We start from the raw sequence: 57,671 nt of genomic DNA, 5'->3' as shown, positions 1-57,671 counted from the left end.
AGGCACATAAGATAAGGAGAGATGAATCATGTCACAAATACAGCTTCACTCCATTGAAGAACTGGATGAGTTCGTAGCGAAAAATGGGAAAAAGCTTTTGTTTAAGCATAGCACGATTTGCCCAATCAGTACGTCCGCTTATGAAGAGTTTCAGGCGTATTTGCTGGACAATCAAGTGGAATCTGCGGTCATTCTGGTACGAGAGGATCGCCCTGTCTCCAACGCCGTAGCGGATCGTTTTTCCATCAAGCACGAATCCCCGCAAATCTTTTTGCTGGAAGACGGCGAAGTAAAATGGCACACGTCTCACTGGAAAATTACAAAGGACGCGATTGGCCAGGCGCTCAACGCATAATCATTCATAACAGGAAAAAAAGCTACTGACGATAAATAAAGTCGGACAGCTCTTGAGTAAAGCAAAAAGCCGGGACACCCGATAAGCGAGGTGAATCCGGCTTTTTGCATGGAGAAAAAGGACGCTGGATAGACTATTCCCAGAATAACTCCAACTTGTCTCCACTTTTCAATTCTGTCTGGAAGTTGGCTTGTTCGCCGTTGACGAGCATGACGAATCCGGAGATACTCTCACGGTCGGGCTTTTCCAGGGAAACATCGACAAAACGGAAGACGTCGCTAAACACAGGTGTAGACGCAGGTGAGGATTTTACCGTGATGTCGGCACCTTCGCTCACGGGATCAGAGGCATTCGCCGCTTTTCCGTCTACGGTAATCGTTACTTGTGCGACAGGCAATACGACCCGTTCACCGTTGAAGTGTACAATCATTGTCTCCTGTACCCATTCTTCCAAAGGGATGACATCTTGTATGGAAGGGGCAGGGACTTCATCCAGCCGATATACGAGGACATCACCTTGTCGGACGATATCTGTCAAAGCTGCTGGTCTTCCGTTCAGCTCGAGCACCTCCATACGGGACGGAACCGAATAATCTTGTCCATTCACAGAAAAACGCAAGCCTGATTCCGCTGACGTTTTCAGTTCTGCGAGCTCGAGTACTTCATAGACAGTACGTGGAAGGCGGATATCCACCTCGGCACGATCAGAGATCCATGTATCGAGAGTAGCAACCGCTCCGTTCACATGTACGACTGGACCGAGCGAGTAGGGACGGTCATTGCAGATCACTTCAAGCGTGTCCAGCTCATCGAATAAATCTTTGGCAAATACACGTGCATCATCGCCATTTGTACCTGCCACTACGATGATGTGGTCCCCGTCATTGATTGGCGTGTCAAGACTGACGCTCTCTTTGTTGCGCTCAATCACCGGCGCCGTCCCATGACCACCCGGAATCATTTTCATCCGTCCGTTTACGGTGACTGTCATCGCCAATCCGGGGCGACCATACAGACGGCGGATATCCAATCCAGATGCAATGAGCGCATCACCCAACGTCATTTTTCGCAAATCGAAAATGCGCACAGGAGTATCATTGACCGTAACGGTTACATAGCGCAATGGATGACGGCGCGCAGCAACAGCGATACCGACTGGCGTTACGAACTCAGGTCCACTGAGCGCAGGATTGTCTCCGACGTACTGTTTGATCGCATCGCCGCCTCTGACAGCAACACGGGCGGCAGGAATATTCAAGACCTGAGCGACTTTTCCAGTAAGCCCAGGGGTGAGGCTGCCGCCGCCGATCAGCATGACCGCTTGCGGAGCTTTTCCGTTGAGCTCCAATATTTTAAAGGCAATTTTGTCGGCGAGTTGCTGGATGTCTGCTTCAATCGCACTCGTTACCTCGGTAGCGCTTATCGTATGCTCTATGCCGAGAATGTCGGTGAAGGTGACGGACTCCTCGGTAGATAAAAGACGCTTCACTTCTTCTGCCATCGGAAAATCCATGAGAAAGGCGTTCATGAGCGCATCCGTGATTTCATCACCTGCAACAGGTACCATGCCGTAAGCGGTAATCGCCCCTTCCTCAGTCAGCGCTACGTCAGAAGTACCTGCCCCGATGTCCACCAATGCGATATTCAGTCGGCGCATGGTCACAGGAATCAGGACATTAATCGCCGCAATAGGCTCAAGTGTCAATGCCTGCATTTCCAGATCGCATCGTTTCAGAGCAGCAATCAGCGAGTCGACAACCACGCGTGGAAGGAAAGTTGCGATCACATCTGCGCTTGCGATGTCACCCCGCTGGTCAATCAGACTCCCGATCAACTCGCCATCCAGATGGTAATTGACGACGCTGTAACCGACGCAATAATAGCGGGTGACGTCTTGATCCTTTAGCTCTTGGGCTAATGCGGCTTGGGCCTCCTGTACAGCGGAAAACTCCAAAGCGACAACATCTTCACGAGAGATGAAGGCATGTCTGGCTAACGGCATGTCCACACGAACGCGGCGGGTGCGCAATGACCGACCGGCAGCAGCGACCGCTACCTGATGTAGTTTGCCATATTTTCCTTCCAGCTCTTCTTTAATTTGTTGAATCACCTTAGCTACGGCGACAATATCGTGAATTTGCCCATCGAGCATGGAGCGTTCATCATGCTCTCGAATTGCGCAGTCCAATACGCGGTACTGCTCGCCGGTCGTTTCTACGATCAGGCCGACGACGCTGCGCGTTCCAATATCTAATGAAAAAATAAGCTCAGGGGCTGTGATGTCAGACAAAAGTAGGTCACTCCTTGTAAGAGGTTGTTCAAAAAGTCTTTACAATACTTATCGGTGTATCGGAAAGGAACAATCACTTTTAGCTAGAACATATATCCAAAACTATTCGATTCAAAAGGAAAAGAATCCTGTCGAATCAAGGAATCTTCTTCGGTTTGACGAATAATTTGAAAAGATAAAAAAACAGAAAAAATTTACTTTCGCGCTTTTTGGCGCTAAACTGCTGACAAGGGTGTTTGAATCGATTATAATTACCCTAATTTATCGATAAATCCCTATATAAAAAGAGGAGAGTGGAGAGAGATGGCACACGATCAAATCGAAACCATGCGCAAGCAGATAGACGAGATCAACCTGCAAATTCTTGAATTGATCAACAAACGAGCTACCTTGGTTCAAGAGCTCGGCAAAGAAAAAGAAAAACAGGGCAGCAACCGTTTTGACCCAGAGCGTGAGCGCCAAATGCTCAATCTGCTCGTTGAAAACAATAAAGGTCCTTTCAATGACAATGCGATTCGTCATTTGTTCAAGCAAATTTTCCAAGTTTCCTTAGATCTGCAAGACGACGATAAGAAAAAAGTACTCCTCGTTAGCCGTAAGAAAAAGGCAGAGGATACTGTTATCACTGTAAAAGGCGTTGAGTTCGGAGGGAAAAATCCGATTCTTATCTCAGGTCCATGCTCCGTGGAAAGCTACGAGCAAGTAAGAGCAGTAGCAGAAAACCACGCAAAACGCGGACTGCGCACACTGCGCGGTGGTGCGTACAAGCCTCGTACTTCGCCATACGACTTCCAAGGTCTGGGTGAGGAGGGCTTGCAAATCCTCAAGCGTATCGGGGATGAATTCAACCTCGTAACGATCAGTGAAATCGTGACGCCAGCAGATCTCGAGATGGCGACGAAATACATCGATGTCATCCAAATCGGTGCTCGCAATATGCAAAACTTCGAGTTGCTGAAGGCAGCAGGTCGTGTGAACAAGCCGATCCTCTTGAAGCGTGGCCTCTCTGCTACGATTGAAGAGTTCATCTACGCGGCAGAGTACATCCTGTCCGAAGGTAACACACAAGTCATGCTGTGCGAGCGTGGAATCCGCACGTATGAAAAAGCGACACGCAATACGCTCGATATTTCTGCAGTACCACTCCTCAAGCAGGAGACGCACTTGCCAGTATTTGTAGACGTGACGCACTCTACAGGTCGTCGTGATCTGCTCTTGCCTTGCGCAAAAGCAGGCTTCGCAGTCGGTTCTGATGGAATCATGGTAGAGGTTCACCCAGATCCAGATGTGGCACTGTCTGATGCAAAGCAACAGCTGAACATTCCACAATTCAACGAGTTCGTTGATGAACTGCTTGCTTCTGGCCTGTACAAAGGTGAGATTGTGGCAGCGAAAGCATAAGAATACCTTTCGGGTACGTTTTGAGGGTCCTTCCTGCGCGCGGGGAGGACCTTTCTCATTTGACGAACCATTGGCGACCAAGTAAGCTAGAATTACGTGCTGATATTGGTGAAGGAGGATAGGCCATATGGAAGACAACCATCAATGCTGCTCGACTGATCGGTCCACCGAAAGGCCGGATAAAATCAAGTCTAATCTCATCTCCCGTCTGAATCGGGTAGAGGGACAAGTTCGCGGAATTCGTGGAATGGTAGAGAAGGATGTCTACTGCGACGACATTCTCAATCAAATTGCGGCGGTGCAATCTGCACTAAATGCGGTTGGGAAAATGCTCCTCGAAGGACATATGAAAAGCTGTGTGATGGATCGCATTCAGCAAGGCGATCATGAAGTAATTGATGAGCTTTTGAAAACGATGAACAAACTTATGAAGTAACGGGTGCGCAAGCCGTCAAAAACGATTGCAACGGCATACGGCTTGTCGTATCATAGGTGCATATATTTATGAAAACGCTTATGAAAACCAAAAAATAGGGAAATGAGGGTGCATGATGCCGGTTACTATATACGACGTAGCAAGAGAAGCGGGGGTGTCGATGGCGACAGTTTCCCGCGTAGTCAACGGGAATCCCAACGTAAAGCCTTTGACCCGAAAAAAGGTATTGGCTGCGATTGAGCGCTTGGGATATCGACCAAATGCGGTTGCTCGTGGACTCGCTAGCAAAAAAACGACAACAGTTGGTGTCATCATCCCGGATATCTCCAGTTTGTTTTTCTCCGAATTGGCGCGAGGGATTGAAGATATCGCTACCATGTACAAATACAACATCATCCTGTGTAACTCTGACCAACGGATGGAAAAGGAATTGCAGCTCATTAATACCTTGCTCGAAAAGCAGGTGGACGGGCTTCTGTTCCTGGGCGCAGAAATCAAAGAAGATCATTTGCAGGCATTAACAAGCACGTCTGTACCGACTGTACTCGCCGCGACTCGCGATGCAGACAACGTACTGCCGTCGGTTAGCATTGACCATTTCCAAGCCGCATACGATGCGACAGAAGCATTGGTTGCACGCGGGCACAAGCGCATTGCGATGATCGCGGGTCCTGCAAACGATCCATTGGCAGGGTTAATGCGCTATGAAGGCTATAAAAAGGCGTTGAAAGATGCGGGTATCGAGCTGGATGAAGAGCTGATTGCGACAGGCAACTACTTTTATGAATCTGGCTTGTCCACTACAAAAGCTTTTCTTGCCCTTAAAAATCCGCCAACGGCGATTTTCGCAGCGAATGATGAGATGGCCATTGGCGCGATCCACGCCATTCAAGATTCTGGCCTGAACGTGCCAGGTGACATCGAAGTCATTGGTCACGATAATATTCGTCTGGTTGAAATGGTACGTCCACGACTGACTTCTGTCGTACAGCCAATGTATGATATTGGTGCGGTGGCGATGCGCCTGTTGACCAAGTACATGAATAACGAGAATGTCGAAGAGCATGTCGTGCTGCTGCCGCATCGAATTGAGTATCGGGAGAGTACTAAGCCCGAGCAAGCTTGATTGCAAAGTTGACAGCAAGAGGAGGATGGGAAATGCGTTACGGAATTATCGGCGCGATGGATGAAGAAATCGCGCTTTACTTGGAAGCGATGCAAGAGACGACTACTGCGACCAAAGCAGGCATTACCTATTACACAGGTAAAATGGAAGGCAAGGATGTCGTGCTGTGCAAATCAGGTGTCGGCAAGGTGAATGCTGCCGTGACGACACAGATCCTCATCGATTCATTCCAAGTAGAACGTGTCATTTTCACAGGTGTGGCAGGAGCTGTTCACCCTGAATTAAATATTGGTGACATTGTCGTTTCGACGGATTGCATCCAACATGACATTGATGTGACACCGCTTGGCTTTGAGCCAGGACAGATACCGTTTACAGAGCAATGGACTTGGCAAGCGGATGCTGGGCTGATGCAGCAAGCGATCGATGCGGGCAAGGAACTGGAAGCGGGAGTTCAAGTAGTGAGCGGGCGTATTTTGTCCGGCGACCAGTTCGTTGCCAGTCGGGAAAAGGTGCAATGGCTGTATGAGCAATTCGCAGCACATTGTACCGAAATGGAAGGGGCATCTGTCGGACAAGTATGTGCGATGAATGGCGTGCCGTTTGTCGTTGTTCGTTCGATGTCGGATAAAGCAGACGGCTCCGCGCATGTAAACTTCGTGGAATTTACCAAGCTGGCTTCCCAGCGCTCGTATGCGATTGTCCGTAACATGCTGACAGCTTCTCAAGCATCGACAGCTGCGGGAGTGATCGTCTACTCGACGAAAAACTGTGTGGATTGCGATATGGTTAAAAATTGGCTGACAGCAAAAGATGTTTCCTTTGAAGTGCGCGATGTTATGACGAGTCGTGCCTATCAAGAGGAAGTGGAGCGCTTTGGTTTCATGGGTGTGCCTGTAACAGTCGTAGGCGATAAAGCGGTAAAAGGCTTTGCACCTTCTGAGCTGGAAGAGCTAGTGAAATAGGGTTTGGAATAGAAAAAGCGTGCTGACCAGTACCCAAAGGTACGAGGGCAGCACGCTTTTTTTACTTTTCATCCAATAGGTGCGTTCAGCATCGCACGTTCTAACGTAAGACGATTTTTTTCCGTGATCTCTGCTCGCCGTGGGATTGTTGGGAATGATTCGTCAAAAAGCCGAGGTGGCAAGGGCAAATCCGTCTCAGGTTGCCAGCGCTTGAGCCAAGCTTCGGGAAGATCACTGTCTGTCAGAGGCTGATCGCTCATCTCACTCCATACCAGCGTCCACGCCCGCGGCACCACCCGCCAAATATCGTATCCCCCGCCGCCTACAGCGATCCAACGACCGTCGCAATATTCATGAGCAAGACGGTGGGCAAGACGAGGAATGGCTTGATAAATTTTCATTGAGCAAGACAAATGGGTGAGGGGATCAAACGCATGAGCGTCACAACCATTTTGGGTCAGGATGACATCAGGCTTGAAGCCAGCTGCTAGCTTTGACACTAGCTCTTCATATACTTCCAGAAAAGAATCGTCTTCCGTGAAGGCATCGAGCGGAACGTTGACAGAATAACCGTAACCGGTTCCATCTCCACGTTCAGACAAATTCCCCGTTCCCGGGAAGAGATACTTTCCCGTTTCGTGAATGGATACAGTTAGTACAGAAGGGTCATCGTAAAACGCCCACTGTACCCCATCACCATGATGGGCATCTGTGTCGATATACAGCACACGCGCATTCCAGTTTTTTCGCAAATAAGCGATCGCGACGGAGCAATCGTTGTAGATACAAAATCCAGAGGCGCGTCCACGAAAGGCATGATGCAGTCCGCCAGCGGGATTGAAGGCGTGTTCTGCCTGTCCACTCATAACCGCGTCCACTGCGTTTAACGTACCTCCTACGATCAGTGAGGACGCTTCATGCATGTTCGAAAAACAGGGAACATCCTCTGTTCCCAAGCCATAGCTGGCTGCCTGCGGAAGCTCGTGTTCACTATGGCCCTGATCGCGAACAAATTGGATATAACGTGGGTCATGCACCAGGGCGAGCTCTTCATCTGTCGCCGGTCGGGGAGTAAGGATGTCTGAGTCTTTGAGTATTCCGTAACTGCTCATCAGATCGTGTGTGAGGAGCAGACGACGCTGGTTAAACGGATGATCATCATGAAAATAATATTGCGTGTAGTCTGGAGAGTAGATCAGACGAGCATTTCGGCTCACTGGGGTATCCCTCCTTCCGTAGGTCCGATTACGGAAAAGCCCTTTTCAAGGAGTAATTGCGTCACGATACGTGGATCAATTGTCTGTACCCGAAAAACAAGGTTCTTTTTTGCAGGCTGTTTCCCAGGAAAGACCACAACGCTCGTAACATTTACTTGTGCATCGCGAAAGACTTGACTGACTTCTGCCAGCATGCCGACGCGGTCATCTACTTCGACTTCGATATGGGAGCTAGGTTTGTTAACGCCGAAAAGTTCGATCAAGCTAGAGAAGAGATCCGATTCTGTGATCAATCCTACGAGCCGATTCCCTTCGACGATGGGTAGCGAGCCGATTTTGTGCTCATATAGTTGGAGGGCTGCGTCTTCGATGAAATCCAGTGGGTGGGCAGTGATAACTTGTTGATTCATGATATCGGCTACAGGCTTGTGCAGGACGGTGTCGTCATCGTCATGCGTCAGCAGGCGAGAGGGGAGAGCGTCTCGCAGATCACGGTCCGAGACAATGCCTACGAGTGAGTCGTTTTCAATGACAGGCAAATGCCTGACTCTGTTTGCACGGAGGAGAAGAAGCGCTTCTCCGATGGTAGTGGATGGCTGGATCGTGACAATTTTTTTTCGCATAATCTCTTCAATACGCATAAGAGTGACCTCCTGGAATCAAAAGGCATCCAAACTAGTAAAGAAAACGATTTTGAAACCGCATAGCATCAAAGGCAACGACTGTTTCTGGCGGTACACGCTTGCCGATTTTGGCCATGAGACAGTTGGCGGGATGTGAGCATATTTCCGGATCGTCTGTCGCCATCCAGCTAAGGCCTGCGCTGCCCATGACCTTTTCCATAACCTTTCTGTATTGCCATACATCGAGTCCTGTTCCTTTCAGATCCCAATGCCAGTAATACTCCGTTGTAATAATGACGTAGTCTTCCATGGCGTCGTCCATGAAGCTGACTTCCAGCAGCTTTTTGCCTACGCCACCTGCTCTCACTTTATGACTGATTTCAATCGCGCCGAGCTCCAGCAAATCGGGCAGTTGCGCTTGTGACCATCGCTCCAGTGGATCGGGGTGCAGAAAGGTAACGTAGCCGAGGACGAGGTCTCCTTCGCGTGCAATAATAATGCGTCCTTCAGGCAAATCTGCGATTTCGATGAGAGCTTCATGCTGCTGTTCAGGGATACGAAAAGCTTTCAGTCCCTCATCAAAGCGTAATGAGGCCAGATGACTTCCTGTAATCGGTCCTTCGACGAGCAGCTCCTTGTTGTTCACCATTAGGCTCAATGAATGATAGCGTTTGACGTGCTCCATCAGTTCCCCCCCTTACGATTGTAGAAAAACAGAGATGGCGTCTAACCATCTCTGTCAGTTGTTATCCCAGTTTATTCTGTGGTGTTGGCAGTTACGATGTTAGAATGTGGCGATTCTCCGTAACTGTTGACTGCGGTAATGTAATAGTTGCTGCCATTCGGTACTTCTGCTGCGTGAGTAAAGCTTGTGCTAGAGACTGTACCGAGTAGCAAATAGCCGCTTGCTGAGTCTGGGCTAAAATATACGTTGTACATCTGCTCAGACGAGCTGCTGCCTTTCCACTGTAGCTGCCAACCGTTTGGCGTATTCTTGATGGACAAGGATTTCGGAGCAGCAGGTGGTGAAGCGGAATCTGTGTTTGTATTCGTGCCTCCTGATCCATCTGGTGGGTTCGTCGCAGTTCCACCTGAATCTGTTTGACCATTCCCGTTATTGTCCGTCGGATTCGGGAGACCTGTTTCCGTACCTTGATTTGGATCAGGCAACTGCCATGTCTGTGTAGATCCGACAGAAGCGATTGCGGAAGGCTGCGATTCATTGCCAGCGATATCCACAGAAGTGACATAATAGCCTAAATCTCTATGGGTTGCAGTCGTATCGGCAAAAGTCAATTCGGATGGATCTTTCACAGTCGCTACTTTGACAAAGCTGTTCTGCACATCAGCGCGGTAGATGCGATAACCGACCAAGTCAGCTTCTTTGGCTGATTGCCAGGTAAGCGTAATTTGCTTGCCTGAGCCCGTAGCTGTTACACCGCTTGGCGAAGATGGTGTTCCACCTTGCTCTGTACGAGGGTCTTCCTTATCAGGCAGGCGTTGCTCCCAATCTGGTGGTTGGGTGGCGACCCTATTGTTTTTCGCTTGAATTTGCTCCTTAGTAGGGAGCGGATCAGGTGAGCGGTAGAAGACGCCTTCGGTAACAAAATCTTCAGGTGTTCCTTCCTTCGCCAAATACCGTTCGCCATTATACGAAATGAGTCGTGCTTTTTGGTGGGTGTCGTCCACCTTTGTTGGAACGAATTTGCTGTTGAATATATCTGTGATCAAATGGCCAGCTTCTTTTGAAAGCTCACTTGGCAAAAGGCCTGATTTCGAGTCAACAGTCGCGCTGACAATTCCAGCCGGCTTTTTAAAGGTGGAGTCAGGAGGTGAAAGGTTCGGATGCTTCGCAATGACATCCTTCATGACCTTACCCCATACGACCATCGGAACATATTTGTCCGCGTCTGGCATTGGATATGGCTCGTCAAAGCCAACCCATACCCCCATGGACAGCTCTGGCGTGTAACCGACGAAATAGAGGTCGTTGCTGTTGTTCGTTGTTCCGGTTTTACCTGCCACATCGACTTTGCGCGGCACGTATTTGCGGATGTGTGTACCTGTACCGTTATTGACAACGGAACGCATCATATCAGTGATCAAGTATGCTGTTTGCTCGCTGTACACTTGCACAGGGCTGGTTTCATGACGATAAATGACTTTTCCAGTGTTATCTTCAACTCGGTCAATCAGATAGGCATCCACGAAAGAACCGTGATTTGCGAATGTCCCATAGGCGTTTGTAATTTCCTCGACAGTTGTTCCGTAGGTAAGACCGCCAATTACGCCGGTGGCTGCATAGTTGTCAGCATCCACCAATGTTGTGATTCCCATTTTCTTCACGTATTCAAGAGCCGTTGGAATGCCAACTTTCAAATACGTCTTGATCGCCGGAATGTTCCAGGACATCCGCAGTGCTTCGCGGGCACTCATCATCCCTTGCCATTTGTTGTTCCAGTTCTTAGGTAAATGGGAACCGTTCTGGCCGTCAGCGAGTAGCACCGGAGCGTCATCGATTGGGGATGCTGGCTGGAGCAATCCCAGTTCAAAAGCAGGAGCATAAGCTGCAAGTGGCTTCATGGCCGAACCAGGCTGGCGTGGTACGGTGGCGTGGTTCGTCTGTTCCACCTTGAAGTCACGTCCCCCGATCATGCCGAGGATGGCTCCTGTTTTGTTGTGAATCAGCATTGCGCCGACTTCTTCCAGAGCATTTTCGATTTTTTCTGTTTTGCCGTTCGAGCGACGAATCGTATAGGTACGATTCTTACCGAAGTTTTTCGGATCGGCTGCAACAGCCTGCATGATGTCATATACGCTCTTGTCGATTGTGGTATGTATCTTGTACCCTTTTCGCAGTATGTCGCGACGTTTCTCTTCAACCAGCTGTCGGTATTCGTTGCGGCCGATGGTTGATTTGTCTCGACCTTTTTCCAAGAGGTCTGCATCCACAAGTTGACGTGCGGCACGATCTTCAATTTCCATCATCAAGAAAGGTACTTCTCGATAAGCTTGCTGCGTCGGTTTTGCTAGCTGTGCCTTCAAATCACTGGCGAGAGCTCCATCGTATTGGGTTTGTGTGATGTAGCCATTTTCCAGCATGCGATCCAACACCATTTTTTGGCGTTCCTTCCCGCGTTGATAGCTTTCTGCACGGAATGGAGAGTAGGCACCTGGGTTTTGAATCATGCCCGCAAGATAGGAGCCCTCAGCGAGCGCGAGCTCTTTTACATCTTTGCCAAAAATCCCTTTTGCGGCAGCCTGAACGCCGTATACGTTTGATCCGTTGGCGTTTTTCCCGAAGTAAATTTCGTTCATGTAGGCTTCCAGAATCTGATCTTTGGAAAACATGCGCTCGATCCGAATCGCGGTAAAGATTTCACGGGCCTTACGGGTGTGGCTAACTTCAGCAGAAAGGATTGTATTTTTTACAAGCTGCTGTGTAATCGTACTACCACCTGTTACGACAGGCTGGTTGGTAATTTCCTGTATCGCTCCACGCATGGTAGATTGAAGCGAAACTCCAGAGTGGTGGTAGTAGGTTTTGTCTTCAGTTGCAATGATGGCATTAATTAAATAGGGAGAAACGTCTGCTTTCTTCACCAAACGTCGATCGCCTTCTTCGGCCCGCAATTGGCCGATCAGAGAGCCGTCGCTGTAGTAGGCGAATCCAGTCAGATAGTTGGTGAAGATTTTATTCTCCAGTTCCTCCTTGCTGCGCACAGGCTCGTCCTTCACGAGTGCGGCAACATAACCTGTCACGATTCCTCCCGCGACTGCAGCTCCCATTAGCCCGAGTACGAAGACGATTTGGAAGATGATCCAAAACGTTCTACCACGGCTTCTGCGTCGCTTTTTCTTCGTCGGTTCAGAGGAAGATGTGTGGTTATTCGACATAGTCTACGACCCCCTAGCATACCACCTGATTATACCATACGAGGAACCTAGAGGATAGAAGATGCGAAGGAGATAGCAAAATGTGTCAAAAACCGTTGAAAGTTGTCGGGTGTATGAAGGCAATAAAAAAAGAGCAGGCCGACAAGCGGCACTACTCTTTTTCTTTTTATCCTCAGACGATTAACGGCTGTAGAACTCAACGATCAGAACTTCGTTGATTTCAGCTGGCATTTCTTCACGGTCTGGCAGACGAGTGAAGGTACCTTCAGCAGCAGCATCGTTGAATGTAACGTAGTTCGGCAGGAAAGTACGGCTTTCCAGAGCGTCCTTGATCAGTTGCAGACCACGGGACTTTTCACGAATGGAGATTACATCACCCGGTTGTACGCGGTAGGATGGGATGTTTACTTTTTTGCCGTTTACCAGGAAGTGACCATGGTTTACCAACTGACGAGCAGCTGGGCGAGTTGGAGCAAAGCCCATGCGGTATACCAGGTTGTCCAGACGGGATTCCAGCAATTTCATGAAGTTTTCGCCCACTACGCCAGCCATTTTGCTTGCATTGTCGAAAGTGCGGCGGAATTGTTTTTCGTTAAGGCCAAACATGTGGCGCAGTTTTTGCTTTTCTTGCAACTGGATTCCGTACTCGCTCAGTTTACGACGGTTGTTGTGACCGTGTTGACCTGGAGGGAAGTTGCGTTTGATGTCTTTTCCTGTACCATCGAGAGAGATACCCAGACGACGAGCAAGTTTGTGACGAGGTCCTGTGTAACGTGACATGTATTCATTCTCCTTTAATATGGATTCGCAGGTGTTTACTTCCGGCAGGTTAGTTCCTACTTTATCTACACGAACTTCGGACGGTAGCGTTTCCGCATCGTGCTCCTCACAGATGATCAGCCGCAGTCTGTAAGGGAGGGAACTAAGAGGGTACATCCTTCCGTTTTTACCTACAATCAATGCTACCCTGTACACATACATTCAATAATACTAGGCGCGATATAGTAAAGTCAAGGGAAAAGAAGCGCGCCATCCGCCGCAAGAAGTGGGATGGATGGCGCTTTTTGGGTTTATTTTCGCAACAAAGTAACAGGACCGTCTGGAGTATCCCGTTTTTCGAGGAAACGGGTAAAGGTAATGGCTGCATCGGCACGAGGGACGAGGCTTTGCGGCTGGAACTTCTGTTTGTCAGTCGGCACGATACCGAGTGTAGTCGCGATGATGATCGAACCGCGGTACTTCGAATTGGCAATGTCTGAGAGCTCAGATTGGAACATGCCAGGGAAGTCCGTCAGTTTTTTGTAACCGAGTGCACGAACAATCATATCCGCGAGCTCTTCACGTGTAATCGTCTCATTTGGATTCAGCTTGGAAGCATTTTTATCGAGAAGTCCGCGATCAACAGCACCTTCTACGGCTGAGAAGTAGCGCGAACCATTTGCCACATCGCTATAGGTGGCCTTGCGTTCCAGAGAGTACTGTGGATAGTGTCTGCCCTGGTTGAGACTGATCATGAGCATTTCAATCATTTCGCCACGTGTGATCGGTTTTTGCGGCATAATATTGCCGTTTTCAAGCGATAGTGCGTCATATTCATACATCAACGAGAGTTCCTTCTCTGCTGGATGACCTTTCAAATCGGCAGGAGCCGGGCGATGCAGCGCAATCGTTTTGCCAGTAGAGGTAGAGCTCCACTCGCCTGTTACAGCGTCAAGGTAGTACGGCTGCTCAAACGGCGTCATTGTTGCGCGATAGACAATCTTGGCCGTTCGCTTCGGTGTGTAGGAAGGCTGCTCTTTTGCGCGTTTGGCATCCTCAGGAGTAAGGGGGACGAGGGCGAAAACGGCCTCTGCTTTTGTCTCAGTCCACCACTTTTCACTCGCTTCGGCAGCAGGCAGATGCTTGGGAACTTGTGTCGGGTATGTTTCGTTGCCCAATTCAGCACTGTAATTCAGCAGATCGCCTGTTTCGATGTCAAACGTGAAGTGGGCAGAGCCGCTAGCTGCAGCTATTCCATTGATAAAACGCTCAAATCGGATCTGCGTCCGCTCGGAATCAACAGGTTGGTTTTGGTTTTCCTCTTCAATAGGCTCTGTCCAGTAAAGCTGGTGGGCCATGGTTGGCGCCAAATCACGAATTGTTTCCATCGCTTTTGCCTTGAATTTTTCCATGTCTGGTTTTTTAGAAGCGGTTGTTTTTTCTTTATGGCCACGGAAGTCCTTGTTCAATCGGTAGATGTCCCCGGTTACAGCATCCACGGAGACATACGCAAATCCGTCTTCGCTATTGCCCTTTTTGCCGAATTCGAGATCCCAGATGGGACGATTGCCACGGTAGTCTCTTTCATTGTAATTGGCAGAGCGAAGCTCGTAGTTGGACAAATTCAACGCTTTCGATGCCCATTGTACAGCTTCCTCTTGGGAGAGCGGTTGTCCGCTGCGGCGTGCAGGAAGGACTTTGCTGCTTACAGGCTCAGGATCTTTCGCTAGTTGATACGAGGTCAACGATTGTGTCAATGCATTGCCAGTCTCCGCATCAATGTAGAATGTGAAGGGATTCATATACCCGAGAGACGGCTTGTTATTTTGAGTTTCCATCCGCTCCCATGGCAGCAGGTAAACTGGTTTTGGATTCGCTTGTTCTTTAAACAGTTTCTCAGCTTCTTCTTCTGAGATTTTCGTATCCGTGTTCTCGAAAGTCACGTCGTTCCAAGACAGAGAATAGTTGGTCACTTTGCCGGAAGCATCTACCGTGATATCTGCGCCGTTGTCAGGAAAGAGAATGCCGTCCACGTCACGAACAAAGCGGAAATTATAGTAGACTTCCGAGTTCAGCGGAGTTTTTGGTTCTGGCATATCGCGCGTATACAGTCTTGTTTCCGCTGCTTTTCCTGCATTGTTTTTCTCGAAAAAGCGCTTCGCCTGCTCTTGCGCCTCTGTATAGGAAATTCGTTTTGCATAGGGAAGCTGGGATGCTTCCTGCTCTTGATGCGAATAGGAAGTCAGCTCGCCTGTATTGGCGTGGATACTGACGCTATAGGATAGAAGGACGTTGCCGTTTTCTGGATCTTTCTTCACCCAACTAAACGACCATTCTGGAAATGGGCGCCAGCTATCCGCTGAACGAAATGACACATTCTGCACCGTCATCCCGGCGGTAGGCACTATTTTTGTAGCGAGGGCCAAGGCAGCTTCCTTGGACAGCTTTGCTTTAGCTTGTGCCACAGTAGTCGCCATTTTATTGGTACTCACATAAGGTGATTGTGCATGCGCTTGAGCCACAGGCAGCAACAGACTGGCAGATAGAACAAAAGAGCTAGACCGAATGATCCACGGTTTCATAGGAACCCCTCCAACGATGTCATATTCTTCTTATCACCTCTGACGAGAGGAAGTGAAAGTTCGTTTCAGTTCAAATTCATGAAAAAAAGTATCCGCTATTTGCAGAAAGGAATGAAATATAGGAATTTTGTACCAAATGTTTTTTTATCAATCTAGAATTGTGAACATGCATCTTATATAATAAGAAATACTATCGAATAGAATACAGAACGGTAAGGAGATAAATTGTTTTGGAAACCATCATGTATCTCATTCGTCATGGAGAGACGGAGTGGAATCAGATTCGTCGTATACAAGGCCACAGTGACATCGCATTGAACGAGCTCGGGGTACGTCAGGCCGAGCGAGTAGCAGACAGGTTCCAAGGCGAGAAGATTCACGCTTTTTATTCGAGTGATCTCAGTCGGGCACACGATACGGCTGCCAAGATTGCTGGTAACTTCCAATCCTCTGTTTCTACGCGGACAACCTTGCGGGAGCGCTGCTATGGGGAGTGGGAGGGGCTCACCTATGAAGAAATACGTGAGCGATTTGAGAATCAGGATGAAGCCTCCTGTGGAATTGAGACATTCGAAGACATGCAGCGACGAGCTGTAGCTGCCATGACAGAAATAGCAGGGAGCCACCCAGGTGAGGCGATTGTCGTTGTCTCGCACGGCGGTCTCATTAATAGCTTCTTGCATTATGTGACGGTAGGAGAACAAGGAACGGGTATCACACGTATCGATAATACCAGTATTACGATATTTCGGTATGTAGATCGTAGGTGGGAAGTTCTATCCGTTAATGATACAGACCATTTGAAAGCTTGAGAAAATGCTGAGAGAGGGAGTTTCTCGTGTCAAGTAAAATGTTGGGGAAGTTAGAGACGGTCTTTTCCTACACGGCCCATTTTATCTTACAATCTTGGCCGGAAAAGCGCCCAGGCATCCTTTTCTTGACAGATTCCGGGGGCCGCGTAATCAACTTCATGGAAATGCAGGTTGGTCCATCTCGGAATTCTCAAGGGCTTACCCTGCAACACGATGTATCGATTGGCAAAGTCTTTGATTTTATTTTAGAGGCACTTTCCTCCAAAGAGATCGTAGTCAAAACGAGAAGTGAAACGAACAACGTGTGTGGAGCCTTTCCTTTGTGTGAAAAAGATGGAAGGGTTCGAGCTGTCATTGGCATGATAGCACCCGGAGACCATATCCATTTCGATTTGTCATCCTACATGCGCGGGCTAGAGCCGTTGATTCGCATGGGATATGATGCTTATATTCAACACGTCACAAGCCAGATTGTCATGGATTTGACGTTGCATGATACGACTAAAGAGCTGCTGCAAAGCTTGACGGGTCAGATCAGTGACATTATCCAAAAAGGCTATTGTTCGGCCGTGAAGCTCGCGGACAATGCCACATTGATTCCGCAGGAGAGCGTAACAACGCAAGCGGTCGAAGTTGGACAAACCCACATTGCCCAACTGGTTTCCAGATTCGGTACGACGCCGATCATGCCTTCCATTTTAGACGACCACAGGCTTGTCGTCGTTCCTGTCTCCTTGAACCAAACACCGCTCTACGCACTTTTTTTGCATCTGCCACCCGAAGAGTCAGATTGCGTGTACGATGAACGGGATGTTGCTTTTTTGCAGGAAGTAGGCGCGAAGGCAAGCTGTGCGCTTTGGCGTTCGATCATGTCGGACGACCTACGCCGTGAAGCGAGCAAAAAAGATTTGTTGTATCAGTTGATGTCAAAGATTCAGGCATCGATTGATGTGAATGATGTTTTGCATGAAATCGTGACGAGCATTCCCAGCCTTTATCCGTACTTGTCGGCAGAGCTTTTCCTGACGGTTGAACCCAATGCAACCACCCCGGTCAAACAGCTTTCTTTTCAAGAAGTAGAGCCGTCTACCAGTACCAAGGCCTATTTGGAAGGACGTCTCATTGCCGAAGAAGTGGGAGAAGGGGAGCAACAGGTGACGGTGATCGCAGCGCCACTCTTAGGCAAGCAGGGAATCTACGGAGTATTGCAAGTGACGTCCGATCAGCGAATCACCTTGAATCAGCATGAAAAGGATTACATCTCAATCTTGGCGGATACGGCTGGCACTGCGTTTGAAAACGCACAGCTCTATCAGCAATCGCGCAATTTGATTCGAGAATTGCGTTTGATTAATGAGATGGCGCGCCAGTTGAACAGAAGTCTTGATTTAAAGGAAATTCTCGATTTTGTTACGACGATGATGCGGGCTACCTTTGATGCAGAGTTTTGTGCTATTTTGCGAAAAACGCCAGGAGAGGATTGCTTCGATGTGCTCTCTTCCTCCATTCCAGCGTTCAATGGCATGGCTATCGATTCTACAGAAAAGCCATTTCAGCAAATCTTGCAAAACAAGCAGGCATTGCTGCTGGCACAACCAGGGGCAGGACCGCTTCCTTTTTCGCTCTTTTCGTGCTGTTCCTTCATGGGGGTACCGCTCGTTGTTGAGGGGGAGATTAGTGGAGTCCTTTTAGTCGCAGATTCCCGTTATCATTTTTTTAGTTTTGACGACTACAAACTCCTCGAAATATTTGGACAACATGCGAGCTTGGCAATGACCAACGCCGTCCTGCATAATGAAATGGAACGAATGGTCATTACGGATAATTTGACAGGTCTGTACACGAGAAGACATTTGAATGAACGAGTAAGAGGATCATTACAAAAAGACAACTATGGCTCGTTGATCTTGATCGATATTGATTATTTTAAAACCGTGAATGATACATTTGGCCATCAGGTAGGGGACGAAGTGCTGATTCAGGTCTCCAATCTGATTCGACATAGCATCCGAGACAGTGATATCGCGGCAAGATGGGGTGGAGAGGAACTCGCTGTATATTTGCCGCGTGTGGACAAAAACACCGCGCATTCCGTGGCAGAGCGCATACGGGAATGCGTCGAGCAGGAGACGTCTCCACAGGTCACGATATCGTGTGGACTAGCGAAATGGAGCAGGGAGATGGATGTAAACCTGAGTGTAGAAGCGCTGTTCCATCAAGCAGACATTGCTTTGTATGAAGCCAAAAATTCAGGTAGAAATCAAGTTGTTCTCGCCTAGAGCCAAAACAATGGCTCTTTTCTCTTTTCGGAAAAAAAGGCAAAAAACTTGAGGGGTAGATAAAAAATGACAACGAACGATGGCAAGCAAACGATCGCGACCCTAGTAGCACCTGATATTTTTTGTCTGGAAATACCTACACCTTTTGATGTGGGGGCAGTAAACGTCTACTTGTTAAAAGGGGAGCGCTTGACCTTGGTTGATGTGGGTCCATTGACCGACGATGCGTGGGCGGCCTTAACAGAAGGCTTAGAATCGATTGGGGTCAGCGTGGAAGATATCGAGCAAGTCATACTGACGCATCATCATGTGGATCATTGCGGGCAGTTAGAAAAAGTACGGGAACGATCGGGAGCGAAGACGTTTGCTCATCCGCAGGCAACACCTTATGTACAGCAGGATGAGCAGTTTATGACTTTTCATGATCAGTTTTTCGAAGAGCTGTACATCCAGAGTGGCGTACCAGAAAAAATGATGGTCATTATCTCGAAATTTCACAAGCTGATGAAGACGTTTTCTGCGCCAAGCCAGATTGATTTTCATCTGAAGCATGAGCAAAAGGTACCGTACTTGGAGGACTGGCAGGTACTGTATACCCCAGGACACAGTCAAAGCCATCTGTCGTTGTATCGGGCAAAGGATCAAGTCATGATTGGTGGAGACCATATCATCAAGCGAATATCATCCAATGCCTTCATTGAACCACCCCGGAATCGTTCGAGTACAAGACCACTGACCTTGATTCAATACCGCACAGCGTTGCAAATGTGTGCGGACATGGAGATCAAACAGGTCCTCAGTGGACACGGTCAACCGGTTTACAACCATCGAGAGCTCATACTCGCTCGACTGCAAAAGAACTGGGAGAGAACAGACACGCTCCGCAGGCTTCTTGCAGATGGAGAAAAGACAGCTTTTGAACTGAATGCTCTCTTATTTCCAGGTTTGTACCAAAAAGAATTGCCATTGACGCTATCCGAGACATTAGGGCACATAGATTTGTTGATGATTCTCCACCAGATTGAAGTGAGAGAGCAGGATCGCATCTTGTATTTCCACCTGTAAAACCTGATCGTACAAGAGAGGCTTGCAAGTAGAATAAGCCTATTCCTCCCCGGAAACGCTAAAAGGGACTATTACTCTGGGACCCCACATGAGGTTAACCCAGGGTAGCCGAGGGAGGGTAGCATCTATGCAGAAGTATTGGCCCATTTGCGTGATGGCTCTTGTGTGTACAGTTGTTGTAGGTGGCTGTAATCAAATGAGTGTGAAGCAGGATGCGAATACAACGTTTGAGCAGGTACGTGACAAGTTCGATGCGCAGAAATCGTATGCGTTCTATGGGCAAACCAAGCTGTTGACGGCGAATAGTGCCAATGCGAACATGGTTAACTTTTCGGGCAGAAAGGACGGAGAGGCTGTTTACATGAACGTGAAGCTCTCTGTCCCAGAAGAAAACAGAGTGGACAACTTATCCTTACTTAGTCATGGGAACAAGCTGTATACCAAGCATGGTCAAAACGAAAGCTGGAAACATGTCGCAGGGGATAGTCCGGCCCTGCATCAAGAAATGAACAACTGGAACCCTATGGCTTCCTTTCAGCAAATCGACAACATGAAAAGAAACGTTCGAATGCTGCCTGATGAGAATCCAAAAGACGATTTTGAGGCGTTCGGAGTTGTATTGGATTCTTCCAAACTAAAGAGTTGGCTTGTTTCCCAAATGCAAGAACAAACAAAGTCGGGAGCAAAAGTCCAATCGATAGCAGGGCGAGAGAAACCCTACATACCGAAGCTAAAGATAGCGATGTCACTCTCGGAAGGCAATTGGAGAGGGACACCTGCACAACATTCTGGACCCACGATTCAGTCCAAGAAAAAGGTGGACGTAAACGAGCTCGTGAACCAGATGGAAGTGGAGGCAGAGTATACGATTCACTACAACAAAAAAACGATGCTCCCCACGAACATGACGATGTCCATTCGATCAGCGTACGATTTGAACGATCAGCGTGTAAAAGAGCATACGCAAGTAGAAACGTATTTGCAGCAATACGGAGCAGTAGCCCCCATCACAGCTCCATAGGAAAAAAGCAAATAGGGAGTAAGAGTAATCAAGTGAGACGTTCCTCTTGCAAAACAGACAGGAGCGTCTTTTTTCTGTCAGGGAAAATTTAAAAATAGAGGTAACGTGTTTGATGCTTTTTACGTACTTCTTATGTGGAAGAAAATCTATGCGATAGCGGTTTTTTTCGATGGAATCAGCATTTCTAGAAGGAACTCTGGAAAACATTGTCGAACATACAACAAGACTATCTTTTTTCGTCGAATAATCTGTACAATGGGAAAGATGCCTGATGGATCAGACGAAAATGCGTATTTTATCCGCAGCAGCGAAGCTTTTTGATGTTCATGGCTACAAAGGGACCTCCGTAAGACAAATTGCCTCTGTTGCTCAAGTAAATTCCGCGCTGATTTCCTATCACTTTGAAGGGAAGCAAGGAGTCTTGGAGACGTTGATTGCTTCTTACTTTGAGACGTTGTTTCGCCTTTTGGAAGAACTGGAAAACGAGCAGGAAAACATCCCTGCCTATCAACGATTGGAACAAGTTGTACAGCTGTATTTGCAGTTTCAATGTGAGCATGCGCCTATCACGCGTTTGATTCATCGTGAGCTGAGCGTAGAATCCATGCTTGCACGTGAAGTGATGACGCTATATATGAGCCGCTGGAAGCACGGTCTTTCTCGTGTGATCGAGTGCGGTGTCGTCTCGGGTGAGTTTTTGCCCGTCTCTATTGATTGTACAGTGCTGGCTATGACGAGCCAGATGATATATCCATTTTTGCAACCACAAATGGTTCGCCAGGTCTATGATCTGGAACCATCTTCCGAGGAGTTCGTCCAATGGCTGCAAACCTCGATTATGTGTTATCTGCGAGGTTCTTTGCTGCCCGTTTAGGCGTGACCTCTCCCAATGAATGATTCTAGTAAGGGGATGTATGACAAGTGAAACGAAAACTATTCATGCTCTGTTTGGCAGGCATGTTGTTATATACGAATCCGGCTTATGCGACGCCGTTTCCAGATAAAAAAGAAGAAGTTATTCAGGACGCTGACAACTATTTGAAAAAAGAAGACAGGACCACCTTTGCCAATTCATTGAACGGCATACCGGGCAGCTACAAAGTCGTGGTAGTGGAAAGCACTGCACCAGAAGCTGAATCTCCGGATATCTACGCGCAAAAGCTGTTTGACAATTACAATTTAGCTGACGATGCACTCATGATCGTACTCGACATAAACACCGAACAGCTGGGGATTTATGCAGGTCCTAGCTTACAGGCAAGAGGTGCCACAATGGCATTGCTGCATGACAAGATCGCGTCTTTCTATGAACCATTCCGTACACAAAAGCAGTATTTGACCGGGATTCAGACCTTAATTGCGGAAGTAAACCAAGAGCTTAGCCGCATGGAAAGCAAGCAAGCAACAGCAAAACCGGGTGAGACCGACGCAAGTAAAGCGGGAGAGAGTGAAAGCAGTAGTGCTCTCGGAGGCATTCCATGGTGGATCTATCTGGTGGGGGCGGTATTTGCTGGCCTATCGATTGGCTTGATTTATGCGATGATCAGACGCCGTGCTATTTTTGCTCAAGTAGACGATGTAGAGGATTGGAAGGAAGAGCTCGTTGAGAAGCTCAATGTCATCGAGGTGGAAAAACCGCTTCGCCGTTCCAGCGGCATGACAGAAGTACGTTACCACCACTTGGCTGACAAAAAAGAAAATCTGTTGCGCATTCGCATCCCTGATGTGGAAATGATGATTCTCGATGCGGAAGAGGCTTGTGATCGCTTCCGTTTTACGTTGGCACTTGGCATGCTGAATGAGGCGAGAGAGGCCATTTCAAAAATTGAAGAAGAGCTGAATGAGCTAAAAACAGACACTTCCAAAGTGGCCGTTACCAAGCAAGAAAACAAGGTTGTTGTTCCAGAGATCGGAAAGCAAGTGGAGCAGATGGAACGACGCTTGTCCGATTTGCGTCTGGAATACGGATTGTCTTTCCATGAGCTGAAAGCATCGCTCGATGAAGTAGACACAATGCGAAAACTCGTGAAAACTGCGCGTGCGGCAGGGGACGACATTGCTGCGTACGAAACCACACAAAAAGCGCAGCAAGTACTGGAGCAGGTAGGACAAGCAATGGAGCTCATTCCAAAGCTTGTGCAACGTGTGAAAAAAGAAATGCCGGAAGAATTCAAGCATCTGGAAGAAGGAATTGAGCAGGCCTTTCGTGACGGCTTTGATTTAAAACAGGATTCCTTGGACAATGCCCTTTTGCAGGCGAAGCAATTGGTCATGTCCGCGAAAAGCTCTTTGGAAGAGGGCAGCCTGGAATTGGTGTTGACCCATGTCAAAGCGTTCGAAGTACTCATTGATGCAACGTATCAAGCGATAGAGGATGGCGTTCTTGCCCGTGATGAAGCAGCAGCGACGGTATATACAGAAGCGGAACCGCAAGTAGAAGTGAATCAAGGCAATGATGAAACAGAAATTGTGCAGGTAGAAAAGAGAGCAGAAGTAGAAGAGGTGGAACAGGATGATTCGCTACAGGAAGTAGCTGCGACATCCGCGCCTGTGGAGCCGGAGATTCGTATACCTGAGCCGACTCCAGCTAGCAAGATCGAGCATTCTACCAGCGAAACAGATCCTGAAAAGCCGACTCATCTCCAGCAGTCGAAAGTGGAAGAAGAGCCACCGGTGCGAGGAAAATCCTCAGAGCTGAGTGAAGCTGAACGTTCCGTTTTGTTGCAAGCAATTCCTCAGCTTTTCAATAAAAAAGCACAAAAGCCTGTGCCAGCAGTTAAAGCAGAGGAGCCTGCGTACGAAGAAGAAGAGTATGAACTGGTCATGCCAAAGAGTCAGCCTGAACAGGAAGAGCTGATTCCGGAAGAAGAAGAGCAAACGTATTTGGTCATCGAAACGGAAGACGATGCGCTGGATGAACTGGAGCGAATTTCTAACACATTAGTCCGCGTCCGTCAGCAAATCAAGCGCAGCTACTTGCCGGGGATTCCGGATCAATTGAAATACATGTTTGAAGAAGTCGTGCAAACGTTGGGCCGCGTGCAAACGATCATGGAGCAATACCGCTATGATCTGGAAGAGGTGGCTATGCTGGTTCAGGACGCAAGTGATTTGGTCGGCGAAACAGAGCGGATGGCAGAACGCATTATTACAACTTGTCAGATGGCAGAAGGTGCCATTCAGTATACGAACCGTTATCGCCGCCAAAATCGCCAGGTCAATGAATTGTTGACGAAGGCAGAGATATCATTTCGACAACTAGCTTTTGCGGAAGCCTATCAGCTTGCCGAGGAGGCCCGTCTGGTAATCGAAGGCGCACCAGCCGAAGAGGACAACCGCTGGCTTCTACGTCGTAAGAAAAAGGGATGAGTCCGATGATGATCTTTCCTCTCTTCTTACTGGCAGCTGGCATTCTCGTCATGGTACAGCCGAGGACAAAACGCTGGCAATCGCGGATGAACGCTCATTTTCAAGGAGACGAAAGGCGTATTAAGCAGCGTGCCAACACGTTTTTTCTGTTGGGCCTAGCCTTTTTTTTCGCTGGGTTTGCGTATTTGTTCCGCCTTGTCGGATAAACCAATTACGACGAATAAAGCACCTGCTATGAAAAGATGGCCTAGCCTTCTTTTGTAGCAGGTGCTTTTTGTTGGGCAAAAAAAAGAAGCATCGCTCACGCAGGCGATGCCCATCTAGGAAGATAAAGGGAGTAAGGTCTGTTAAACCAGCACATTACAACTAGGGGGGAGTAATGTGCTGATTTCTCTTTTCATGAAAAGAGAACCTGATTCATAGTTTCCCCAATCCCACTTCATCTAAACGTCATTCTCGTAAAAAAATTCAAATGCTTCCTGCGCACTATGCGTACCCGCAGAATGGCCGGACGAAAAGGCGATGGTGATGTTGTAACCACCGGTATGGGCGTGGACGTCCATAACCTCGCCAGCAAAATACAACCCATCCATGAGCTTGGACCTCATCGAGCGTGGATCGATCTCTTTTACGCTTACACCACCACCTGTAATGAACGCTTCCTCAAGAGAGAGCGTCCCCGTAATGGTGAGTGGAAAAGCTTTGATCAAGCTCGTGAACTTGCTCCACTCTTGTTTTTTCATATGGCTGTAGGTCGTTTCTTCCGAAATTCCTGCCATCGCAAGCAAGAGTGGGATAATCCGTTCGGGGAGGAAGCCTTTGATTGCATTTTTTACTGCCTTTTTTGGCTGCTCCTCTATCAACTGCCAGCTTTCCGCCATGATTTCCTCGGCTGTTCTGTCAGGCATGAGATCGATCGTCAGAGATAGAGGAACCGCACTGTATTTTCGTTGCGACACAGAGACATAGTGTCCCATGCGCAGGGAGGCGGGGCCTGATATTCCGAAATGAGTGAAGATCATATCGCCTTCTTGGGTGTTGATCTTTTTCCCATTGGGCGCATACAAGGTCATCGTGATGTCACGCAGCGATAGACCCTGAATTGATTTGTCGCGAATAAAAGAGTCATTGGCTGTAAGCGGTACTTCAGTAGGATACAGCTCTGTGATTGTGTGCCCGGCTGCTTTCGCCCATGTATAGCCATCGCCTGTAGACCCTGTCTGTGGTACAGAACAGCCTCCGACAGCAATAATCACACAAGGCGCGGTGATTTTCTCACCGGACTGGAGCATGATGCCACCGACTCTCCCTTCCGAATAGAGAACTTCTTTTACAGCGGCATTTAAATGAATGGTGGCACCTTGGCGCTTCAATAAATTAATCAATGCTTGAGCGACTGTCACTGCTTTATCTGTGACAGGAAACATACGGCCCCGATCCTCTTCTTTTAACGCGACACCCATCTCCTCAAAAAACTGGATAATCTCTCGGTTGCCGAATTGGGTGAGAGCACTGTACATGAAGCGTCCATTTCCTGGCATTTGTTTGATTAATTCATCTTGTTCCTTGGCATTGGTTACATTACAGCGTCCGCCGCCCGATATGATGAGCTTGCGTCCGAGCTTCGAGCCTTTTTCCACGAGACAAACTCTCGCTCCTTGGCCAGAAGCAGCAATTGCAGACATCAGCCCAGAGGGGCCGCCGCCTATGATGATAACGTCATAATTGTATTGTGATCGATTCATTTCATTCTCGTCCTTTGTTGTATAGGGTTGGGCAACCACCATTTTACCACAACCTGATCACCCGACGCGCAATTCTAGCTAAGATAGAGAGGACGAGGCACCTAAAATATCAGGAAATGGCTGCTTTTCTAAGGCGTAACGAACGGTGGATGGACCACGGAGGATATTCGTGACAACATATCCTTTGGCAAAATACGACGTGAACAATTCGCGCGTCATTTCTCTCCACAAGGAAGCGACGCTTATATCCGCTCGTTTTACATCTTGGAAGAAGGCAGGGACAGGGAGCAGTACTGCAGGCTCATCGCGTGACAAATCGATTTCGATAGGATGTGGAATACCATCCTTGATTTCAAAACGCAATAGGTCTGGCGCCTGTTGAAAAGAGGGAGCAGAGCTCTTTCCAGACTGACGCGATTCCACACGATTGCTTCCGATAAACCATTCCACGAGGAAACGGTCTGTCGGCAGTCCACGATTGAAGTCGTCATCGAGCTGGCCGTAGCAGTTTGGCAAATAAGTTCGAACGATACCTCCCAGCTTGGCGATGTTCAGAACACCGTTTACTGTCTCAAGCGGATCGTACGTCCATGTGATTTTGGAATAGCCCGCTGCTGCTGCTTCTTCTTTTTGCAGCCATTTCATTTGTACACCTAGCCCCTGCTTGCGATACTCTGGCAAAAAGCCGAGCATGTGCGAGCAAAGATGGGATTCTCCGTTGGTGAAGCCCGGGAAGCTGTACAAGAAGCCGATCATTTCCTCGTCATCGAATGCCCCTAAAAACAGACCACCAAACTTTTGCATGGTAAGTGTCATATGGTGGGGAATAGCAGTAGAAGGGTCCCATATTTTCCCCTCCATTGCTTCTAATTGCTCAATCTCACTGAATTCGGCCAACTTTCGCAACGTGATTGTCATCTACTTTTTCCTCCTCAAACGATTCGTGTTTTTTTCTTCATTCGGGACAAGCGCTTGCATTCCTGCTTGGGAGTAGTTGCGTCTGAATTCTCTCTCGCGGATAATAGAGAAGGATAATAGGCATGAAACTAGGGTCGAGGAGGATTTTTGGCGATGGAAAATAAATTTCAAATGGAGCTGTGGAACCGTTTGACGCAGGCACCAGGAGCGCCTGGCTTCGAAGGTCCGGTACGCGAGATTATGCGGGAATACATAAGCAGCTATACGAGTGAACTCATGTACGACAATTTGGGCAGTATTTTTGGCGTTATGCGTGGTGACGAGAACGGTCCCAAAATTATGGTAGCGGGTCACATGGACGAAGTGGGCTTCATGGTCACCCGAATTTCTGATAAGGGATTTATTTCTTTTCAGACGTTGGGAGGCTGGTGGGGGCAGGTCCTGCTCGCGCAACGTGTACAAATTATTACGGACAAGGGACCAGTCGAAGGCGTAATCAGCTCGATCCCGCCGCATGTCTTGAGCGACGATCAGCGCAATCGCCCGATGGATGTACGCAACATGTACATTGATATCGGCGTAGATTCACGTGAGGAAGCAGAACAGGTAGGAATACGGGCTGGCCAGCAAATCGTTCCGGTTTGCCCGTTGCAGGTCATGGCCAATCCACGCCGCATAATGGCTAAAGCATGGGATAATCGCTATGGTTGCAGTTTGGCAGTGGAGCTCGCAAAAGAGCTGCACGAAAAACCAGATCATCCGAATGTCGTCTACGTCGGGGCTACTGTACAGGAAGAATTGTCCGGGCAGCGCGGCGCGAAAACTGCGGCTGCGTCCATCGATCCGGATTTGTTCTTGGCTGTGGATGCGAGTCCAGCTACAGACATACCAGGTGTAAAAGACGATGGAGGCATGCTCGGCGGTGGACTTTTGATGCGCATCTACGATCCGATGTACGTCATGCCGGTAGGATTGCGTGAGCTTCTTATCTCCACGTGCGAAGAAGAGAACATTCCGTACCAGATTTATGTGGCAAAAGGCGGGACGGATGCAGGGGTCGTGCAGTACCATGGCAAGGGAGTACCGTCTGCCGTTATTGGCATTCCTTCCCGTTACATTCACAGCCATGCTTCGATCATTGATCGCGAGGATTACGAGGCAGCCAAGCGTCTCTTGTTCAGTGTCATTCGCAAGCTGGACCGTGCCACGTGGGAATCCATTTTGCCTAGATAAATGGCCTGGAGAATATCGTCGAGGAAACAGAAAGCGGAGGAGTGCTTTTGAACGCGATCAAATTGTATACACGGCGTCAGGGCGAAGCTACGTCCTTTGAATTTAATGTATTTGACAATCAATTCGCTACGGAGAATCTGGCAGTGCGCAAGGTGCTGATGGCAATGCTTGCAGCCGTTTCTAACAACTTGACCGATCTGGAAGTGGAGTACAACGATAGCATACTGGTGGAAAAGGTCGGGGCGAAGCGTGCTGGTGAACTGCTTCGCTTTCTCGGGGCAACAAAAGAGAACATGCGGGAAAATCTGAGCAATGGTGTAGTCGTCAGCCGGATCTTTCAAGTGCCTTTTACACAGGAGCACTATGAATACTTCTACAACTTGACGGACATCGCACAGCTGTCCCACTATCGCTTAAAAGAGGGCAATGAAGATCGTATCGTGTTTTATTTCACGCGCTATCTGCAACTGATTGCGCCTGATGAAAAGTCTCGCCAAGCATTTTTGGAGAGATTGGAAGGATTTTCTTTGCCGTACATGCTCGTGCCGATTGCGTAAATGAAACGAAAAAAGTCATTTTGCCCTTGCATGAAGGCGCAAAATGACTTTTTTTATTGATTGCTTGCCTGAGGGTTAGGTGGACGGACGATTTGGCCCCTCCAGTTTTTTGTCTCCATAGCCCGGTGCATCGTTTTGAACAGTTTTGGGCTGGCGATTGCGCTCATCTGGTCGATTTTGCTGTACAGAGGAATCCTTGCTTTGCTTGGTCATGTAACTACTCCTTTCCTAGAGCCATGGCTGCCAAGGCGAATTTGTTTTTTGGCGATTGCGGGAGGATACATTGTCCTCCAGTTGGATGAATAGGGAGGTGAGGGGCACTCGCCTAAGCACTTCCATTTGCTTTTCGGGTTGATACTGTGTGTGTTCCTCTGCGTTCATGTGGCACCTTCCCTTCTACGATTTTTTGAGGGCGAGTCAAGCACATTGTTTTTGTGGCGAGGAATTGCATATACGGCAAACAGACCAAGAATGGCCGCTAAAAACAGCGTAAGCACTCCATAGCCGATCCATGGATAATGGCTGCCGACTCCTCCTAGCTTTTCAACCATCGCTCCACCCAATCCCGTCCCAAGAGCCGTTCCAAGACCAGATACGAAATTGGAAAAGCCAAAGTACGCTCCCAGCCATTCTTCCTTTGCGAAATGAGTGACGAGACTGTCCAGCATCGGCATAAACAGCATCTCACCCAAAATGAAAAGAATCGCAGCCCCGCACAGTGTAAGAAAGTGGTTCGCCCATCCCATGAGCGTAAGCCCTGCACCCAACAAGATCGTTCCCATCGTTACAGACAAGTACGGATTGATGCGCTGTAGAACAAAACGTGAGATAAACCCTTGCAAGACGACGACACTGAGCGAGTTGATCGTCCAAATGAGGCCAATCATCGTAGCGGAATGCAGGACATGCTCTCCCCGCAGTGGCAGGATCATGGCGAATTGAGCGTAAAGCGCCCAGATTAAGAGCGAGATCCCGGAAAAAAGCAAAAAGCTGCGATGGGTCAAGATGTGACGATACTCCTTGATCGGCGTTTGCTTGCAATCTGTTCCCACACACCGATCATCGGGGAGGATGAAGCGAGAAAAGACAGCAAGTGCTCCGTACACAAAGGCAGCTACGAGAAACGGTTGTTTTCCACCCGCAGTCATCCACGTAATGACCAAGCCAGCGACAATGATCCCGCTATGAGCGAGTATCCCTCTCCACGAGAAGGCAGCGGTTCTTTGGCTCTCATCCACTTCATCCGCGATCATGGCTTTAATGGTAGGAGCGAGCAGGCCAAGACCTAAGCCGTTGACAGCGGAGAATAACAAGAAGAAACCATAAGAATGGCTGAAGTGATAGCCTGCCATGGCACATCCTTGAAGGAATGCCCCAAAGGCTAGGATGGAGCGTTTGCCCCAGCGATCTGACATCAAGCCGCCTGCCAAGCTTCCGATTTGGTATGTGATGCTTCCCGCTGCCAAAATGATGCCGACTTGGGAGAGAGAAAGAACCCGTACCTTTTGCAAAAAGATTGGGAAGACGGGAATGACCAGATAAGAGGCCATGTGCATGAAAAAGACGACTATCAGTAATAGCAAGTAAGGCTTGTTGCGTAACAGTGATCCAGTAGAGGCTGTCATGTTCTTCTCCTCTTTGATTCATTCCTCCCTAGTATGCTCATCCTGTTTTATGAAAAACGTCTAGCCGTTTTCACAAACAAAATATAGGCCAGCACACAAAATCGATATGAAGGCAGGCAAGCGTCCAATCCAACAAGCGTGGAACGACATATACCTATAGGGAAAGGTACCATGGGCGGTAGGGAATGGTGCGAGGAGCGCGGCAGGATGAAAGGGGGATCTGACGTGAGAGGATTTGGTTTTTTCAACGAGGAAGGTTTCGAAGTGATCATCTGGATCATCGTGATCGTTTTTCTCCTCGTTATATTTTTTGACGAAGGGATAGATTAAGATGAGCGCATATCGGCCGGTTCGTCAATTGAATGACTATTACAAATCAAACGACGGTTTCAAGAAATGGATTCGTGCCAATGAGCAATGGTTCAAGCAAAATCCAGAGGTGTTTAAGCAGATGCTGCGCAATCCGAAAATGGTCAACTTGTTCACGGATCTTATGATCATGAATTCGCCGCGCATTGAAAAGAAACTGAAGAAATGGAGAAGGAACCAACGCTGACCGATCCGGCATGCTGCCAAATAGAGCATGCCGCTTTTTTATTTGGAACGCTAACAAGTCCTGTTATAAAACCGGGATGACGAGCGTAGGGATAAGCATGTGCAGCTTGTTCGAAGAAAGGATGAAGCACAACATGGCACAAGTCATTTTGACGTTTTTCGTGGCTTATGGCATTGTGGTCGGCGGCGCTCTTTCAGGTGGGGTGGGCGCATTTCTCACAGAAAAGCCCCCGCTGTTATCCATGGCCCAATTGGCTGACCAGCTCAAAATATGGGGATTAGTTGGGGCATTGGGCGGAACCTTTGATTCGTTTTTGCAGATCGAAAAAATACTGATGGGAAATTTGACACCTGTCTTTAAGCAGCTTGTGATGATCGTCGTCGCATTCTTAGGTGCCCATATCGGAACGATTTGTGTGCATTGGCTGGTACAGGTGCGCTCATGAAGGTGACTCTTTGGAAACGTTACCTCGCACTTTTGCTCATGGGGTGCGTCTTGGGCGGAAGCGTGATTTTATTTACATACGGACGCGAAATGGAACAGATGATGCTGATCAAAAAAAGCTTGGAGCTACAAAATAAAAAACTGTACGAGGAAAATCTGGAGCTGAAGCAAAATCAGCGGGTCTATCGGAAAAAGCAAGAGACCGTCATCGAAGACGTACGCGCTTCTGTACTCACTGCGGATCAGAAGCAGCCACTCCATGCCACCATTGTGGTACAAGTAGTCGATCGCGTGGAAAAGGATCTCGCTTCGTTAAAAGGGAAGAAGGTTGAGCAGGTTGCGGAGGTCCATCAGGTCTTGCATGAAATGCTGCGACGCCGCGAATACATTTTGTCTGATCGAACGACAGTGGAGGTACGAATCAAAACGGTGGTAATCAGTAGAACGCTGCATGTGTTCGTGACAGCGGACGTTATACCTGATGATGTTTGGCAAAAGATTGCGCGAAACTTTCTATTTCTTCCGCCGTATATTTCAATATAGAATATCTGATAGCCAGATTATGTAGGTCTGGGTCGGTATAAAGGAGAGGCGAACACATGTCCATGTTCAAAAAATTGTTGGCTAGTGTAGGTATTGGCTCTGCGCAAGTAGATGCACGTCTTGAGCAGGATTCACTCATTCCCGGAGATACGGTCAGAGGTGAGGTCCATATCAAGGGAGGAGATGTGGCCCAAGAAATCGACGAGATTTACATGTATGTCGTCACACACTATGAAAGAGAAGTCAACGACACCAAGACAAAGGAAGAATGCACACTTGTAAAATATCGTCTGTCTGAGCGGGTACAATTGAAACCGAAAGAAGAAACCGTTCTGCCATTCGCTTTTCAATTACCTTACGAGACGCCATTGACGATGGGGCGCCAACCGGTTTACTTGCGGACAGGTCTCGATATTAAAAATGCGATTGACCCGGGGGATTCCGATTTCATCGAGGTTCGCCCACATCCGTTAATGTCTAAAGTGTTGGATGCGGTTCAACAGATCGGATTCCAGCTGTATAAGGTAGACTGTGAATACAATCGCCACCTAGGTCGCAAACATCCGTTTGTACAGGAATTTGAATTCCGTCCGACAGGGCCTTACCGCAGCCAATTGGAGGAACTCGAAGTAGTCTTCTATCTTCGCGATGGCGAATTGGAAGTTTTATTGGAACTGGATAAACGTGCGCGAGGCTTTATGGGATCTTTTGAAGAAGCGTTTAATCTCGATGAACGCTATATTCGTTTCCGTTTAACGAATGCGGATGTGAACAAGCATACGCATGTCATTGCAGAAGCGATTGAAGCACTCATTAAGCAGCAGCTTCGATAGAGAATATACAAAAAAGGCCTGACGGAGTGAACATGACCACTCTGTCAGCCTTTTTTCTTTTATGGAGGTCTTAATCATCGCCAACGCCTACGATAGTCAACAGAACGAACAAGACGAGAATTAGCGCAATACCATTAAAGCCGCCGTTAAACAAGCTCATCGATTTTCCTCCCACACGTAAGGCGTAGTCAATTCCCTATAGGATAGTCATTGATCTATGAATCGGTGTCGAGGCTTCTACCTAATTCCTGTACACAACTTTCTTTTTAATTTTTCGATTTGCATGTATAGGGCTGGATTTTTCTGACAATACTGTGAGCATGAAGAATCCAGAGGAGGATATTATTATGAATTTGTTAGAAAAAACGAGAAAAATTAATGTGATGCTTCAAAAAACAATGGGTGGCAGCGGAGTAGGCTTCCAGGATCTCGCAAGGCTTTTATCTGAAGTGATTTCTGCAAATGTTTACATCATTACCGCAGATGGCTCGATCCTGGGAAGTGGAATGAATCAGGAAATTTCCCTGCAAGAAGACGGTCGTTCTTCCACGCAGCTGCAGGAAGGTGTACATCAAAAGCTGCTGGAAGTTACACAAACCTTGGCGAACGAGCCGGTTACCAGTCCGTACAGCCTGGTTCCAAAAGAGTTGAATTCGATCTTCCCGCAAATGATGACGACGATTGTTCCTATCAATGCAGGGGGAAGCCGTCTTGGCACACTCGTCCTGCTGCGTGCTTACGGTCAGTTTGAAACAGAGGATCTGATTTTGGGCGAGATCGGAGCTACCGTGATCGGTATGAAAATCGTTCGTCAGCGCACAGAACAGATTGAAAATGAAGTGCGCGACAAAACATTTGCCAAAATCGCACTCTCTTCGTTGTCCTACAGTGAACAGATCGCGATTGAAAAAATTATGGAGCAATTGGACGCACGCGAAGGTTTGCTGGTAGCTAGTCAGCTGGCAGATCAAGCAGGCCTGACACGTTCTGTCATCGTGAACGCTCTTCGCAAGCTGGCAAGTGCCGGTGTGCTGGAATCCCGTTCGTTAGGGATGAAGGGTACATATATCAAAGTGCTGAATGACAAGTTCCCATCTGAATTGGCAAAATGGAAAACCTCATAAATGGCATGAGCTACGAAAGAAGCTCTCCCTATACTAGGGAGAGCTTTTGTTTATGAATCAACGAGTATAGCAGAATAGATAAAACGTTCATGATTTAGCGGTTGAATAAATGATTTTCTTCCCTTTATAATGTCCACAAAGGTTGAAACTTCAAAAAAATCAAAAATTTAAAGTTCATACTTCAAGAATGAATGGAGGTTCTAAGAATGAAGGTGATTATTGGTGGGATTGCGCATGAAACAAACACGTTTTCCAATGTGCCCACGACGCTTGAGATGTTTCAAAGCTATGAGTGGGATTATCATGAAACGATTGTGAATCGCAATCGGGGCGTTCGGAACTTTCCAGGAGGGATGGTGGATCGCGCCGAAGAGCTGGGCATCGAGCTACTACCGACCTTTCTCACCTTTACGTATCCAGCGGGGACGATTTTGCGAGAAGCGTACGACCGGATTAAAAAGGAGCTTCTTGACACCATTGCTGCGACAGAAGGTGCAGACGCCATTTGTCTAGGACTTCACGGAGCGGGGGTCGTAGAAGGAATGGATGACCTGGAAGGTGACCTTCTGGCATCCGTGCGTCAGTTGGTCGGTTATGACATTCCCTTAATTGTTACGCTCGACCTCCACGCAAACATGACACAAAAAATGGTGGATGAAGCCGATGCGCTCCTGGGTGTCCACCTCTACCCACACGTGGATTGCTATGAACGTGGAATCGAAGCGATCGATCTGGCACACAAGATGGTTACGGAAGGTATAAAGCCGACCATGCATTTGACCAGACTGCCATTATTGATTCCGACATCAGCTACTCATCATTCCCCGGCACGCGAAATAAACGAAGCCTGCTGGACGTGGGAAAAGGAAGAAGGCGTCATCGACTGTGCATTCTTCCACGGATTTCCGTATACGGACATTCCTGAGCTGGGCGTTTCTGTTTTGAGCGTCACCAATAACGATCAGGAGCTCGCCAAAAAAGTGAGCGAGGATGTCGCCAGTCTGATTTGGGAAAAGCGGGATGAGTTCGAGCTGAACATGCCCGCGCCTGCCGAGGGAATTGCGATGGCACTGGAAACGGAAGGGATGCCCATTGTAATCAATGAGACCTCAGATAATCCAGGCGGAGGCACACCCGGAGACGGAACGCATTTACTGCGGGCCATGCTGGAAGCCCAGCTGACAAATGCATGCTTTGGTTTTATTTACGATCCCGAAGTGGTACAGATTGCCCATCAAGCTGGAGTAGGCGCTACCATACAGCTAACCCTTGGTGGAAAGACAGACTACTTGCATGGAGAGCCACTTGAAGTAACAGCCTACGTCAAAGCTTTGACAGATGGAAAATTCATTGCGACGACGCCGATGGGGCAAGGCGGTCATGAGAATTTTGGCAAGTCCGTTCGCTTGCAAATTGACGGGGTTGATGTACTGGTTTGCTCCGTGAAATCGCAAGTGTTGGATGAGCAAATTTTTCTGTTGCACGGAATTGACGTGACCAAATACAAGATCGTGGCCTTGAAATCAAGCACACATTTCCGGGCATCATTCGAACCGATCAGCGCACGCGTCATTACCGTTGATTCGCCGGGATTGACGACACTCAACTTCCGCTTTTTCAAATACGAGCGCGCCATTCGTCCGATTTATCCGTTAGACCCAGCCACAGAGTGGAACCTACATCAATTGACAAGGAAGTAGATGATCATGGAATCCGTACAGGAGCGCATCCGCAAGCATTATCCGGAATTGACCAACCAACAAAAACTCGCAGCCAAATACATTCTCGCCGAGCCGAAGAGCGTTGCACTGCAACCAGCCAAAGTTGTCGGGGCATTGAGCGGCACAAGCGAAACCACAATCATCCGACTATCATACGCTCTCGCCTACTCCGGGTACAGCGAATTGCAAAACGAGATCCGCAGCTCCTTATTGGAAAAAGTCCCAAAAGCTGATGCCATCCACAGTTTTCGTACAGCGGCTGTGGAGATGAAGGGGAAACAAGACCTGATTTCTTATAACATGGAGCAGGATGTTGCGTATATTCGGCAAACATTAGGGGAGCTACAAAAGGACCAACTTTTGCAAGCGGTTTCAAGTATTATGGCAGCCAAACACATTCTTGTCGTAGGGTTTCGCAGCTCCTTTGCTCCGGCCCATTGGCTCGCCTTTACACTGAATGTCGTCCGAGGAAACGCGCATCTGTACAATGGGCCAGTTGATGACGTCAACTATCTGTTGACCCAGATCAATCAGGAGTGGCTCGTGATCGCACTCTCCTTTCCCCGCTATACGAGTGAAACCATCCTGTTTGCAAAAGCAGCCAAAGAGAGAGGTGCCAAAATCATCGGGATTACAGACGATGAGCTATCTCCGATTGGACCGGTAGCCGACCAAATTTTGAAAGTCAGCGCACCTGCTCCTACTGCCTTAAAAGGAATGACGGCGATCTTTTCCATGCTGAATATTTTGATCAGTGGTGTGGTTCAGGCTGATGGTGAACAGGTACAACAAAGACTGAAAGAATACGAAGAGACAAGTCGACAAATATACCCGTTTGTGGAAGGGACAGAAGTGTAACGGCCATTGATAAGGGGGATGGGACATGAAGATTCACAAGTGGAAGCAAGGGGCCTTGAGTGTATTTGTGGCAACGGCGTTGATTGCAGGCTGCTCCTCACAGCCGACCAATCAAACGGGGAATGACACGTCGGCCAAAGGGAACACATTAGTCATCGCTTCCTTGACGGACCCAGACTCGCTTGATATGCACAAAACGAGCTGGCTCAGTATGGAAAACAGTTTAATATACGAGCCTCTATTGACCCGCGATGCAACAGGCAAACTCCATCCGGGTTTGGCAGAGAAGTACGAGATCTCGCAGGACGGTAAGGTTTGGACATTTACCCTCCGAAAAGATGTCCGCTATCACTCTGGCGATCCAATGACGGCAGCATCCGTAAAAGATTCGTTTGACCGTTTGCTTGCCATTTCTCCTGTGAAGGGGCTTGCAGGTCCAATTGAAAAAGTGGAAGCAACAGACGAGCATACGCTCAAGGTGCATTTTAGCCAACCATTTGCTCCTTTTGTTAACGTCATTGTCGGTGGATTAGTCTCACCTCTTGACGCCAAAAAGGCAAAAGAATTAGGGGATGGCTTCTCAGATAACCCATCTGCAACGGGGCCGATTATCTTTGACAAACGCGAGCGGGGTGCTTCGCTCACCTACAAGAAAAATCCTGATTATAACTGGGGACCGGAGTACGCTACCAACAAAGGTCCTCTGCAATTCGACAGCATGATGTTCCGGTTTATGAAAGACGACGATACACGCCTGATGGAATTCAAAAAGGGTACGGTCCATGTGTTGTATGATGCGCCGCCGAACTCGGTTGCGGAGCTTGAGACACTGCCCGGAGTCAAGATTGAGAAAGCGATGGACGTTGGAAACAAATACATTGCTTTTAACAATAAGCACCCGCTGTTTTCAGATGTTCGTCTGCGCAAAGCAATAGCCCTCTCCGTAGATCGTGATCCACTTGTTCAGGTAGCATTGAACGGATTCGGCAAGCCAGTCTATGGTCCATTGGCACCCACGATTTATGGCTACAGTGAAGCGATTGAAAGTAAGGCGAAGCAGTTGTATACGAGAGATTTAGGCAAAGCGAAGCAGTTGCTAGCAGAAGCAGGCTGGACGGATAGTAATGGGGATGGCATCGTAGATAAGGACGGAAAACCGTTGTCTGTAGAAATGCTCGTCTCTCAAGAGCCAGCATTTCAGCGAGCAGTGCAGATTTTGCAGAGCCAGCTGAAAGAAGCAGGTATTGATATGAAAATCAGCGTGCAAGAAATGACAACCATCAAAGAGCGCATTTCGAAAAAGTCGTATGACATGGCTTTGATGTACTATGGCTGGTTTGATGCTGATATCTTGTACCTCATCTTTGAAAAGAGCAATTCTACAAGCCGTACTCATTACAACAACCCTGAGTTGGATGTTTTACTGAACAAAGGACGTTTGGAAATGAATGAGCAGGCGCGTCTCAAGATTTACGAAGATGCACAGGAGATTTTGCTAAATGATTTGCCGTGGGTCCCTTTATGGGTTAGTGAGACGGTGATAGCAACTCGCGGCGTTAAAGGCTTCACGGTCAATCCGTACACGCAAGGTATTACGTTGCATGATGTCATGCTCGAAAAATAGACAACTGGGGTGAGGGCATGCGCCGATATGTAGTAAAAAGATTACTTTCCCTGGTAGGTACACTGTTTGGCGTTTCCGTCCTGATCTTCTTGATGGTGCACCTCATACCGGGTGATCCCGCAACACAAATACTCGGACAGTTTGCAACACCAGAGGCCATCAGTCAAATGAGAGCGTCGCTAGGTCTGGATCAACCACTGTGGCAGCAATACATGCGATTTGCTGGAAACCTGTTCGCTGGCGATTTGGGAACATCGTTATTCACTGGCGAAAAGGTATGGGATCAGATTATGAACCGTTTCCCAATCACCATGCAGCTTGCCATCCTTAGTGTAATCATTGCCGCAATATTCGGTATCTTGTTGGGCACGATTGCTGCCGTCAAACAAAACACCATCATCGATCGGCTTGTCGTGCTTACCTCGTTACTCGGTATTTCGGCACCCGGCTTCTGGATTGCCTTGTTTCTTATCTGGATTTTTGCTTACAAACTTGCTTTGTTTCCGATTTCCGGCTATGAGGGGATTCACTCCTTGCTGCTGCCAGCGATTACGTTGGGTATGGCGGAAGCGGGGATGATCGCCCGTATGACCCGATCCAGCATGCTGGAAGTCATCAAGCAGGATTACATGCGGACAGCTGAGGCCAAGGGGGCAGCACTTTTCCGAATCATAGTGAGCCACGGTCTGCCGAACGCCATTATTCCTGTTGTCACGATGTTAGGCTTGCAGTTCGGTTCGCTCATGGCTGGAGCTGTGGTGGTGGAAACCGTGTTTTCTCTGCAAGGGATCGGCAGCCTGGCGATTGAGGCGATCAGTAAACGGGATATGCCGACCATACAGGGCATGGTGTTTTTCATGGCGTTGATTTTTGCCTTAACCAATTTGATCGTGGATCTCATTTACAGCCGGATTGATCCGCGAATCCATTTCGACTAAGGAAGGAGCAGATGGATGGTGAACAGTAATCGTCCGGAGTCGTATTGGGGTGGGATGGGCAAACGGCTGAGACGCAATAAGACAGCAATGGCGGGTGTGGTTATCCTAATCGTCTTCACACTGGGTTCGCTTCTTGCTCCAGTCATTGCCCCTCATCCTGTCGAACAAATGAACTTTAACAGTCGATTAAGCGCTCCGAGTATGACTCATCTTCTCGGAACAGATGATTTTGGCAGAGATATTTTTTCTCGTTTATTGCACGGGGGACGGATTTCCTTGCTGATGGGTTTGATAACGGTTGTGCTTTCTACCTTGATAGGTGTAACGCTCGGTATTATCGCTGGCTATTATCGTCGCGTGGATCTGTTTATCATGCAGGGCATGGATATTCTCATGTCACTTCCTGCTCTGCTTCTGGCGATCGCTGTCATTGCGGTCTTGGGTCCCGGTTTAACGAATGCCATGATTGCGGTAGTGATTGCCGTTATTCCGTCTTATGTGCGGGTCGTTCGCTCTGCAGTCTTATCCATAAGGGAAAAAGAGTACGTTGAGGCTGTTCGCGCTCTGGGGATCAGAGACTGGCAGATTTTACTGAAGCATATTTTACCCAATATTCTCTCCCCGATCATCGTGCTTTCCACCATTCAATTCGGTGTGAGTATTTTGGCGGCAGCTGCCTTGAGCTTCCTCGGACTGGGTGCGCAACCGCCGATGCCAGAGTGGGGAGCCATGGTTTTTGTCGGCAAGGCATTCTTGAGTCAGGCCTGGTGGATGTCCATTTTTCCTGGATTGGCCATTATGCTGGTTGTCCTTGGCTTCAATCTGTTAGGTGACGGATTACGGGATGCATTCGACCCGAAAACGAGGTAATGGATGAAGGGGGCACAAGCTGATGAAAGAGGTACTCTTGGAAGTAATTGATTTACGCTTGCAGTTTAAGACGGATAAGGGCGAGCTACCAGCGCTGCAAGGCATTTCTTTTCAGCTGAAAAAAGGTGAGACGGTCGCGCTGGTAGGCGAGTCTGGCTGTGGAAAAAGTGTGACGTCCTTGGCGATCATGGGGCTCTTGTCACGGGCGAATGCGCAGATGGAGGGAAGCATTCGGTTTCGTGATACCTTATTGAACCAGTTGAGTGCCAGTGAACTTCGCAACATTCGCGGAAAAGATATCGCGATGATTTTTCAGGAACCGATGACGTCACTCAATCCGGTCCATACGATCGGACGACAGCTGGAGGAAGTGTATCAGCTGCATACCGATTTATCGAAAAAAGAACGCCAAGCAAAAGCGGTTGAGATGCTCAAAAAAGTGGGCGTGCCGCGGGCAGAAGACATCATGCGGGAATATCCCCATCAGCTATCAGGTGGGATGAAGCAGCGTGTCATGATTGCGATGGCGATGGCTTGTAACCCGGATTTATTGATCGCGGACGAGCCGACGACTGCACTGGATGTGACCATTCAAGCGCAAATTTTGGAATTGATGAACGATCTGAAGGAGAACGATCATACCTCCCTGCTGCTCATTACGCATGACTTGGGAGTGGTGGCTGAAATGGCTGATCGTGTACTTGTCATGTACTACGGGGAGATCGTAGAAGAAGCTGACGTTGCCAGTCTGTTTTCGAATCCGAAGCATCCCTATACGATTGGACTTTTACGCTGCATCCCCGATCTGGATGAGGAGGAGAAGCTACGCCTCGATCCGATTGAAGGCAGTGTCCCGCTACTGGGTGAAGTGACACAAGGGTGCGCATTCCGCTTCCGCTGCTCGCAGGCCGAAGAGCGATGTTACAAAGAAAAACCGCCGCTTAAGGCAACGGGCACAGGCACACAGGCCGTTCGATGCTGGCTGTACGAGAACAAGGAGATGGCGGTATGAGTGATATCTTGTTATCGGTAAACGATTTAAAGACGTATTTTCCCATTAGCAAAGGAATGTTTCGCAATAGCGACGAAGTGATCAAGGCAGTCGATGGAGTTTCTTTCCAGTTGCGAAAAGGCGAAACGCTTGGGTTGGTAGGAGAAAGCGGTTGTGGCAAGTCAACGACTGGTCGTAGCATCATGCGACTCATTGAGCCGACAGGTGGAACGATTGAATTTGAGGGGCAAAACATTTTGGATATGTCGGCTGCACGATTTCGTCCACTCCGCAAACGAATGCAAATCGTGTTTCAGGACCCGTATGCTTCGTTAAATCCACGGATGACCGTGCAAGGGGCTTTGGAGGAAGCGTTAGGCGTCAAAGATCCGCAAATGTCTGCGAAAGAAAGGCGCGATCAAGTAAAAGAACTGCTTCAGATGGTCGGACTGAATGCTCAATACGCCACTCGCTTCCCCCATGAGTTCAGCGGTGGGCAGCGGCAGCGAATCGGGATCGCTCGAGCATTGGCGGTAGAACCTTCATTGATCGTAGCAGATGAGCCAGTTTCAGCACTTGACGTCTCCATTCAGGCGCAGATCGTGAATCTGTTGCAGGATTTGCAGCAACGTCTAGGCTTGAGCTATCTGTTTATTTCACACGATCTAGGTGTCGTTCGCCACATCAGCGACAGAATTGCGGTCATGTATCTTGGAAGAATCGTCGAAATCGCCAGCAAAAAGGATTTGTTTGCGCGACCGTTGCATCCGTACACAGTAGCGCTCATGTCAGCGGTTCCCAAAGCCAACCCGTTTCGGAAGAAGGAGAGAATCGTTCTTTCCGGGGATGTTCCCTCTCCAGCGAATGTTCCAGTTGGCTGTGCGTTTCATACCAGGTGCTCCTATGCGACGGATGTTTGCCGCACAGTGCGTCCTGTCGCTACACTTGCTTCGCCACAACATTATGTTGCTTGTCATTTATATGGAACAGAAGGGATGAAGTACATTGAAAATCGAACGAATTGAATTGCAGCAACTGCACATGCCACTTCGTTTCCGTTTTGAAACGAGCTTTGGATATACGACCATCAAGGAGCTCATTCTGGTCAGTGTGTATGGAGAGGGAGAGGTAGGGCACGCGGAAAGTGTGGCGATGTCGGCCCCTTATTATAGTGAAGAAACGACAGAGACAGCATGGCACATGATGGAGAAGTTTATGATTCCAAAGCTGTTCACGAGTGAAATCGAGACCCCGGAAGATGTGGATCGGCTCTTTGCCCCCATTCGCCGCAATAACATGGCGAAGGCGGCTTTAGAAGGCGCGATCTGGGATCTCTACAGCAAGCAGAAAGGAATCTCTCTCGCCAAAGCATTAGGAGGCGAGAAATCTGTTATCGATGTAGGGATCAGCATTGGTATTGAACCGACTGTCGATCAAGTTTTGGCAAAAGTAGAGCGCCATCTCGGTGAGGGCTATAAGAAGATCAAGGTAAAGATCAAGCCGGGCTTTGACGTAGAGGTGATTCGAGCAATCCGCGAACGCTTTGGAGAGAGTGTCCCGCTGATGGCGGATGCGAACTCCGCATACACGATGGAGCATTTGGATGTGATGAAGGAGCTGGATCAATATGGGCTGATGATGATCGAACAGCCACTCGCCCATGATGACATTATTGATCATGCCAAGCTGCAAAGGGAGCTGTCTACTCCAATTTGTCTCGATGAAAGTATTCACAATGTGGATGATGCCAGAAAAGCAATAGAGCTAGGCAGCTGCGGCATTATTAATATCAAGGTGGGGAGGGTCGGTGGATTAACAGAGTCCAAACGCATTCACGACTTATGTCAGGCACACGACATTCCGGTTTGGTGCGGAGGCATGATTGAGTCGGGTGTCGGCCGCGCGCACAATATTGCGATTACCTCTTTGCCGAATTTCACGATCCCTGGTGATACAGCCGCCTCCAGCCGTTACTGGGAGGAAGACATCGTGGAGAATGGAGTAGAACTGATGGCTCCTGGCCAATTGGCAGTTCCAGATACCCCGGGCATCGGTTACGTCCTGAACCAAAAGGCGATCGGCAATTATGTGATTCGTACGGCAAACTTCCGGCCTTAAAAAAAATGAAAAGGGGAGAAGGAGCATGGCGGATTGGGTACAGTCGTTTGAGGAATACGCACAAAAGCTGCTTGCAGAGGCAAAAGTAATAGGAACAGCGGTCGGATTGGCAGAGCAAGGAGAGCTGAGGTATTTCCATGGCTTCGGTTTGGCAGACAACACAGAGGATGCAAAAGCATTAACGCCTGATACGGTGTTTGGCATTGGTTCTGCTACCAAGTCCTTTACATGTGTGGCCATTATGCAGCTTCAGGACGCAGGAAAGCTATCCGTTCATGATCCGGTCATTAAGTATCTCCCAGAGCTACGCACACCTAATGAAGCTTATACTCGCGAGATGACCATCCATCATCTGATGACACATACGGCTGGATTCCCTCCTTTGGATACATTAGCTGGTGCGATGAAAAGAAGTATTCTGAAGGGTGGGGACGTTAAGTCCTCTAGCTCCGGTCTTGAGTTTGATCTCGATAAAGTGGAAGAGATCAATACAAAAGAAGAATTCATGGCCTACATCGGCAAGCTGGATTACGAGTTTTTAGGTGCGCCTGGAACGGAGTTTAGCTACTCCAACGACAGTTATGCCATGCTCGGTCTGATTATTGAACGAGTGAGCGGGATTTCTTACGAGCAGTTTGTGCATGACCATATTTTGGTGCCAGCCGGGATGAAGAACAGTGCCTTTCTCGTCGAAGATTTGCCAGAGGGAGCAGAGGTAGCTACCTTGTTTACCCGAAAAAGTCCAAAGGATGGCGGTGAGGTATTTCGTTCACCCTCGTGGTGGGATTCACCATCGATGCGCTCCGCTGGTTTTCTGAAATCGACGATTCACGATCTATTGTGCTATACCGAAATATTCAGAACGGGTGGATTGGTAGGAGAGAATCGCTTGCTCTCACCGGAGAGTGTGCAGGCCATGATAGCGCCTCATTTCTCGATTTCTCCGTTTCAAGCATATGGCTATGGATTGTTTATAGCCAATTGTCATGATGGAACACTCATTGAGCACGGTGGAGCGATCAAGGGAGTTGCGGCACAAATTTTTGTTTTCCCGGAGCGGGGCCTGACAGGAGCCATATTGATGAACACAGATGGCGGGCCAATGGCAGATGTGATGCACGGTATTTTGAATGCGACCAACGGACGTTCTACGGATACGGTACCGTTCCCATATCCGGATTATGAGCTGGCTGTCGAAGCACTCCCTGCATTTACAGGCGAGTATCGCTCTTCCGAAGGGGCGATCGTATCGGTTGAAATCGAAGAAAATGAGCTGGTAGCAAAAAGTAACGGAACGAACATTCCGCTACGATCAGTGGGAGAAGACAGCTTCGTCATGAAACGTGGAGAAACCGACATGTTTATCCGCTTTGTACGAGATGAGGCCGGAGTAGTCACACGGATGGGCTTTGGTGGTCGTCAGCTGGTAAAGGTCTTTGCTGAAAAAGAACAAACTGTTTAAATAGCAAAACGCGTACCTGCAAGAGCTCATGCTTGCGAGGTGCGCGTTCTTTCTATTTATAATAGAGGCGTTACGAAGAAAGGGTGGCAGGAAACTGCTGCTCCTCTACCATAGGTCGTTTCCAGTTCGGATGCTGCTCCATTTGCCGGAACGAGCGGAAAAAGAACAGGCTAAGGCTGATACTTGCAAATATGATACCGCCAAAGAATAATAGAAGCCCCGGTGTTGCGATGTTTTTGGCGAGAAGAAAGGAGCACAGTGCATAGCTGACTGGCCCAAAGCCGACGGACATCAAGGAAAGCAATGACATGACACGACCGAGCATGTTGGCAGGGACGATACTTTGAATGTAGGTGATAAACGGAATATTCGTCATACTGAGTGCCATTCCGATGAGAAAATGAGAGACAAGTCCAAAGGAAAGCTCCTCAATGAAATAATACGAGCTGATTCCAACTCCCATACAACCGAGAATGACAGGGAGTAACATAAATTTTCCACGGAATCCTTTAAACAATCCAGTCAAAATACCGCCGACAATCATGCCCACTCCAACTGAGGTACTGAGTGAACTAAAAGCACTCCCGTCCCATCCGAGGTTATTTACATGAATGGGAATGATCATGTTAACTGGGCCGGAGAACATCATGTTGGTAAAAAGTGATGTTGTTAAAATAAGTGCGAGGATCGGGATTGAATACGTAAAACGAATGCCCCCCACGATATCTTTGAAATATGAGCTTGCTCGTGATTCTGTTGTAGACGCTGAAGTCGTATCTTTGGTGTATGAGTGTGAATGGAGAGAGAGTACAAAGAGTGTTCCTACGAAGAAGGTGCATGCCAAGATCATAAACATGATCGGATAACTAACGGTTCCAATTAATAAGGCAGTAACTACCGGTCCGGCAACCATGCTAATCTGATGGCATAGTTCCATTAAGCTGTTAGCTGGCGCAAGTTGTTCTCGAGAGACAAGAGAGGGCAGAATCGAGCTGCGTGCTGGCCAAAAAAATGCATCGACTGTTCCGAATAAAGCTGCCATGACGTACAGGCTTACTGGGAACCAGGCGCCATTTCCTTGAAGCATAAGCAAACTGAAGCAGGCTAAAATAATGCCCCTAACCAGAAGGGAGGAAAACATAATCCATTTTCGATTCAAACGATCAGCAGCCACCCCGCCCGCCAGCATAAAGAGGAGACGGGGGATGGACAGACAAATCAAAGTCGTGCCGAGGATTGCTCCTGAGCCTAAGCCATTCACGATATACCAGTTGAGCAGGATGAAGAAAGCCCCGTCAGCCATTGCCGAAAATAAAGTGCCGCACCATAACCGGACAAACGATCCATTTTTCCACAGGGAATTATTTGTCGCCAGAGTGCTCATCTCCATTTTCCTCCTTCTTTTTCTTCACGACAATCTTGCTGGTGTAATGCTTGAATTCAGACTGTTGGTGCTCATAGTTATCTGGCAAGGATTCGTCTTCTGCGACGTAGTAACGTTCATTCGTCATGAATCCGACGGTGACCATGTAAAAGTTTTCAACCGTATCCTCCGCTTCTCCAGTAGCAATCCTCCCTAAGTAGCGATCTTCCATTTCGGATAGCTCCTCAAGTAAAGCCTGATATTTTTTGAGCCAAGCAAATATTTCTTTTCGAGGTGCTCTCACTTCGGAGCTAGCTGCAATAGCAGGAGGACGATCCTCTTGATCCGAAAAGAGCATGAATGACTCGTCTGGTGCGTTATACAGGCGATTAATACCGGAGCGCAGGTGATTTATCATCGTTTCCTGCAACAGGATACTGTCTTCGCGCAGGGAGGGCAGCAAATCATCACTAACCTTGAAGTCGTAAGCAACAGCCCGATAAAACTTTTGTACGATCCCGTTCTTTTCTTCCGTACGCACGACTTCAACGAAGCCGTGGCTTTCCAATTCCTTCAAGTGATAATGCACTTTAGAGGGAGAAAGGGAGAGCAGGGTCGCGAGCTGCTTGCCTGTGTATTCCTCCTTGACCAGCATCGTGATGATCTGTAGGCGCAAGGAATCGCTGACAGCTTTTAATTGATCCAAAGTTTCCACAACTACGTAACGTTTCAAGTCGATCAACCTCGTTTCGCTGAACGTGAATGTTTTCTTATTTTTAAACGTTCAGTTTTATTTGAACGTATTATAACAACAAAACGATCTGTTTCGCAAGATCAATTTGCGCTTATTTTTTGACAAGTGCTACAATATTGAAAACGGTGAGAGGGTGCATTCCTGTGGCGATCTTGCAACATCCCGTCTTTCGTCGTTTGTATACGGCCCACATTGTACACATCATCGGAAATGAATTTACATTTATTGCGGTCGTTGGACTTTTACATGATTTAAGTGGATCGGGTCTTTCTTTTGCGGCAGGTACTGTGTTTCGCATGATCCCTTATGTGTTTGCCAGCTTTTTCGCAGGGACGCTTGTAGAGAATTGGGATAAACGGCGGGTCATGATTGTTGTCAATTTGCTTCGCGGCATTCTCGTCAGTTTGTTTTTCTTCATCACATCCGCGGCCTACTTATGGGTGGCTTTTTTGTTATTGATTCTGGTCAATATTTGCAGTGCTTTTTTTCAACCAGCCATGCAAGTCGCGATCGTACAATCCGTGGAGGAAAAGGATAGGCTGGCTGCGAATTCCCTTTTGCAGGGGACGACTTCGTTTCTCATTATTGTTTGTCAGGGTGTGGCAGCAGTTCTGGTTTACTTGTTCTCCTACCGTTACAACTTTTTGCTCGATGCCGCCTGTTATTTGTTGTCGCTGTTTATCTTGCTTCCGCTCCCGCATATCGCTAACCATGTTGTATCGAAAGCGGCTGTACCTTTTATGGAAAGGCTAAAAGAGGGCTTCCGTTATATCGGCAAACATCGGGAAATTGGCAGTGTGATCGGCTATCAGATGGCGGAACGAGTATGTGGCGCCTATTACATTATGCTGATGTACTATGTTCTTACGGAGCGGGGAGAGGGCTTGTATGTATTCGGACTCTTAGATATACCGCTGGGAATCGGGGGTGTGATCGCTGGGATTGCCGTGAACAAACTGTCTGACAGCCTGAGTGAAAAGGGAACGTGGCGTGTCCAAGGCTGGGCACTCGTTGCGATGGGCTGCTCGATTATCGCTGTGTTTCATACGAAACCACTACTTGGGCTGGCCATTGCCATCCTCTTTGCATCAACGGCTCAGTTTGGCTCGTCGATATTGTCTGTAACGAAGCTTCAGCGACTGTCTGATCCTGCTTATTTGGCTCGCGTATTTTCCATTCGGGAAATGGCGACCATGGGAAGCTTTTCTGCGAGCTGCTTGATTCTCGGATTCAGTGCGGAGCAGGTCGGGAGTGCCGCTGTCTCCGTGTGGCTTGGTTTCTTTGGGGTAGCAGCAGGACTTCTGTGGCTTTGGAGCCGTCGTAAATTGCAAAAGTTCGCAGACGTACAGTTAGACTTAGGATAGATTCCTCTGCTTATTTGGAGCAGAGGCTCTTTTTTCATACAAAATGAAACTTTTAGATTTAATAAATATAATTATTGAAAAAGTATGAAACCAATTATACAATGAATGGAAAAAAGAGAAAAAGGAAGATGCAGCATGAAGGAATTATGGCGGCAGCGTTCATTTCGCTGGTACTGGCTGGGGATGTTTTTATCTGGTTTGGGGGATCAGTTTGGCTGGATGGGCTTGACGTGGTTTGTCATGAATAAAACAGGCTCACCTGCTGCGATGGGTGGAGTTGTTCTTGCGTATATGCTCCCTGCTGTTTTTGCTGGTTTAGTGGCGGGAGTTTTGCTGGATCGGTTTGATCGACGCAAGCTCATCATGATGGACAATGTGGCGCGAGGACTCATTTTTATAGCATTGGTCGCATTATTGCAGATCGAACAAGTTCCGCTTTTTGTGATATACGTACTGATTGTGATTGCAGGAATCCTTTCTCCGCTGAGCACAGCTGGGGCGCAGACTTTGTTGCCGAGAATCGTTTCGGACAAAAATCAATTGGTCAAAGCAAATGGCGTGATGGAAACACAATGGCAAATTGTTTATATGTTTGGACCGGCACTCGCGGGTGTTTTAATCGGGTTGATTGGTGAAGCTTATGTTCTGTTGATCGATGCGGCCAGCTTTTTTGTATGTGCCTTCTGCTTCTCCCGGTTGCCGCGTGAGCTTACGAAAAGTGCGAATCCTACTGCGCTGGTAAAAGGTCAAATGGGAGTATTCTTTCGTTCTCTCTTGAGTGACATGCGGACAGGGTATCGCTACATATTGGGACGCAAGCAATTGATTATTCTTATCTTTTTTACATTTTTATTTAACATGTCGTACGGTCCGATTGAAATTGCACTCCCCCTGTATGCGAATCAGGATTTGGCAGGAGGAGCTGTTGCATTAGGGATGCTGTGGTCTTCTTTGGCAGTCGGGGCATTACTAGGCTCTCTCTTTTTCTCAACGATTACGTGGAAACTTCCGTTGGGTTCGACACTGGCAGGGATTATCGTGGCGTGGGGATTGACCACATTGCCGATCGCATTATTCTCAAGGTTGGAGATCGCGATGGCTTCGATGGTTGTGGCGGGCTTTTGCTTTGCTCCTTATAACATCATGTACAGAAGCTATCTGCAAAAACAGGTGCCTGATGCTCTCTTGGGGCGGGTATTGACCAGTGTTCGTACGATTACGGGGACAGGAATGCCAGCAGGAGCGGCTGTCTCTGGCTTCCTCATACCCTTTTTGGGCGTTCAAGGGATCATTGGAGCCGGAGCAGCCGTATGTATCATTTTCGGTCTCCTTGCATTCGGGGCATTGAAAAACTTGGAGGATTCCTCCTCACTTCCGATTGAGGAGAGGTGAGACGAGATGTTTTAGCCACTGAGGCAATAGGAAGTAGATGCGGGAGAGCGCATGCAGACGAAATGGCATGGCAACCTCCGGACGCTTTGCTTCCGCTGCTCGATAAATGGCCCTTGCCGTTTGTTCCGGTGTCAATAAATACCGACTCACTTTGCTGCGATAGCTACCCGTTTTGTCTGCTTTATCCAAAAAGGGCGTGTCGATCGGCCCTGGCATCGCACACGTCACAGCAATTCCAGTGCCTTGCAGTTCGTGGCGCAATCCTTCACTAAAGCGGATAACAGCTGCTTTGCTGGCTGCATACACCGCAGCTTTGGCAGTTGCGACCTGTCCGGCAAGTGAGGCAACTGTGATAATATGACCTTGCTTTTGTTGAAGCATCATCGGCAAAAAGGCGCGGGTTGTGTAGAGAACACCGGAAATATTCGTCCGCAATGTTTCTTCCAGCTCTTCTACGCGCATGTCGATCAGCGGTTCAAAGACAGCCATCCCGGCATTGTTGTAAAGAAAATCGCAACGCTCGAAACGGATGTTCACCCATGCAGCGAACTGCCGAATGTCTTCGTTGTTGCTGACGTCTAACGGGTAATGATGGAGATGATTCGGATAAGCGTTTTGTAACAAAACGAGTTCCTCGTTGATAGCTCTGCGACTCGTGGCAATGACACAATCACCTTTTTCTAAATGAAGTCGAGTCAAAGCTAGACCAAGGCCACCAGAAGCCCCGGTGATGACGACAATACGGGGAGTCGACATGTCATCCACTTCTTTCTTGTGTAGAGTTTTGATTTCCACTGTAAATGGCAAAGTATAAGCCCCCTAGTTGATGTGAAGGCTAGCCTCTAGGGGGTGAATGCACATGCCAGCAGTAAAATGTTCTGTAGCAAACTGTGAGTACTGGGCGCAGGGCAATCTTTGCAGCGCCGAAGAAATCATGGTAGAGATTGACGCACACGCTACCGTAAACCTGAAAGAAGAATTCGCAGGCGAGTACGGTCAAAACACCCAGCATCAGGATCAGGCAAAGACATCGTCTGAGACCTGTTGTCTGACGTTCAAGCCGAAGACATCAGCGAAGAAATAACGCTATCTCGGCGCAAAAAGGACGTATCCCAAAACGGTGATACGTCTTTTTTCTATTCAACCTATACGCTTGTCCTAGCTGGAAAAAGCTCGTTGACTTTTTGGGCAACCTCTTCCCAAGAAGTGACTCGATGGACGAGTGGAGGTAGGGACGCTTGATTATACGGAGTGTCAAACAAGAACACGGGAATTTGCAGCGCCTCTGACAATTGCAAAGCGTTCTCCAGACGATCCTCCAAAAAGAGGTCCACGCCCCATTTGCGGGCAGCTGACAGCTTGTCGTGGCTCCCAATCAAATCCACTTCATGGTGAGGGATATTGTAGCGAGCAAACCATTGTAAGGTCACATCGCGATGACGATCCTCTCGAGCACTTATATATACCAGCTTGTGGGAGGTAAACCAATCGCGCAAAACCTGATCGGCAATTCCGTGAACAGGCGCACCATCATAAAGGCGTTCCCCGTTTTGATCCAGCCACATTTCAAACTCTGCGTCTGTGATTTGATACACGTTGGCTAAATTGTACTCCACACAGTCTTCATATCGTAAATCTCTTCCAAAGCTCTCATTCATCAACGGAACAATACTGCTAGGTGATGTGACTGTGCCGTCAATATCAATGCCAATCGTTAGGATTTTGTCTGGTTTCATTCTCTCGCCTCCCGTTTAAATTGTACAACGTAGGCAGACAATAAGGCTACTTCCTTCACTTAAATAATCCTTTACCAAAAAAGGGGCTGAGCATGCTATGTTGGATCGACACGAACGTAATGATGCGAAGCGGAAGGAAGATACCGGTTTTTCCGAGACGGTTGATCAGCACGACAGGGAGTTTGCAGCGAATACTTGGACACAGGCCGTTTTTGACGAAGAGGAAGAGCGGTCGAGGCGCAGGGTTCACTATGACCCCCACTCCTTTACAGAGCGCTATACAGGCGAGCTGGATGAGGAGCGTAACGACTTTTCGGAGCGTTTGGATGGCGTTGTCCTGACAAAAGAGGACCGTTCACGGGTCGCCAAAGTCAGAGATGACGACATCGAGGCAGCGGCGGAGATCGCCGAGCCGTTTCCGACCAGTCGTGCTGCCAGTGAGATCGACACAGACGAGGACAGCCGGGAAAATGGGGCCACCGGTATTGGAATGACTGGCTTGGGCTTATCGATCCTGTCCCTGTTTCTCATGCCGTACTTGGTGGCTCCAATTGGTATGGTGCTTGGCTATCTGGCGTATCGACGCAACTCGAAGACGCTGGGAGCCTGGGCGATGATCATAGGTGCTATTGCCATTTTGGGCGCATTAGTCATCTACCCGTACTATACGGCTCGCTAAAAGTATCAAACCGCAAAACCTCTCCGGTTCATTCAGCCGGAGAGGTTTTTGTGTTGCCCCACTGCTATTTGTACAAGGAGGAGACGAAAGGTGTAATCGCTGCGATAACGGCGTCACAAAATACATCAGAACGACTTACGCGATTATCCGTTAAAAGGGAATAGGCGCCGCCACGGTGATTACTGCCGACGGTTTTCCCCCATTCATCTATGATGGTACTTAGCTCAATTTGCTCCTGCTGGATTCGGTGGACAGCTTGATTTGGGATAGGAAAAGCCAATCCCTTTCCAATAAAGAGCTCACTTCCATTCCAGGCTGCGCAGATGGAAATCAAATACCACTGTTTGGTAAACGGCTCATCGTACATAAGTCCGCCTTCCAAGCCTAGCCCAATCTCTGCTTCTGGGGTTTGACTATGTGCAGCTTTTGCTCGATTGATCGCTCCTGTAATCGTCTCTTCTTCACTCATCGGCTGAGCCGCTACGCCAGAGGGGACAGATAAGCAGAAAGGTTCCGTTCCAGTTGCTTTTTGTACAGCGAGACGTTTTGCTTCATTTTTCGTTCCGAGTGCATAGCGGAAAATATGATAATCCAACGGCTTGTTCCACCTCTTTCCATCATCGATGCTAGTGGTAGTATACCACCTTTTGATTCGACCGCGATTCCCTAGGTTGTGATAAGATAATGCATAGAGAAAAGTCAGACCTAGCATCCGAAAGAGAAAGAGGAGTGGACGATGAAATTTACAAAGCTGCATGGCTTGGGTAATGATTACGTTTACGTAAACTGTTTTGAGGAAGACTTGTCAGGTGTAGATTTACCCGAACTGGCAAGAAGGGTGAGCGATCGGAATTTTGGCATTGGTGGCGATGGACTGATCCTCATTATGCCATCTGAGCGAGCAGACTTTCGCATGCGGGTATTTAACAATGATGGCAGCGAAGCAAAAAATTGCGGAAACGGCTTGCGCTGTGTGAGTAAGTACGTATACGATCATGCTTTAACTCAGCAAACAACGTTTACCGTGGAGACGTTAGGAGGGACCGTTACTCCTGTTGTATCGCTTGGAACAGACGGTAAGGTCGATCAAGTAACCATAGATATGGGAGAGCCTCATTTTGAGCGAGCAGCAATTCCGATGACAGGCATTCCTGAAGAGCAAGTGCGAGAAGAGGTAATCGAAGTCGGTGGAACTGCGTTTACGATGACGGCTGTTTCGATGGGCAATCCTCATGCCATCCTTTTCGTGGATGAAGTGAAGGAAGAAGATGTTCGTCACTACGGGCCAATGATCGAGTATCACGAATGGTTCCCTGAGCGAACTAATGTCGAATTTATCCAAATATTGAATCAAGAGGAAATTCTTTTCCGTGTATGGGAAAGGGGTTCGGGTGTAACGCTTGCCTGTGGGACAGGAGCTTGCGCTGCTGCAGTAGCTGCCCACTTGAGTGGAAAGACCGGTAGAAAAGTCACTGTTCATCTGGCAGGAGGCGATCTCTTTATTGAATGGAAGGAAGCGGATAACCGTGTCTATATGACGGGTCCGGCTACTGAAGTTTTTTCTGGTAAGTATTTGGGGGAGATCCCATTTAAATAACAGCAAGCCAAAACCGTTCCGTCGAAATCGACAGGAGCGGTTTTTTCACAAAAAATAGCGTGGTCACGGCGAATCCTTCATGCCGTCACCACGCTATCGAATTCGAATAAGTGTCACGCGTTGTACACCTCATTTAGGTATGCGACGTCCGTGCGATCGTACTGAGGAGTATTTTTGTTCATCTTCGCCAGTTCCGCTTGCAGTCTTTTCAATTCGGCTTCCATCTTCTTGATTTCTTCTTGCATAGCTTGTGCGGTCATGGTGGTTCTCTCCTTGTTGTCGTTTTTTATCTAAATTTATTGACTATTCTAACGAAAGGCTAAAACAATGTAAATAGCCTATATCTGGATGTAAGCGTTTTATTCGTGAATAGTCTGTGAACGCTTGTTCAGATTGTCTGATTTGGCCTTTTGAGAGCAACGAACTCGGGGAAAAATAAGGTCGAGAAGTGTAATACTTTATATGTTCTTTACGAAAAGTCATGTTATGATGAAGCGTAGTATTCGGGCATCTTGCCCTTAGGAAGGTGTGTACTGGTGATTTACTTGGACAACAGTGCGACTACCCGGCCTCATCCTCAAGTGATTGAAACCGTTAGACGCGCGATGGAAAGCTACTATGGAAACCCGTCTTCTTTGCATCAAAAAGGAGTAGAGGCGGAAAATGTACTGAAGCAGGCGCGAAAGGTTGCCGCTCAGTATTTGGGTTGTAAAGAAAGTGAAGTTATTTTTACTTCAGGTGGTACGGAGAGCAACAATACGGCGATCAAGGGTATAGCCTTTCAATATCAAAACAGAGGGAAACATATTATTACGACGCAGGTAGAGCATCCGGCTGTTTACGATGTTTGCAAACAGTTGGAAGGCCTAGGGTTTACTGTGACGTATCTGCCAGTAGATCGTGAAGGTCGCGTATCGGTAGAAGCTGTTCAGAAAGCAATGCGTCCGGATACGATTCTCGTTTCGGTCATGCATGTGAACAACGAGCTGGGAACCATTCAACCGATCTTGGAAATCGGACAATGGTTGAAGCAATTCCCGAAAGTCTTGTTTCACGTCGATGCTGTCCAAGGAATTGGGAAAGTTCCTTTGCGCATCAAGGATTCAGGGATTGATCTGTTGAGCGTCTCTGCTCACAAGTTTTACGGACCCAGGGGAGTCGGCATTTTGTATAAACGGGAAGGCTTGATCATTCACCCGTTGATGATGGGTGGCGGCCAAGAAGGCGGAGTTCGCTCAGGTACGGAAAACCTCCCAGCCATCGCCGGTATGGCAAAAGCAATCCGGATTTTAGAAGAACTAGGCAGCGTGGAGATGATCAGGCTGCAACAATTGAATCAACAGCTTCGTCAAGGGATTGCAACGATTGAAGGTTGCATAGTGAATACCGCGGAAGCGAATACGGCTCCCCATATCATGAACTTGTCAGTACCAGGAGTAAAAGCGGAAGTCCTGTTGCATGCTTTGGAGGAAAAAGGCTTTCTGATATCCACCAAGTCTGCATGTTCATCCAAAGTCAATGAGCCAAGCAGAGTACTGACTGCGATTGGCATTGAGCGGGATTGCGCGTTGTCGTCTTTGCGGGTTAGTTTGGGCCGGGAAAATACAGCGGAGGACATTCAGCAGTTTTTGAAGGCGTTAGAGGAATGCGTCAGTTTGCTTCGTTCTTATATAAAACAACAACCTGCCCCCGCTCATAGAAAATAGTGTGGACAACTAAAAGGAGATAAATATGAACTACGATGTTATTTTAATTCGTTATGGTGAGTTGGCGCTTAAAGGAAAAAACCGCGATCAATTCGAAGAGGCACTTGTAAAAAGTGTGAGAAACGTACTGCGCTCGTTTTTTAAAGTAAAAGTTCGACGCAATTACGGTCGGATGTATGTGGAGCTGCATGGCGAGGACGCTTATGCGGTTATGGAGCGTTTGAAACGTGTATTTGGTATTTCTTCCTTTAGTCCGACGATCCAGGTAGATCCTGATATTGAAACGATCAAGGAAAAAGCGCTGGACTTGGTTCGTCAAATGGACCCACAACCGCGCACTTTCCGTGTGGTTTCTCGTCGTGCAGATAAACGCTATCCAATTCAATCGATGGAAGTGAACCGTATGGTGGCAACACACATCTTGCGTGCACTTCCAGCTATCAGTGTAGATTTGCATGAGCCGGATATGATTGTTAATGCAGAAATTCGCACGGAGGGTACTTACATTAGCTGTGAAACCATCCCGGGACCAGGTGGCTTGCCAGTTGGGGTGAGCGGAAAAGTACTACTGCTTCTATCTGGGGGTATCGACAGTCCTGTAGCTGGCTGGATGATGCTGAAGCGTGGTGTGACGCTTGAAGCGATTCACTTCCACAGCTACCCATTTACGAGCGAGCGTGCTTTGCAAAAAGTACGGGATCTAGCACATAAGCTGACCAAATGGGGAGGAACAGTCCGCCTCCATGTCGTACCGTTTACAGAGATTCAAACTGCCATTCGTGAAAAATGCCCAGAAGACTATTTGATCACCATCATGCGTCGGTTTATGATGCGCATTTCGGAGCGTGTAGCGGAAAATACCAATGCGAAGGCACTCGCAACAGGGGAAAGCCTCGGTCAAGTCGCATCGCAAACCTTGGAAAGCATGGACACGATCAACAAGGTGATTTCGATTCCAATCCTGCGACCGCTCGTCGCCATGGACAAGGTAGACATTGTAGACCTTTCTCGCCAAATCGATACGTACGAGCTGTCTATTTTGCCGTATGAAGACTGCTGCACAGTGTTTACACCGAAAAATCCTGTCACGCGACCGAAGCCTCGCCTCGCTGCAAAATTTGAGGAAGCACTGGATGTAGAAGCGCTAGTGGAGGATGCTGTAGCGAGAACTGAAATAGAAGAGATTACAACGAAGCCAATAGAAACGACAACCGACCTGTTCTAAATACAAGTATAGAGAAAATCGCGACACGGGGGAGAAGGAACCATGATAATCCGTTATGAGCGCAATGGTAAGGTGAAGCATGGCTGGATGGTGGAAGAGGATCACAAAGTACGCGTGATTGAAGGGGACATTTACAAAATTCATACGGCAAAACCGATCATGACGGGCCTTGAGCTGCCTTTGGATGAGGTCACGTTGAAGGCGCCAAGTGATCCAAGCAAGGTCGTATGCATCGGATTGAATTACCGGGACCATGCGGCTAAGATGGGGATTGACCTGCCAAAAGAACCGTTGATGTTTTTGAAGCCGTCAACAACTGTCATTGGACCTGGTGAGCCCATCGTCTATCCAAAGCTGACGCAGAACCTTCATTATGAAGGCGAACTCGCCGTGGTGATTAAGAAAGAGGCCAAGAAGATCAAGGCTGCGGATGCAGACGATTATATCTTGGGATTCACTTGTGCGATTGATGTGACCGCGCGCGATCTGCAGATGAGCGATGGGCAATGGACACGGGCAAAAGGTTTTGATACATTTTGTCCGCTTGGACCTGCTATTGCGGCTAAACTGGATTATCACAACTTGCGTATCGTGACACGAGTAAACGGGGAAGTGCGTCAGGATGCTTGCACTGACCAATTGATTTTTTCGATTCCACAATTGATCGAGGCTGTATCTGCGGTCATGACGCTTCGTCCTGGCGATGTTATTTTAACCGGGACTCCATCTGGTGTAGGTGAGCTTGTTCCAGGTGACGAGATTTCGGTAACCATTGAAGGGATCGGAACCTTAACGACTCATGTAGTGGCCGAGGAGTAGCCATACATTCTTTGATAAGATGGACCAAGCCCCCTGCTTGTGTGAAGTGGGGGCTTGGCTTTTTTATTTTATTCTTCTTTGTTCGGATCATCATGAATGGGATGCGCAGATGGGTCTTGTCGCGGGAGGTCTTGATGCATCTGCCGTGTTTCGTAAGTGAACCGAGTGGTGGTGGAATGCTGTCCGGGCTCCCAGCCTGTTGCTTTCCCTAAGCGAGTTTCGTTGGTGGCAGCTCCAAATGGCCCTTCTGGAAATTCCTCCTGAAGGATTTCATTGCGCTGCGACTCTACAGTAGATAATTCACTGTAATTGTCGTTTTCGTATTCTTCATAGGTTGGTTTTGGATCCATAGTAACACCGCCGTTTATTTATTGGGTACTTCACGGTTACGCAGCTTAAACGCCCATCGGTTATAGTTTGAAATAAAAAGAGAATCACTATTCGTTTTTCCTATTGACTCCGTCATTCATTTCATTTATATTTAAATTCTGCTCGAAACAATCAATAAACATAAAAAATCACTGATAAAAAAGTGAGAGAAACACTTGACTTATTACTGGTGATTTTGTTATATTAGATCTTGTCGCTGCTGAACGAAGCGAATTGGCTGAAAAAACCTCTTGCAAAAACAGTTGCGACACGATAAGATAGAAAAGTCGTCTTCGGGCGAATGACGCAA

55 protein-coding genes are annotated in these 57,671 nt (G+C 48.1%); 36 read left to right on the top strand and 19 right to left on the bottom strand.

Features of this window, described 5'->3' with window-relative positions; all coding sequences use genetic code 11:
* The first annotated feature begins 28 nt into the window (after positions 1–28).
* Entirely contained in the window at positions 29–355 is a 327-nt protein-coding gene (gene ytxJ / locus HPY28_RS19790; protein ID WP_017250451.1) for a bacillithiol system redox-active protein YtxJ, read from the top strand.
* A gap of 133 nt (positions 356–488) precedes the next feature.
* Here ytxJ and HPY28_RS19785 read toward each other — a convergent pair whose 3' ends face one another.
* Positions 489–2,645 (bottom strand): cell division protein FtsA, encoded by a 2,157-nt coding sequence (locus HPY28_RS19785; protein WP_173623679.1) that lies wholly within the window; start codon positions 2,643–2,645, stop codon positions 489–491.
* 303 nt (positions 2,646–2,948) lie between these two features.
* Here HPY28_RS19785 and HPY28_RS19780 point away from each other — a divergent pair, with 303 nt between their 5' ends.
* From HPY28_RS19780 to HPY28_RS19765, 4 genes are all read left to right on the top strand, one after another.
* Positions 2,949–4,046: a bifunctional 3-deoxy-7-phosphoheptulonate synthase/chorismate mutase gene (locus HPY28_RS19780; protein WP_017250449.1), complete on the top strand. Its 1,098-nt coding sequence runs from the start codon at positions 2,949–2,951 to the stop codon at positions 4,044–4,046.
* A 127-nt stretch (positions 4,047–4,173) separates the two neighbouring features.
* Positions 4,174–4,482 (top strand): metal-sensitive transcriptional regulator, encoded by a 309-nt coding sequence (locus tag HPY28_RS19775; RefSeq protein WP_007720961.1) that lies wholly within the window; start codon positions 4,174–4,176, stop codon positions 4,480–4,482.
* A 115-nt stretch (positions 4,483–4,597) separates the two neighbouring features.
* Positions 4,598–5,608 carry a catabolite control protein A gene (ccpA, locus tag HPY28_RS19770; RefSeq protein WP_017250448.1) on the top strand — a complete coding sequence of 337 codons (1,011 nt, stop codon included), beginning with the start codon at positions 4,598–4,600 and terminating at the stop codon, positions 5,606–5,608.
* A gap of 32 nt (positions 5,609–5,640) precedes the next feature.
* Positions 5,641–6,573, top strand: coding sequence for a 5'-methylthioadenosine/adenosylhomocysteine nucleosidase (locus HPY28_RS19765; protein WP_069847595.1), 933 nt, complete (start codon positions 5,641–5,643; stop codon positions 6,571–6,573).
* 68 nt (positions 6,574–6,641) lie between these two features.
* On the opposite strand, the gene HPY28_RS19760 is transcribed toward HPY28_RS19765, so the two are convergent.
* The 6 genes from HPY28_RS19760 to HPY28_RS19735 all read right to left on the bottom strand — a co-directional run bounded on the left by HPY28_RS19760 (position 6,642) and on the right by HPY28_RS19735 (position 15,651).
* Positions 6,642–7,790 (bottom strand): acetoin utilization protein AcuC, encoded by a 1,149-nt coding sequence (locus HPY28_RS19760; RefSeq protein WP_173623678.1) that lies wholly within the window; start codon positions 7,788–7,790, stop codon positions 6,642–6,644.
* Positions 7,787–8,431 carry a CBS and ACT domain-containing protein gene (locus tag HPY28_RS19755; RefSeq protein WP_174231239.1) on the bottom strand — a complete coding sequence of 215 codons (645 nt, stop codon included), beginning with the start codon at positions 8,429–8,431 and terminating at the stop codon, positions 7,787–7,789. The genes HPY28_RS19760 and HPY28_RS19755 overlap by 4 nt, the downstream gene beginning before the upstream one ends.
* Before the next feature lie 34 nt (positions 8,432–8,465).
* On the bottom strand, positions 8,466–9,098 hold the full coding sequence (locus HPY28_RS19750; RefSeq protein WP_017250444.1) for a hypothetical protein: 633 nt from the start codon (positions 9,096–9,098) through the stop codon (positions 8,466–8,468).
* A gap of 71 nt (positions 9,099–9,169) precedes the next feature.
* A complete protein-coding gene (locus HPY28_RS19745; protein WP_174231238.1) occupies positions 9,170–12,310 on the bottom strand; it encodes a transglycosylase domain-containing protein in 3,141 nt (1,046 codons plus the stop codon).
* A 180-nt stretch (positions 12,311–12,490) separates the two neighbouring features.
* Positions 12,491–13,090 (bottom strand): 30S ribosomal protein S4, encoded by a 600-nt coding sequence (gene rpsD, locus HPY28_RS19740; protein WP_016742106.1) that lies wholly within the window; start codon positions 13,088–13,090, stop codon positions 12,491–12,493.
* 290 nt (positions 13,091–13,380) lie between these two features.
* Positions 13,381–15,651 carry an S-layer homology domain-containing protein gene (locus HPY28_RS19735; protein WP_174231237.1) on the bottom strand — a complete coding sequence of 757 codons (2,271 nt, stop codon included), beginning with the start codon at positions 15,649–15,651 and terminating at the stop codon, positions 13,381–13,383.
* Positions 15,652–15,881: 230 nt separating this feature from the next.
* On the opposite strand from HPY28_RS19735, the gene HPY28_RS19730 reads away from it, so the two are divergent.
* The 7 genes from HPY28_RS19730 (at position 15,882) to HPY28_RS19700 (ending at position 24,403) form a co-directional block, all read left to right on the top strand.
* On the top strand, positions 15,882–16,463 hold the full coding sequence (locus HPY28_RS19730; protein ID WP_069847583.1) for a histidine phosphatase family protein: 582 nt from the start codon (positions 15,882–15,884) through the stop codon (positions 16,461–16,463).
* A gap of 38 nt (positions 16,464–16,501) precedes the next feature.
* A complete protein-coding gene (locus tag HPY28_RS19725; protein ID WP_174231282.1) occupies positions 16,502–18,742 on the top strand; it encodes a sensor domain-containing diguanylate cyclase in 2,241 nt (746 codons plus the stop codon).
* A 66-nt stretch (positions 18,743–18,808) separates the two neighbouring features.
* Entirely contained in the window at positions 18,809–19,807 is a 999-nt protein-coding gene (locus tag HPY28_RS19720; protein ID WP_017250439.1) for an MBL fold metallo-hydrolase, read from the top strand.
* 127 nt (positions 19,808–19,934) lie between these two features.
* Positions 19,935–20,828: a hypothetical protein gene (locus HPY28_RS19715; RefSeq protein WP_026043240.1), complete on the top strand. Its 894-nt coding sequence runs from the start codon at positions 19,935–19,937 to the stop codon at positions 20,826–20,828.
* Positions 20,829–21,099: 271 nt separating this feature from the next.
* Positions 21,100–21,702 (top strand): forespore capture DNA-binding protein RefZ, encoded by a 603-nt coding sequence (gene refZ / locus HPY28_RS19710; RefSeq protein ID WP_069847576.1) that lies wholly within the window; start codon positions 21,100–21,102, stop codon positions 21,700–21,702.
* A gap of 47 nt (positions 21,703–21,749) precedes the next feature.
* Complete coding sequence (locus tag HPY28_RS19705) at positions 21,750–24,197, top strand: septation ring formation regulator EzrA (protein WP_174231236.1); 2,448 nt, start codon at positions 21,750–21,752, stop codon at positions 24,195–24,197.
* A complete protein-coding gene (locus HPY28_RS19700; protein ID WP_017250436.1) occupies positions 24,194–24,403 on the top strand; it encodes a hypothetical protein in 210 nt (69 codons plus the stop codon). Before HPY28_RS19705 ends, HPY28_RS19700 begins: the two co-directional genes overlap by 4 nt.
* 237 nt (positions 24,404–24,640) lie before the next feature.
* Here HPY28_RS19700 and HPY28_RS19695 read toward each other — a convergent pair whose 3' ends face one another.
* Positions 24,641–25,942, bottom strand: coding sequence for a BaiN/RdsA family NAD(P)/FAD-dependent oxidoreductase (locus tag HPY28_RS19695; protein ID WP_174231235.1), 1,302 nt, complete (start codon positions 25,940–25,942; stop codon positions 24,641–24,643).
* A gap of 78 nt (positions 25,943–26,020) precedes the next feature.
* Complete coding sequence (locus tag HPY28_RS19690; protein ID WP_173623673.1) at positions 26,021–26,860, bottom strand: GNAT family N-acetyltransferase; 840 nt, start codon at positions 26,858–26,860, stop codon at positions 26,021–26,023.
* 153 nt (positions 26,861–27,013) lie between these two features.
* Between HPY28_RS19690 and HPY28_RS19685 the strand changes: the two genes are divergently transcribed.
* Positions 27,014–28,093: a M42 family metallopeptidase gene (locus HPY28_RS19685; protein WP_017250433.1), complete on the top strand. Its 1,080-nt coding sequence runs from the start codon at positions 27,014–27,016 to the stop codon at positions 28,091–28,093.
* 41 nt (positions 28,094–28,134) lie between these two features.
* Positions 28,135–28,650 carry a hypothetical protein gene (locus HPY28_RS19680; protein ID WP_017250432.1) on the top strand — a complete coding sequence of 172 codons (516 nt, stop codon included), beginning with the start codon at positions 28,135–28,137 and terminating at the stop codon, positions 28,648–28,650.
* Positions 28,651–28,725: 75 nt separating this feature from the next.
* Here HPY28_RS19680 and HPY28_RS19675 read toward each other — a convergent pair whose 3' ends face one another.
* Both HPY28_RS19675 and HPY28_RS19670 read right to left on the bottom strand, forming a co-directional pair.
* Positions 28,726–28,863, bottom strand: a complete 138-nt coding sequence (locus tag HPY28_RS19675; RefSeq protein ID WP_017250431.1) for a hypothetical protein — start codon at positions 28,861–28,863, stop codon at positions 28,726–28,728.
* A gap of 164 nt (positions 28,864–29,027) precedes the next feature.
* Positions 29,028–30,275: an MFS transporter gene (locus HPY28_RS19670; RefSeq protein ID WP_017250429.1), complete on the bottom strand. Its 1,248-nt coding sequence runs from the start codon at positions 30,273–30,275 to the stop codon at positions 29,028–29,030.
* Positions 30,276–30,606: 331 nt separating this feature from the next.
* On the opposite strand from HPY28_RS19670, the gene HPY28_RS19665 reads away from it, so the two are divergent.
* The 4 genes from HPY28_RS19665 (at position 30,607) to HPY28_RS19650 (ending at position 32,651) form a co-directional block, all read left to right on the top strand.
* Positions 30,607–30,831, top strand: a complete 225-nt coding sequence (locus HPY28_RS19665) for a hypothetical protein (protein ID WP_017250427.1) — start codon at positions 30,607–30,609, stop codon at positions 30,829–30,831.
* 133 nt (positions 30,832–30,964) lie between these two features.
* Positions 30,965–31,276 (top strand): YtrH family sporulation protein, encoded by a 312-nt coding sequence (locus HPY28_RS19660; RefSeq protein ID WP_007720892.1) that lies wholly within the window; start codon positions 30,965–30,967, stop codon positions 31,274–31,276.
* Positions 31,273–31,818, top strand: coding sequence for a sporulation membrane protein YtrI (locus HPY28_RS19655; RefSeq protein ID WP_017250425.1), 546 nt, complete (start codon positions 31,273–31,275; stop codon positions 31,816–31,818). The genes HPY28_RS19660 and HPY28_RS19655 overlap by 4 nt, the downstream gene beginning before the upstream one ends.
* Before the next feature lie 56 nt (positions 31,819–31,874).
* Positions 31,875–32,651 carry a sporulation protein gene (locus tag HPY28_RS19650; protein WP_017250424.1) on the top strand — a complete coding sequence of 259 codons (777 nt, stop codon included), beginning with the start codon at positions 31,875–31,877 and terminating at the stop codon, positions 32,649–32,651.
* Positions 32,652–32,721: 70 nt separating this feature from the next.
* On the opposite strand, the gene yjcZ is transcribed toward HPY28_RS19650, so the two are convergent.
* Positions 32,722–32,811, bottom strand: coding sequence for a sporulation protein YjcZ (yjcZ, locus tag HPY28_RS19645; protein ID WP_007720887.1), 90 nt, complete (start codon positions 32,809–32,811; stop codon positions 32,722–32,724).
* Positions 32,812–32,998: 187 nt separating this feature from the next.
* On the opposite strand from yjcZ, the gene codY reads away from it, so the two are divergent.
* The 10 genes from codY to HPY28_RS19595 all read left to right on the top strand — a co-directional run bounded on the left by codY (position 32,999) and on the right by HPY28_RS19595 (position 44,357).
* The gene (gene codY, locus HPY28_RS19640; protein ID WP_017250422.1) at positions 32,999–33,775 is read left to right on the top strand and encodes a GTP-sensing pleiotropic transcriptional regulator CodY; all 777 of its coding nucleotides are present in this window, start codon (positions 32,999–33,001) and stop codon (positions 33,773–33,775) included.
* 206 nt (positions 33,776–33,981) lie between these two features.
* Positions 33,982–35,475, top strand: a complete 1,494-nt coding sequence (locus HPY28_RS19635) for a M81 family metallopeptidase (protein WP_017250421.1) — start codon at positions 33,982–33,984, stop codon at positions 35,473–35,475.
* Complete coding sequence (locus tag HPY28_RS19630; protein ID WP_017250420.1) at positions 35,476–36,354, top strand: MurR/RpiR family transcriptional regulator; 879 nt, start codon at positions 35,476–35,478, stop codon at positions 36,352–36,354.
* A 25-nt stretch (positions 36,355–36,379) separates the two neighbouring features.
* A complete protein-coding gene (locus HPY28_RS19625; RefSeq protein ID WP_017250419.1) occupies positions 36,380–37,978 on the top strand; it encodes an ABC transporter substrate-binding protein in 1,599 nt (532 codons plus the stop codon).
* A 17-nt stretch (positions 37,979–37,995) separates the two neighbouring features.
* Positions 37,996–38,916: an ABC transporter permease gene (locus tag HPY28_RS19620; RefSeq protein WP_017250418.1), complete on the top strand. Its 921-nt coding sequence runs from the start codon at positions 37,996–37,998 to the stop codon at positions 38,914–38,916.
* A 15-nt stretch (positions 38,917–38,931) separates the two neighbouring features.
* On the top strand, positions 38,932–39,786 hold the full coding sequence (locus HPY28_RS19615) for an ABC transporter permease (protein WP_173623669.1): 855 nt from the start codon (positions 38,932–38,934) through the stop codon (positions 39,784–39,786).
* 22 nt (positions 39,787–39,808) lie between these two features.
* The gene (locus HPY28_RS19610; RefSeq protein WP_174231234.1) at positions 39,809–40,798 is read left to right on the top strand and encodes an ABC transporter ATP-binding protein; all 990 of its coding nucleotides are present in this window, start codon (positions 39,809–39,811) and stop codon (positions 40,796–40,798) included.
* Positions 40,795–41,802, top strand: coding sequence for an ABC transporter ATP-binding protein (locus tag HPY28_RS19605; RefSeq protein ID WP_017250415.1), 1,008 nt, complete (start codon positions 40,795–40,797; stop codon positions 41,800–41,802). The genes HPY28_RS19610 and HPY28_RS19605 overlap by 4 nt, the downstream gene beginning before the upstream one ends.
* Positions 41,783–42,895 (top strand): o-succinylbenzoate synthase, encoded by a 1,113-nt coding sequence (menC, locus tag HPY28_RS19600; protein ID WP_017250414.1) that lies wholly within the window; start codon positions 41,783–41,785, stop codon positions 42,893–42,895. Before HPY28_RS19605 ends, menC begins: the two co-directional genes overlap by 20 nt.
* Positions 42,896–42,920: 25 nt before the next feature.
* Positions 42,921–44,357, top strand: a complete 1,437-nt coding sequence (locus HPY28_RS19595) for a serine hydrolase domain-containing protein (RefSeq protein ID WP_017250413.1) — start codon at positions 42,921–42,923, stop codon at positions 44,355–44,357.
* A gap of 70 nt (positions 44,358–44,427) precedes the next feature.
* Here the strand turns inward: HPY28_RS19595 and HPY28_RS19590 are convergent, their stop codons facing one another.
* Positions 44,428–45,747 (bottom strand): MFS transporter, encoded by a 1,320-nt coding sequence (locus HPY28_RS19590; RefSeq protein WP_173623667.1) that lies wholly within the window; start codon positions 45,745–45,747, stop codon positions 44,428–44,430.
* Positions 45,719–46,453, bottom strand: a complete 735-nt coding sequence (locus HPY28_RS19585) for a winged helix-turn-helix domain-containing protein (RefSeq protein WP_173623666.1) — start codon at positions 46,451–46,453, stop codon at positions 45,719–45,721. Before HPY28_RS19585 ends, HPY28_RS19590 begins: the two co-directional genes overlap by 29 nt.
* A gap of 164 nt (positions 46,454–46,617) precedes the next feature.
* Here HPY28_RS19585 and HPY28_RS19580 point away from each other — a divergent pair, with 164 nt between their 5' ends.
* The gene (locus HPY28_RS19580) at positions 46,618–47,838 is read left to right on the top strand and encodes an MFS transporter (RefSeq protein WP_174231233.1); all 1,221 of its coding nucleotides are present in this window, start codon (positions 46,618–46,620) and stop codon (positions 47,836–47,838) included.
* Between the two features lie 135 nt (positions 47,839–47,973).
* Complete coding sequence (locus tag HPY28_RS19575; RefSeq protein WP_017250409.1) at positions 47,974–49,230, top strand: MFS transporter; 1,257 nt, start codon at positions 47,974–47,976, stop codon at positions 49,228–49,230.
* Here the strand turns inward: HPY28_RS19575 and HPY28_RS19570 are convergent.
* A complete protein-coding gene (locus tag HPY28_RS19570) occupies positions 49,207–50,037 on the bottom strand; it encodes an SDR family NAD(P)-dependent oxidoreductase (protein ID WP_174225884.1) in 831 nt (276 codons plus the stop codon). The two genes, HPY28_RS19575 and HPY28_RS19570, sit on opposite strands and share 24 nt — an antisense overlap.
* Positions 50,038–50,089: 52 nt before the next feature.
* Between HPY28_RS19570 and HPY28_RS19565 the strand changes: the two genes are divergently transcribed.
* A complete protein-coding gene (locus HPY28_RS19565; protein WP_173623662.1) occupies positions 50,090–50,314 on the top strand; it encodes a DUF1540 domain-containing protein in 225 nt (74 codons plus the stop codon).
* A gap of 61 nt (positions 50,315–50,375) precedes the next feature.
* On the opposite strand, the gene HPY28_RS19560 is transcribed toward HPY28_RS19565, so the two are convergent.
* Positions 50,376–50,966 (bottom strand): 5' nucleotidase, NT5C type, encoded by a 591-nt coding sequence (locus tag HPY28_RS19560; RefSeq protein WP_069847542.1) that lies wholly within the window; start codon positions 50,964–50,966, stop codon positions 50,376–50,378.
* 97 nt (positions 50,967–51,063) lie between these two features.
* On the opposite strand from HPY28_RS19560, the gene HPY28_RS19555 reads away from it, so the two are divergent.
* Positions 51,064–51,645, top strand: a complete 582-nt coding sequence (locus tag HPY28_RS19555; protein WP_017250405.1) for a DUF1700 domain-containing protein — start codon at positions 51,064–51,066, stop codon at positions 51,643–51,645.
* A 64-nt stretch (positions 51,646–51,709) separates the two neighbouring features.
* On the opposite strand, the gene HPY28_RS19550 is transcribed toward HPY28_RS19555, so the two are convergent.
* On the bottom strand, positions 51,710–52,240 hold the full coding sequence (locus HPY28_RS19550; RefSeq protein WP_017250404.1) for a DUF84 family protein: 531 nt from the start codon (positions 52,238–52,240) through the stop codon (positions 51,710–51,712).
* A gap of 141 nt (positions 52,241–52,381) precedes the next feature.
* Between HPY28_RS19550 and dapF the strand changes: the two genes are divergently transcribed.
* Positions 52,382–53,242, top strand: a complete 861-nt coding sequence (gene dapF, locus HPY28_RS19545; RefSeq protein WP_106834915.1) for a diaminopimelate epimerase — start codon at positions 52,382–52,384, stop codon at positions 53,240–53,242.
* A gap of 113 nt (positions 53,243–53,355) precedes the next feature.
* Here the strand turns inward: dapF and HPY28_RS19540 are convergent, their stop codons facing one another.
* Complete coding sequence (locus tag HPY28_RS19540; RefSeq protein WP_017250402.1) at positions 53,356–53,502, bottom strand: hypothetical protein; 147 nt, start codon at positions 53,500–53,502, stop codon at positions 53,356–53,358.
* 276 nt (positions 53,503–53,778) lie between these two features.
* Between HPY28_RS19540 and HPY28_RS19535 the strand changes: the two genes are divergently transcribed.
* The 3 genes from HPY28_RS19535 to HPY28_RS19525 are packed head-to-tail and all read left to right on the top strand — an operon-like array spanning position 53,779 to position 56,992.
* Positions 53,779–54,948: a cysteine desulfurase family protein gene (locus HPY28_RS19535; protein WP_174231232.1), complete on the top strand. Its 1,170-nt coding sequence runs from the start codon at positions 53,779–53,781 to the stop codon at positions 54,946–54,948.
* A gap of 25 nt (positions 54,949–54,973) precedes the next feature.
* Positions 54,974–56,173, top strand: coding sequence for a tRNA uracil 4-sulfurtransferase ThiI (thiI, locus tag HPY28_RS19530; RefSeq protein ID WP_174231231.1), 1,200 nt, complete (start codon positions 54,974–54,976; stop codon positions 56,171–56,173).
* 42 nt (positions 56,174–56,215) lie between these two features.
* Positions 56,216–56,992, top strand: a complete 777-nt coding sequence (locus HPY28_RS19525) for a fumarylacetoacetate hydrolase family protein (protein ID WP_174231230.1) — start codon at positions 56,216–56,218, stop codon at positions 56,990–56,992.
* A 68-nt stretch (positions 56,993–57,060) separates the two neighbouring features.
* On the opposite strand, the gene HPY28_RS19520 is transcribed toward HPY28_RS19525, so the two are convergent.
* Positions 57,061–57,342 carry a hypothetical protein gene (locus HPY28_RS19520; protein ID WP_007720859.1) on the bottom strand — a complete coding sequence of 94 codons (282 nt, stop codon included), beginning with the start codon at positions 57,340–57,342 and terminating at the stop codon, positions 57,061–57,063.
* Between the last annotated feature and the right edge of the window lie 329 nt (positions 57,343–57,671).

It is taken from the genome of Brevibacillus sp. HB1.2, from assembly GCF_013332495.1.
GTDB lineage: Bacteria > Bacillota > Bacilli > Brevibacillales > Brevibacillaceae > Brevibacillus > Brevibacillus porteri.
The sequence above is the reverse complement of the archived record's forward strand: the minus strand, read 5'-3'. Positions and strand labels throughout refer to the sequence as shown.

What these genes read in the sequence shown, in the direction of transcription:
- refZ (WP_069847576.1), top strand. Translation starts at nt 21,100, where the DNA reads ATGGATCAGACGAAAATGCGTATTTTATCCGCAGCAGCGAAGCTTTTT.
- HPY28_RS19715 (WP_026043240.1), top strand. Translation starts at nt 19,935, where the DNA reads ATGCAGAAGTATTGGCCCATTTGCGTGATGGCTCTTGTGTGTACAGTT.
- yjcZ (WP_007720887.1), bottom strand. Translation starts at nt 32,811, where the DNA reads ATGAGCTTGTTTAACGGCGGCTTTAATGGTATTGCGCTAATTCTCGTC.
- HPY28_RS19630 (WP_017250420.1), top strand. Translation starts at nt 35,476, where the DNA reads ATGATCATGGAATCCGTACAGGAGCGCATCCGCAAGCATTATCCGGAA.
- HPY28_RS19690 (WP_173623673.1), bottom strand. Translation starts at nt 26,860, where the DNA reads ATGACAATCACGTTGCGAAAGTTGGCCGAATTCAGTGAGATTGAGCAA.
- HPY28_RS19650 (WP_017250424.1), top strand. Translation starts at nt 31,875, where the DNA reads ATGTCCATGTTCAAAAAATTGTTGGCTAGTGTAGGTATTGGCTCTGCG.
- HPY28_RS19700 (WP_017250436.1), top strand. Translation starts at nt 24,194, where the DNA reads ATGAGTCCGATGATGATCTTTCCTCTCTTCTTACTGGCAGCTGGCATT.
- thiI (WP_174231231.1), top strand. Translation starts at nt 54,974, where the DNA reads ATGAACTACGATGTTATTTTAATTCGTTATGGTGAGTTGGCGCTTAAA.
- HPY28_RS19560 (WP_069847542.1), bottom strand. Translation starts at nt 50,966, where the DNA reads ATGAAACCAGACAAAATCCTAACGATTGGCATTGATATTGACGGCACA.
- HPY28_RS19610 (WP_174231234.1), top strand. Translation starts at nt 39,809, where the DNA reads ATGAAAGAGGTACTCTTGGAAGTAATTGATTTACGCTTGCAGTTTAAG.
- ccpA (WP_017250448.1), top strand. Translation starts at nt 4,598, where the DNA reads ATGCCGGTTACTATATACGACGTAGCAAGAGAAGCGGGGGTGTCGATG.
- dapF (WP_106834915.1), top strand. Translation starts at nt 52,382, where the DNA reads ATGAAATTTACAAAGCTGCATGGCTTGGGTAATGATTACGTTTACGTA.
- rpsD (WP_016742106.1), bottom strand. Translation starts at nt 13,090, where the DNA reads ATGTCACGTTACACAGGACCTCGTCACAAACTTGCTCGTCGTCTGGGT.
- HPY28_RS19695 (WP_174231235.1), bottom strand. Translation starts at nt 25,942, where the DNA reads ATGAATCGATCACAATACAATTATGACGTTATCATCATAGGCGGCGGC.
- HPY28_RS19660 (WP_007720892.1), top strand. Translation starts at nt 30,965, where the DNA reads ATGGCACAAGTCATTTTGACGTTTTTCGTGGCTTATGGCATTGTGGTC.
- HPY28_RS19605 (WP_017250415.1), top strand. Translation starts at nt 40,795, where the DNA reads ATGAGTGATATCTTGTTATCGGTAAACGATTTAAAGACGTATTTTCCC.
- HPY28_RS19765 (WP_069847595.1), top strand. Translation starts at nt 5,641, where the DNA reads ATGCGTTACGGAATTATCGGCGCGATGGATGAAGAAATCGCGCTTTAC.
- HPY28_RS19575 (WP_017250409.1), top strand. Translation starts at nt 47,974, where the DNA reads ATGAAGGAATTATGGCGGCAGCGTTCATTTCGCTGGTACTGGCTGGGG.
- HPY28_RS19735 (WP_174231237.1), bottom strand. Translation starts at nt 15,651, where the DNA reads ATGAAACCGTGGATCATTCGGTCTAGCTCTTTTGTTCTATCTGCCAGT.
- HPY28_RS19555 (WP_017250405.1), top strand. Translation starts at nt 51,064, where the DNA reads ATGTTGGATCGACACGAACGTAATGATGCGAAGCGGAAGGAAGATACC.
- ytxJ (WP_017250451.1), top strand. Translation starts at nt 29, where the DNA reads ATGTCACAAATACAGCTTCACTCCATTGAAGAACTGGATGAGTTCGTA.
- HPY28_RS19750 (WP_017250444.1), bottom strand. Translation starts at nt 9,098, where the DNA reads ATGGAGCACGTCAAACGCTATCATTCATTGAGCCTAATGGTGAACAAC.
- HPY28_RS19615 (WP_173623669.1), top strand. Translation starts at nt 38,932, where the DNA reads ATGGTGAACAGTAATCGTCCGGAGTCGTATTGGGGTGGGATGGGCAAA.
- HPY28_RS19525 (WP_174231230.1), top strand. Translation starts at nt 56,216, where the DNA reads ATGATAATCCGTTATGAGCGCAATGGTAAGGTGAAGCATGGCTGGATG.
- HPY28_RS19720 (WP_017250439.1), top strand. Translation starts at nt 18,809, where the DNA reads ATGACAACGAACGATGGCAAGCAAACGATCGCGACCCTAGTAGCACCT.
- HPY28_RS19565 (WP_173623662.1), top strand. Translation starts at nt 50,090, where the DNA reads ATGCCAGCAGTAAAATGTTCTGTAGCAAACTGTGAGTACTGGGCGCAG.
- HPY28_RS19620 (WP_017250418.1), top strand. Translation starts at nt 37,996, where the DNA reads ATGCGCCGATATGTAGTAAAAAGATTACTTTCCCTGGTAGGTACACTG.
- HPY28_RS19685 (WP_017250433.1), top strand. Translation starts at nt 27,014, where the DNA reads ATGGAAAATAAATTTCAAATGGAGCTGTGGAACCGTTTGACGCAGGCA.
- HPY28_RS19590 (WP_173623667.1), bottom strand. Translation starts at nt 45,747, where the DNA reads ATGGAGATGAGCACTCTGGCGACAAATAATTCCCTGTGGAAAAATGGA.
- HPY28_RS19595 (WP_017250413.1), top strand. Translation starts at nt 42,921, where the DNA reads ATGGCGGATTGGGTACAGTCGTTTGAGGAATACGCACAAAAGCTGCTT.
- HPY28_RS19665 (WP_017250427.1), top strand. Translation starts at nt 30,607, where the DNA reads ATGAGCGCATATCGGCCGGTTCGTCAATTGAATGACTATTACAAATCA.
- HPY28_RS19725 (WP_174231282.1), top strand. Translation starts at nt 16,502, where the DNA reads ATGTTGGGGAAGTTAGAGACGGTCTTTTCCTACACGGCCCATTTTATC.
- HPY28_RS19540 (WP_017250402.1), bottom strand. Translation starts at nt 53,502, where the DNA reads ATGACCGCACAAGCTATGCAAGAAGAAATCAAGAAGATGGAAGCCGAA.
- HPY28_RS19520 (WP_007720859.1), bottom strand. Translation starts at nt 57,342, where the DNA reads ATGGATCCAAAACCAACCTATGAAGAATACGAAAACGACAATTACAGT.
- HPY28_RS19670 (WP_017250429.1), bottom strand. Translation starts at nt 30,275, where the DNA reads ATGACAGCCTCTACTGGATCACTGTTACGCAACAAGCCTTACTTGCTA.
- HPY28_RS19755 (WP_174231239.1), bottom strand. Translation starts at nt 8,431, where the DNA reads ATGCGTATTGAAGAGATTATGCGAAAAAAAATTGTCACGATCCAGCCA.
- HPY28_RS19655 (WP_017250425.1), top strand. Translation starts at nt 31,273, where the DNA reads ATGAAGGTGACTCTTTGGAAACGTTACCTCGCACTTTTGCTCATGGGG.
- HPY28_RS19625 (WP_017250419.1), top strand. Translation starts at nt 36,380, where the DNA reads ATGAAGATTCACAAGTGGAAGCAAGGGGCCTTGAGTGTATTTGTGGCA.
- HPY28_RS19780 (WP_017250449.1), top strand. Translation starts at nt 2,949, where the DNA reads ATGGCACACGATCAAATCGAAACCATGCGCAAGCAGATAGACGAGATC.
- codY (WP_017250422.1), top strand. Translation starts at nt 32,999, where the DNA reads ATGAATTTGTTAGAAAAAACGAGAAAAATTAATGTGATGCTTCAAAAA.
- HPY28_RS19775 (WP_007720961.1), top strand. Translation starts at nt 4,174, where the DNA reads ATGGAAGACAACCATCAATGCTGCTCGACTGATCGGTCCACCGAAAGG.
- HPY28_RS19745 (WP_174231238.1), bottom strand. Translation starts at nt 12,310, where the DNA reads ATGTCGAATAACCACACATCTTCCTCTGAACCGACGAAGAAAAAGCGA.
- HPY28_RS19635 (WP_017250421.1), top strand. Translation starts at nt 33,982, where the DNA reads ATGAAGGTGATTATTGGTGGGATTGCGCATGAAACAAACACGTTTTCC.
- HPY28_RS19675 (WP_017250431.1), bottom strand. Translation starts at nt 28,863, where the DNA reads ATGACCAAGCAAAGCAAGGATTCCTCTGTACAGCAAAATCGACCAGAT.